This is a genomic window from Glycomyces luteolus (assembly GCF_027622875.1).
GTDB classification, from domain to species: Bacteria; Actinomycetota; Actinomycetes; order Mycobacteriales; family Micromonosporaceae; genus Glycomyces; species Glycomyces luteolus.
The window spans coordinates 36,091-92,921 of the sequence record NZ_JAPZVP010000009.1 but is presented as its reverse complement, the minus strand read 5'-3'; the positions used below and the strand labels follow the sequence as shown (position 1 = coordinate 92,921).

The 56,831-nt window shown below is 69.2% G+C and carries 51 protein-coding genes and 1 tRNA gene; 17 read left to right on the top strand and 35 right to left on the bottom strand.

Going from position 1 to position 56,831, the window contains the following annotated elements; all coding sequences use genetic code 11:
• Positions 1 to 28 precede the first annotated feature (28 nt).
• Positions 29 to 769 carry an IclR family transcriptional regulator gene (locus O1R50_RS13075; protein ID WP_408612688.1) on the bottom strand — a complete coding sequence of 247 codons (741 nt, stop codon included), beginning with the start codon at positions 767 to 769 and terminating at the stop codon, positions 29 to 31.
• 704 nt (positions 770 to 1,473) lie between these two features.
• Between O1R50_RS13075 and O1R50_RS13070 the strand changes: the two genes are divergently transcribed.
• Both O1R50_RS13070 and O1R50_RS13065 read left to right on the top strand, forming a co-directional pair.
• Positions 1,474 to 2,646 carry an MFS transporter gene (locus O1R50_RS13070; RefSeq protein WP_270110503.1) on the top strand — a complete coding sequence of 391 codons (1,173 nt, stop codon included), beginning with the start codon at positions 1,474 to 1,476 and terminating at the stop codon, positions 2,644 to 2,646.
• 77 nt (positions 2,647 to 2,723) lie between these two features.
• Positions 2,724 to 3,719 carry a polyprenyl synthetase family protein gene (locus O1R50_RS13065; RefSeq protein WP_408612686.1) on the top strand — a complete coding sequence of 332 codons (996 nt, stop codon included), beginning with the start codon at positions 2,724 to 2,726 and terminating at the stop codon, positions 3,717 to 3,719.
• Between the two features lie 337 nt (positions 3,720 to 4,056).
• On the opposite strand, the gene O1R50_RS13060 is transcribed toward O1R50_RS13065, so the two are convergent.
• Entirely contained in the window at positions 4,057 to 4,647 is a 591-nt protein-coding gene (locus tag O1R50_RS13060) for a TetR/AcrR family transcriptional regulator (RefSeq protein WP_270110501.1), read from the bottom strand.
• On the bottom strand, positions 4,625 to 6,151 hold the full coding sequence (locus O1R50_RS13055; RefSeq protein ID WP_270110500.1) for a DHA2 family efflux MFS transporter permease subunit: 1,527 nt from the start codon (positions 6,149 to 6,151) through the stop codon (positions 4,625 to 4,627). The genes O1R50_RS13060 and O1R50_RS13055 overlap by 23 nt, the downstream gene beginning before the upstream one ends.
• Positions 6,152 to 6,430: 279 nt before the next feature.
• Between O1R50_RS13055 and O1R50_RS13050 the strand changes: the two genes are divergently transcribed.
• Positions 6,431 to 6,979, top strand: coding sequence for a hypothetical protein (locus O1R50_RS13050; RefSeq protein WP_270110499.1), 549 nt, complete (start codon positions 6,431 to 6,433; stop codon positions 6,977 to 6,979).
• Here the strand turns inward: O1R50_RS13050 and O1R50_RS13045 are convergent.
• Positions 6,976 to 7,776, bottom strand: coding sequence for an SDR family NAD(P)-dependent oxidoreductase (locus O1R50_RS13045; protein WP_270110498.1), 801 nt, complete (start codon positions 7,774 to 7,776; stop codon positions 6,976 to 6,978). The genes O1R50_RS13050 and O1R50_RS13045 overlap by 4 nt on opposite strands.
• Positions 7,777 to 7,864: 88 nt before the next feature.
• Between O1R50_RS13045 and O1R50_RS13040 the strand changes: the two genes are divergently transcribed.
• The gene (locus O1R50_RS13040; protein ID WP_270110497.1) at positions 7,865 to 8,719 is read left to right on the top strand and encodes a sigma-70 family RNA polymerase sigma factor; all 855 of its coding nucleotides are present in this window, start codon (positions 7,865 to 7,867) and stop codon (positions 8,717 to 8,719) included.
• 53 nt (positions 8,720 to 8,772) lie between these two features.
• Here O1R50_RS13040 and nuoN read toward each other — a convergent pair whose 3' ends face one another.
• The 15 genes from nuoN to O1R50_RS12965 form a co-directional block, all read right to left on the bottom strand.
• Positions 8,773 to 10,326, bottom strand: coding sequence for an NADH-quinone oxidoreductase subunit NuoN (gene nuoN, locus O1R50_RS13035; protein ID WP_270110496.1), 1,554 nt, complete (start codon positions 10,324 to 10,326; stop codon positions 8,773 to 8,775).
• Positions 10,319 to 11,863: an NADH-quinone oxidoreductase subunit M gene (locus O1R50_RS13030; RefSeq protein ID WP_270110495.1), complete on the bottom strand. Its 1,545-nt coding sequence runs from the start codon at positions 11,861 to 11,863 to the stop codon at positions 10,319 to 10,321. The genes nuoN and O1R50_RS13030 overlap by 8 nt, the downstream gene beginning before the upstream one ends.
• The gene (gene nuoL, locus O1R50_RS13025) at positions 11,860 to 13,761 is read right to left on the bottom strand and encodes an NADH-quinone oxidoreductase subunit L (RefSeq protein ID WP_270110494.1); all 1,902 of its coding nucleotides are present in this window, start codon (positions 13,759 to 13,761) and stop codon (positions 11,860 to 11,862) included. The genes O1R50_RS13030 and nuoL overlap by 4 nt, the downstream gene beginning before the upstream one ends.
• 10 nt (positions 13,762 to 13,771) lie before the next feature.
• The gene (nuoK, locus tag O1R50_RS13020; protein WP_205324127.1) at positions 13,772 to 14,071 is read right to left on the bottom strand and encodes an NADH-quinone oxidoreductase subunit NuoK; all 300 of its coding nucleotides are present in this window, start codon (positions 14,069 to 14,071) and stop codon (positions 13,772 to 13,774) included.
• The gene (locus O1R50_RS13015) at positions 14,068 to 14,847 is read right to left on the bottom strand and encodes an NADH-quinone oxidoreductase subunit J (RefSeq protein WP_270110493.1); all 780 of its coding nucleotides are present in this window, start codon (positions 14,845 to 14,847) and stop codon (positions 14,068 to 14,070) included. Before O1R50_RS13015 ends, nuoK begins: the two co-directional genes overlap by 4 nt.
• A complete protein-coding gene (gene nuoI, locus O1R50_RS13010) occupies positions 14,844 to 15,410 on the bottom strand; it encodes an NADH-quinone oxidoreductase subunit NuoI (RefSeq protein ID WP_270110492.1) in 567 nt (188 codons plus the stop codon). Before nuoI ends, O1R50_RS13015 begins: the two co-directional genes overlap by 4 nt.
• On the bottom strand, positions 15,410 to 16,726 hold the full coding sequence (nuoH, locus tag O1R50_RS13005) for an NADH-quinone oxidoreductase subunit NuoH (protein ID WP_270110491.1): 1,317 nt from the start codon (positions 16,724 to 16,726) through the stop codon (positions 15,410 to 15,412). Before nuoH ends, nuoI begins: the two co-directional genes overlap by 1 nt.
• Positions 16,726 to 19,170, bottom strand: a complete 2,445-nt coding sequence (locus tag O1R50_RS13000; RefSeq protein ID WP_270110490.1) for an NADH-quinone oxidoreductase subunit G — start codon at positions 19,168 to 19,170, stop codon at positions 16,726 to 16,728. The genes nuoH and O1R50_RS13000 overlap by 1 nt, the downstream gene beginning before the upstream one ends.
• A 1-nt stretch (position 19,171) precedes the next feature.
• The gene (nuoF, locus tag O1R50_RS12995; RefSeq protein ID WP_408612687.1) at positions 19,172 to 20,422 is read right to left on the bottom strand and encodes an NADH-quinone oxidoreductase subunit NuoF; all 1,251 of its coding nucleotides are present in this window, start codon (positions 20,420 to 20,422) and stop codon (positions 19,172 to 19,174) included.
• 77 nt (positions 20,423 to 20,499) lie between these two features.
• Entirely contained in the window at positions 20,500 to 21,198 is a 699-nt protein-coding gene (gene nuoE / locus O1R50_RS12990) for an NADH-quinone oxidoreductase subunit NuoE (protein WP_270110488.1), read from the bottom strand.
• Positions 21,195 to 22,529, bottom strand: a complete 1,335-nt coding sequence (locus O1R50_RS12985) for an NADH-quinone oxidoreductase subunit D (protein ID WP_270110487.1) — start codon at positions 22,527 to 22,529, stop codon at positions 21,195 to 21,197. Before O1R50_RS12985 ends, nuoE begins: the two co-directional genes overlap by 4 nt.
• An 87-nt stretch (positions 22,530 to 22,616) precedes the next feature.
• Complete coding sequence (locus O1R50_RS12980) at positions 22,617 to 23,315, bottom strand: NADH-quinone oxidoreductase subunit C (protein WP_270110486.1); 699 nt, start codon at positions 23,313 to 23,315, stop codon at positions 22,617 to 22,619.
• On the bottom strand, positions 23,312 to 23,947 hold the full coding sequence (locus O1R50_RS12975) for a NuoB/complex I 20 kDa subunit family protein (protein ID WP_333490262.1): 636 nt from the start codon (positions 23,945 to 23,947) through the stop codon (positions 23,312 to 23,314). The genes O1R50_RS12980 and O1R50_RS12975 overlap by 4 nt, the downstream gene beginning before the upstream one ends.
• A 9-nt stretch (positions 23,948 to 23,956) precedes the next feature.
• Positions 23,957 to 24,316, bottom strand: a complete 360-nt coding sequence (locus O1R50_RS12970) for an NADH-quinone oxidoreductase subunit A (RefSeq protein WP_270110485.1) — start codon at positions 24,314 to 24,316, stop codon at positions 23,957 to 23,959.
• 4 nt (positions 24,317 to 24,320) lie between these two features.
• Positions 24,321 to 25,607, bottom strand: a complete 1,287-nt coding sequence (locus O1R50_RS12965; RefSeq protein ID WP_270110484.1) for a geranylgeranyl reductase family protein — start codon at positions 25,605 to 25,607, stop codon at positions 24,321 to 24,323.
• A gap of 449 nt (positions 25,608 to 26,056) precedes the next feature.
• On the opposite strand from O1R50_RS12965, the gene wrbA reads away from it, so the two are divergent.
• A complete protein-coding gene (gene wrbA, locus O1R50_RS12960) occupies positions 26,057 to 26,677 on the top strand; it encodes an NAD(P)H:quinone oxidoreductase (protein WP_270110483.1) in 621 nt (206 codons plus the stop codon).
• Positions 26,678 to 27,380: 703 nt separating this feature from the next.
• Here wrbA and O1R50_RS12955 read toward each other — a convergent pair.
• The 6 genes from O1R50_RS12955 to O1R50_RS12930 form a co-directional block, all read right to left on the bottom strand.
• Positions 27,381 to 27,776 carry a hypothetical protein gene (locus O1R50_RS12955; RefSeq protein ID WP_270110482.1) on the bottom strand — a complete coding sequence of 132 codons (396 nt, stop codon included), beginning with the start codon at positions 27,774 to 27,776 and terminating at the stop codon, positions 27,381 to 27,383.
• 1 nt (position 27,777) lies between these two features.
• A complete protein-coding gene (locus tag O1R50_RS12950; protein WP_270110481.1) occupies positions 27,778 to 28,362 on the bottom strand; it encodes a hypothetical protein in 585 nt (194 codons plus the stop codon).
• Positions 28,359 to 29,021, bottom strand: coding sequence for a hypothetical protein (locus O1R50_RS12945; protein ID WP_270110480.1), 663 nt, complete (start codon positions 29,019 to 29,021; stop codon positions 28,359 to 28,361). Before O1R50_RS12945 ends, O1R50_RS12950 begins: the two co-directional genes overlap by 4 nt.
• A 3-nt stretch (positions 29,022 to 29,024) precedes the next feature.
• Positions 29,025 to 30,812, bottom strand: coding sequence for an alpha/beta hydrolase (locus O1R50_RS12940; RefSeq protein WP_270110479.1), 1,788 nt, complete (start codon positions 30,810 to 30,812; stop codon positions 29,025 to 29,027).
• Positions 30,813 to 30,817: 5 nt separating this feature from the next.
• Complete coding sequence (locus O1R50_RS12935; RefSeq protein WP_270110478.1) at positions 30,818 to 31,189, bottom strand: hypothetical protein; 372 nt, start codon at positions 31,187 to 31,189, stop codon at positions 30,818 to 30,820.
• A gap of 151 nt (positions 31,190 to 31,340) precedes the next feature.
• The gene (locus tag O1R50_RS12930) at positions 31,341 to 31,799 is read right to left on the bottom strand and encodes a MarR family winged helix-turn-helix transcriptional regulator (RefSeq protein ID WP_270110477.1); all 459 of its coding nucleotides are present in this window, start codon (positions 31,797 to 31,799) and stop codon (positions 31,341 to 31,343) included.
• An 81-nt stretch (positions 31,800 to 31,880) separates the two neighbouring features.
• Between O1R50_RS12930 and O1R50_RS12925 the strand changes: the two genes are divergently transcribed.
• A complete protein-coding gene (locus O1R50_RS12925; RefSeq protein WP_270110476.1) occupies positions 31,881 to 32,741 on the top strand; it encodes a dioxygenase family protein in 861 nt (286 codons plus the stop codon).
• Positions 32,742 to 32,891: 150 nt separating this feature from the next.
• On the opposite strand, the gene O1R50_RS12920 is transcribed toward O1R50_RS12925, so the two are convergent.
• From O1R50_RS12920 to O1R50_RS12905, 4 genes are all read right to left on the bottom strand, one after another.
• Positions 32,892 to 33,587, bottom strand: a complete 696-nt coding sequence (locus O1R50_RS12920; RefSeq protein ID WP_270110475.1) for a class I SAM-dependent methyltransferase — start codon at positions 33,585 to 33,587, stop codon at positions 32,892 to 32,894.
• 687 nt (positions 33,588 to 34,274) lie between these two features.
• Entirely contained in the window at positions 34,275 to 35,513 is a 1,239-nt protein-coding gene (locus O1R50_RS12915; RefSeq protein WP_270110474.1) for an amidohydrolase family protein, read from the bottom strand.
• A 10-nt stretch (positions 35,514 to 35,523) separates the two neighbouring features.
• The gene (locus tag O1R50_RS12910) at positions 35,524 to 36,636 is read right to left on the bottom strand and encodes an adenosine deaminase (protein WP_270110473.1); all 1,113 of its coding nucleotides are present in this window, start codon (positions 36,634 to 36,636) and stop codon (positions 35,524 to 35,526) included.
• 36 nt (positions 36,637 to 36,672) lie between these two features.
• Positions 36,673 to 37,293, bottom strand: coding sequence for a DUF4272 domain-containing protein (locus tag O1R50_RS12905; RefSeq protein WP_205324107.1), 621 nt, complete (start codon positions 37,291 to 37,293; stop codon positions 36,673 to 36,675).
• 398 nt (positions 37,294 to 37,691) lie between these two features.
• On the opposite strand from O1R50_RS12905, the gene O1R50_RS12900 reads away from it, so the two are divergent.
• The 5 genes from O1R50_RS12900 (at position 37,692) to O1R50_RS12880 (ending at position 42,048) form a co-directional block, all read left to right on the top strand.
• Positions 37,692 to 38,786, top strand: coding sequence for a hypothetical protein (locus tag O1R50_RS12900; RefSeq protein WP_270110472.1), 1,095 nt, complete (start codon positions 37,692 to 37,694; stop codon positions 38,784 to 38,786).
• Positions 38,787 to 38,983: 197 nt separating this feature from the next.
• On the top strand, positions 38,984 to 39,388 hold the full coding sequence (locus O1R50_RS12895; RefSeq protein WP_270110471.1) for a hypothetical protein: 405 nt from the start codon (positions 38,984 to 38,986) through the stop codon (positions 39,386 to 39,388).
• A gap of 23 nt (positions 39,389 to 39,411) precedes the next feature.
• Positions 39,412 to 39,819: a hypothetical protein gene (locus O1R50_RS12890; protein ID WP_270110470.1), complete on the top strand. Its 408-nt coding sequence runs from the start codon at positions 39,412 to 39,414 to the stop codon at positions 39,817 to 39,819.
• An 82-nt stretch (positions 39,820 to 39,901) separates the two neighbouring features.
• Positions 39,902 to 41,341 (top strand): serine/threonine-protein kinase, encoded by a 1,440-nt coding sequence (locus O1R50_RS12885; RefSeq protein WP_270110469.1) that lies wholly within the window; start codon positions 39,902 to 39,904, stop codon positions 41,339 to 41,341.
• Positions 41,338 to 42,048: a helix-hairpin-helix domain-containing protein gene (locus O1R50_RS12880; protein ID WP_270110468.1), complete on the top strand. Its 711-nt coding sequence runs from the start codon at positions 41,338 to 41,340 to the stop codon at positions 42,046 to 42,048. The genes O1R50_RS12885 and O1R50_RS12880 overlap by 4 nt, the downstream gene beginning before the upstream one ends.
• Before the next feature lie 81 nt (positions 42,049 to 42,129).
• Here O1R50_RS12880 and O1R50_RS12875 read toward each other — a convergent pair whose 3' ends face one another.
• Both O1R50_RS12875 and O1R50_RS12870 read right to left on the bottom strand, forming a co-directional pair.
• Positions 42,130 to 42,873, bottom strand: coding sequence for a hypothetical protein (locus tag O1R50_RS12875; RefSeq protein ID WP_270110467.1), 744 nt, complete (start codon positions 42,871 to 42,873; stop codon positions 42,130 to 42,132).
• A 280-nt stretch (positions 42,874 to 43,153) separates the two neighbouring features.
• Complete coding sequence (locus O1R50_RS12870) at positions 43,154 to 43,765, bottom strand: hypothetical protein (protein ID WP_270110466.1); 612 nt, start codon at positions 43,763 to 43,765, stop codon at positions 43,154 to 43,156.
• A 130-nt stretch (positions 43,766 to 43,895) separates the two neighbouring features.
• Between O1R50_RS12870 and O1R50_RS12865 the strand changes: the two genes are divergently transcribed.
• The gene (locus tag O1R50_RS12865) at positions 43,896 to 45,620 is read left to right on the top strand and encodes an N-6 DNA methylase (RefSeq protein ID WP_270110465.1); all 1,725 of its coding nucleotides are present in this window, start codon (positions 43,896 to 43,898) and stop codon (positions 45,618 to 45,620) included.
• Positions 45,621 to 45,950: 330 nt separating this feature from the next.
• Positions 45,951 to 46,901 carry a hypothetical protein gene (locus tag O1R50_RS12860; protein WP_270110464.1) on the top strand — a complete coding sequence of 317 codons (951 nt, stop codon included), beginning with the start codon at positions 45,951 to 45,953 and terminating at the stop codon, positions 46,899 to 46,901.
• Between the two features lie 38 nt (positions 46,902 to 46,939).
• Here the strand turns inward: O1R50_RS12860 and O1R50_RS12855 are convergent.
• Positions 46,940 to 47,016 (bottom strand) — tRNA-Thr (locus O1R50_RS12855).
• A gap of 321 nt (positions 47,017 to 47,337) precedes the next feature.
• Between O1R50_RS12855 and O1R50_RS12850 the strand changes: the two genes are divergently transcribed.
• Positions 47,338 to 48,429, top strand: a complete 1,092-nt coding sequence (locus O1R50_RS12850; protein WP_270110463.1) for a hypothetical protein — start codon at positions 47,338 to 47,340, stop codon at positions 48,427 to 48,429.
• A 178-nt stretch (positions 48,430 to 48,607) separates the two neighbouring features.
• Positions 48,608 to 49,198 (top strand): hypothetical protein, encoded by a 591-nt coding sequence (locus tag O1R50_RS12845; protein ID WP_270110462.1) that lies wholly within the window; start codon positions 48,608 to 48,610, stop codon positions 49,196 to 49,198.
• A 151-nt stretch (positions 49,199 to 49,349) separates the two neighbouring features.
• Here the strand turns inward: O1R50_RS12845 and O1R50_RS12840 are convergent, their stop codons facing one another.
• From O1R50_RS12840 to cysS, 3 genes are all read right to left on the bottom strand, one after another.
• A complete protein-coding gene (locus tag O1R50_RS12840) occupies positions 49,350 to 51,941 on the bottom strand; it encodes an Hsp70 family protein (protein WP_270110461.1) in 2,592 nt (863 codons plus the stop codon).
• A gap of 174 nt (positions 51,942 to 52,115) precedes the next feature.
• Positions 52,116 to 53,126: a 23S rRNA (guanosine(2251)-2'-O)-methyltransferase RlmB gene (gene rlmB, locus O1R50_RS12835; protein ID WP_270110460.1), complete on the bottom strand. Its 1,011-nt coding sequence runs from the start codon at positions 53,124 to 53,126 to the stop codon at positions 52,116 to 52,118.
• 145 nt (positions 53,127 to 53,271) lie between these two features.
• Positions 53,272 to 54,669, bottom strand: a complete 1,398-nt coding sequence (cysS, locus tag O1R50_RS12830) for a cysteine--tRNA ligase (protein ID WP_270110458.1) — start codon at positions 54,667 to 54,669, stop codon at positions 53,272 to 53,274.
• 369 nt (positions 54,670 to 55,038) lie between these two features.
• On the opposite strand from cysS, the gene O1R50_RS12825 reads away from it, so the two are divergent.
• Entirely contained in the window at positions 55,039 to 55,983 is a 945-nt protein-coding gene (locus O1R50_RS12825) for an ABC transporter ATP-binding protein (protein WP_270110457.1), read from the top strand.
• Positions 55,976 to 56,758: a hypothetical protein gene (locus O1R50_RS12820; protein ID WP_270110456.1), complete on the top strand. Its 783-nt coding sequence runs from the start codon at positions 55,976 to 55,978 to the stop codon at positions 56,756 to 56,758. The genes O1R50_RS12825 and O1R50_RS12820 overlap by 8 nt, the downstream gene beginning before the upstream one ends.
• The last annotated feature ends 73 nt before the right edge of the window (positions 56,759 to 56,831 follow it).

Genomic DNA, 56,831 nt, shown 5'->3' with positions numbered 1-56,831 from the left:
GTACGCGTGCCTTCCCAGGCGGGGTTGTCTACAGGAGCGGTTCGAGTTCGGCGGCGGCGTCGCGCAGGCGCTGCGTGAGGATCGGCCAGGAGGTGCGGATCTCCTCGAGCGGGAGGGCGACGGCGAAGACGATGCGCTCGTTCGGCGAAGCCCCTTCGCGGACGACGACGCCCGCGCATCCGACGCCTTCGCGGAACTGGCCCATCTCGGCGTACACCCCGGACTCGCCGTAGACGGCGAGGTCGTATTCGAGGGCGTCCGGTTCGATGAGGGTGCGGCGGGTGAACGGGCGCATCCCGGCGGTCTTGAGGAAGCGTGCCCGGTCGTGCGGCTGGAGGGTGGCGAGGAGCGCTTTGCCGAGCGCGGTGGCGTGGGCGCCGTCGTCGAAGCCGACGATGAGCTCTTCCACGTGCGGGCTGCGGTGGCCTTCGATGACGTCGGTGACGGCCGGGCGGCCTTCCACGAAGCGGGCGATGAACGTCGAGTAGCCGGTCTCGGTCGACATGCGGCGCATGAACTCGCCGCAGGTGCGCGGCCCGGCCATGGCGCGGGTGAGCTCGGAGTAGCGGTCGGAGACCTCGAGGCCGAGCGTGTACCGGCCGTTCTCGTCGCGGCGCAGATAGTTCTCGTAGACGAGCGTGCGCAGCAGGTTGTAGGCGGTGGCCCGGTTGAGGCCGCACTCGAAGGCGATGCGCGGGGCGGTGACACCGCCGGGATGGTTGCCCACGAGCTCCATGATGCGCAGTGCCCTCTGGACGCTCTGGATCATCTTGGTCGGCTCGCTCGGCGAGCTCGGGAAGGCGCTCGCCGCCGAGGCGCCCTTGGCGGGCTTGTGGTCCGGGGGCGCGGGCCGGTTCCTGGACGCCCGCTGCCTGGGCGCGCTCTTGTAGTTCGGGACGCCGCTCTGCGGTTCGTCCCCTGGTCGCCGCTGCTCCACCATGCCGCCGCTCCAATTTGCACCAGTTGATCCGACCTGGGGCGCCGGGTCCGGCGCCGGTCGGACCGGCCGTGTTCTAACTATATAAACAAGAGCCGGTTGCGTCACCGTCGAGTACAAGGCAGTATCTATGTGTCAGCACCGTTCGCGGTCCGGCTCGCGCCGGTCGCGGACAAACCGCGGCGACGGCGTCGAGTCCCCACCAAACTTCCTCGTCGCTGCCGCGGACATTCGAATAAACGAAACGCGGCGGCTCCCTCCCACCAGGGCCGCCGCGTTTCGCCTACCCCCGAAGCCCTTGGGAGCCAAGACGTTGCGGCGGTTCCAAGGGGAACCGCGGGGTGACGCGCGACCGGTGGGGCCGAAGTCGACTGTCGTAAAGCTCTGCAGTTGGGAAGGCCGTCGTTCAGAGGCAACAGTCGCACACGTTGTGTGGGCGGGTCAAGACGGATCCCGCGAATGGGGGACACGCACGAGTGCAATCCTCACTTGTGAGCATGCGATCGGCTATCAGATAAGCGGGTACGGTTGCCATCGTGTCCATCTCCGCGCCCACCCGACCCCGACCCCGGACCGCGACCACCGTCACCGCCGCCATGACCGTCCAGGTCGCCGCCGTCCTCCCGCTCTTCCTCTTCGGAGGACTCGCCGTGCAGATCACCGGCGAACTCGGCATGGGCCTCAGCGCGATCGGCTGGATCTCCGGCATCTACTTCGCCGTCACCGCCATGACGACCGTGCCGTCCGGGCGGCTCGTCGACCGGTTCGGCGCCCTCGTGACCGCGCGGGTCGCGATCGCGATGTCCGCCGCCGGGCTCCTCGGCGTCGCCGCCTTCGCCCACGACCCGATCGTGCTCACCGTGTTCATGGTGCTGTGCGCGCCCGCGAACGGTCTCGGGCAGCTCGCCTCGAACACGGTCCTCAGCGAATGGGCGCCGCAAGGCCGCCGCGGACTCCTGTTCGGCGCCAAACAGGCCTCGGTGCCGTTGTGCACCATGCTCGGCGGGCTCAGCGTCCCGCTCGTCGCACTGACGCTCGGATGGCGCTGGGCGTTCGTCATCGGCGCCGGACTGGTGCTGCTCGCGCTGATCCCGCTCGCCGGACTCGGCCGGCCCTCCGTGCGGCCCAAGGTCCAAGGCGCGCGGTCCTTCGACCCGCAGCTGCTGCTGTTCGCCGTCGCGACCTTCCTCGGCTCGCTCGCCGCGACGCCCATCGGCTCGTTCGCCACCACCTTCACCGTCGACATCGGCGGCTCGGAGAGCTACGCGGGCCTGGTCCTCATGGTCGGCGGCATCGCGGGCGTCATCGGCCGCACCGGCTTCGGCGCCCTCGCCGACGTGCGCAAAGGCGGCGAGTTCCAGATCATCGCGCTCATGCTCGCCGCCGGCGCCGCCGGACTCGCCACGTACCTGTTCGAGCTGCCGTGGCTGCTGCCGATCGGCACCGCCGCCGCGTACGGGCTCGGGTGGGCCTGGCCGGGGCTGATGAACCACGCCGTCGTCCAGCGCTACGCGGACGCACCGGCGCTGGCGACCTCGGTGACGCAGACCGGGATCTTCCTCGGCGGAGCGGTGGGGCCGATCTGCTTCGGGCTCATCGTCGACAACTTCGGATGGGGCGTCGGGTGGACGGCCACGGTCGCGTCGATGGCGGCGTCGGCCCTGTTCATCGTGGCGGGCAGTATGGTCGGCAAACGCCTCGCGCATTGACGTTCCTCGTTGCGGCGCGCGCGACTACCTCTTCCCGTGCCGAGCAGTCCGGGCGGTGTACAAGATAAGGTGAGGCTGTGGTGACCACCCGACGCGCCCAGACCGCGCTGACCTTCTCCGACGAGGCCTTCGCCGAAGAGATCCGAGCTTCGCTCGATCTCGTCGAGGAACGACTGCTCAAAGCCGTCGACACCGACCAGCCGCTGCTGCGTCAGTCCGGGTCCCACCTCATCCGCGCCGGGGGGAAGCGCTTCCGCCCGATGCTCACCCTCGCGTGCGCGCACTTCGGCGATCCGTCCCGGCCGGGCATCCTCGACGCCGCCGTCGCGCTCGAGCTCACGCACCTCGCGACGCTGTACCACGACGACGTGATGGACGAGGCGCTCGTTCGCCGCGGGGCCCCGAGCGCGAACGCCCGCTGGGACAACTCGGTCGCGATCCTCACCGGCGACTACCTGTTCAGCCAGGCCGCGCAGATGATGGCCGACCTCGGCATCGAGGCGGTGCGCCTCCAGGCCGCCACGTTCGCGCGGCTCGTGCGGGGCCAGATCAACGAGACCATGCCGCAGCCCGAAGGCATCGACGCGGTCGAATGGCACCTCGAGATCCTCTCCGAGAAGACCGGGTCGCTCATCGCCACGTGCGCCAAGTTCGGCGCGTGGTTCGCGGGGGCCGCTGAGGAGACCATCGCGACGGCCGAGGAGTTCGGCGAGGTCATCGGCGTGGCGTTCCAGATCGCCGACGACATCATCGACATCGCCTCGGACTCGTCCGGCAAGACTCCGGGCACGGACCTCCTCGAAGGCGTGCCGACGCTGCCGGTCTTCTACGCCCTCGCCGACGACGACCCGGCGGACGCCCGCCTGCGCGAACTCGTCGCGAACCCGGTCTCCGAAGCCGACCTCCCCGAAGCCCTGGAGCTCCTGCGGAACTCGAAGGCCCTGGAGAAGGCGCGGGCGACCCTCCTGCAGTACCAGGAACGGGCCCGCGCTCTCGCGAAGGCGCTCCCCGACGGCCCGGCCCAGAAGGCCCTGGTCGACATCTGCGACTACATGATCGAACGCGACGCCTAATTCAGCGGCCCCGGCCCGGGACCCGCGCTCACCGGCGGTCTCACGAGCTTTCGGTCTGCTCTGCATTCTCGATGCCGATGACGTCGATCCTGTAGAGCACCCTCCACGCGGGCGCGCCGGTAGTCCGGCCCCCATGCGACCGAGCCCGTCGGCCGCGGGTCCTCCTCCAGCAGGTCAAGGAACGCCAAGAGCTCTTCGAGCTCGCTGGCGTGCGTTGCCGTGAACCGTGAGACCTGCGCGACCACGACCGGTTCCCACTGGACGACGTAACTCACTGCGCGGCCTTCGCCGCCGCTTCACGCAGCGGCCGCTTCGCTTCCCCGTGCTGAATCGGCTGTCAGAGCGGGGCACCCGCTTCGAGGTGGGCGAGGCATTTGTCGAGGTTGGCGGCGAGGTCGTCTTTCGAGCCTTCGGTTTCGGCCCAGGCGCTGATGGCCACGGTCCATGAAGCGACGACGAGCGCGGTGAAGTGCCGGACTTCCAGCTCATCAGGCGAGCGGCCCGAACGCTCGGCGACCATCTCGGCCAGCAGCCGCTCGGTGGCGTCGGACTGCCCGACCTGGCGGGCGCGCAGGGCCGGGACCGCGAAGATCATCCGCACGCGGCGTCGCACGCGTTCGATGTCCTCCTCAGTGAACTCCGCGAAGAGCGCGGCGAGGACCGCGCGCAGCGCTTCGAGCGGCGCGGTCCCCTCCTGCTGGCTCTCGAAGACGTTCACGATGAGCGGGTCGAACTCGTCCTGGACGACCACGTCCTCTTTCACCGGGAAGTAGCGGTAGAAGGTCGAGGGGGAGACGCCCGCGGCCGCGGCGATCTGCTCGATCGTCGTCTCGTCGTAGCCCTGCTCGTCGAAGAGCCGCAGGGCCTCCTCCTGCAACCGGTGCAGGGTCTCGATCTTCTTGCGCTCACGCAGCCCGGGACGGTTCATGCTGCGATTGTGCCTCGCTCGCTTCGGGCCGCTTCGGGAACCTCGGGCCCGCCGCGAACGCGACCACGACGGCGAGCACGGCGCAGACCAGGAACACCGCGCCCATCCCGTCGGTGAACGCGTTGAAGGCGCTCTGCGCGGCCTCCGGCGAGCCGAGCGCCTCGGCGACCGCGGCGGCACCGGCCACGGAATCCTCGGCTGCGGCCGCGGCCTCGGCCGGGAGCGGCGGCAGGTCGAGTTCCGACCGGTAGACGCTGGAGGCGATCGACCCGAGCACGGCCACGCCGATCGCGCCGCCCGTCTGGCGCAGCGTCTGCATCAGGGCCGAGCCGATCGCGGCGCGGTCGGGCGGGAGCGCCGCGAGGACCGCGTCCGTCGCGGGCACGAGGGACATGCCGAAGCCCGCGCCGAGGACGCCGAGCCACAGGCCGACCAGGCCGAAACCCGTGCCGGGGTCGGTGGCAGTGGCGGCGAGGCATCCAGCAGCACTGAGGATCAGACCGCTGATCACAGTGGCGCGGTAGCCGAACCGGGCGGCCAGCCGTTCGGCGCCGAGGCCGCCGACCATGAGGCCGCCGATCATCGGCAGCAACCGCAGGCCGGTCCCGAAGGCACTGTGCCCCTCGACGATCTGCAGATATTGCGGCACTAGGAAGAGCGTGCCCATCATGAGCATCGAGGCGGCGGTGGCGATGACCGAGCCCCAGAGGAAGGCCCGGTCTCGGAACAGTCCGAGGTCGACCATGGGCGCGGCGGATCGGGCCTGCGAGACCACGAACAGCACGATCAGGGCGAGCCCGCCGATGCCGCCGATGAGCGTGGCCGGGGAGAGCCAGCCGTCGACGGGCGCCTCGATGAGGCCGTACACGAGCGCGGCCAAGCCGAGCACAGCTGCGAAGGTGGCGAACGGCTGGAGGCGCGGGGCGCTGCGGTCGGTGGATTCGGGGAGCAGGAAGGCGATGGCGAAGAAGCCGATCACGATGAGCGGCAGGTTGATGAGGAACACCGAGCCCCACCAGTAGTGCTCGAGGAGCCAGCCGCCGAGGAGCGGGCCGAGCGGCAGGCCGATCGCCATGCCGGCGGTCAGGAGCGCGACGGCGCGGGTGCGTTCGGCGCCGCTGAACATGCTGGGCACCACGGCGATCGACACGGGCATGACCACGGCCGCGCCGACGCCCATGAGGGCGCGGGCGGCGATGAGCACGCCCACCGAGTCGGCTGCGGTGGCGAGGGCGCAGGCCGCGCCGAAGATCGCGAGTCCGGCGAGGAGGACCTTCTTGCGGCCGAGCCGGTCGCCGAGGAGTCCGGCGGGTAGCAGCAGGGCGGCGAGCGCCACGATGAAGGCGTCGACGATCCACTGGAGTTCGGCGGTGGAGGCGTCGAGGTCGACGGCGAGGGTCGGCAGGGCGACGTTGAGGATCGTGACGTCGAGCCCGACGACGAGCAGGCCGAACAGGAGCGAGAGGAGGGCCCACCAGCGGCGGCGGGTGGATGCGGGTGCCATGGCGCCTCAATTCTGGAAGTAACTGTCATTTGACAGTAGCTATCAGAATTATGACTGTCAAGGTGAAACGATACGAACACGCAACGTGTTCTGGCTCGCACCGGGTCCCCGCGGGTGGCCGGCGTTCGCTATCGTTCAAAGGTCGCTTTCCCCAGGAAGCGGCGCCCCCAGCCGCGGCGAAGCATGCGAGCCGTGCCTTTAGCTCAGCCGACCCGGCGTCGACTTCGCAGTCCGCCGGGCGATCCTTCGGACCGCGTTCGCGGCCGAGAAGGGAGCGCAGTGCGACCCAGAAACCACGGGCCCTCTGCCAAGCCGAAGTCCGTCCTCGCCGCGCAAGGCGTCATCTGGCTCCAGTTCGCCGCGATCCTGCTGATCTACTCGATCGGTGTGCGCTTCCTCTTCGACGCGACCAACTCCTCCTCCAGCCACGACACGATGCTGGACGTCATCGGCTCGATCGACCTCGAACGGCTGGTCACGATCCTGCTCAGCGTCGCGGTCACGGTCTCGATGCCCTTCATCGCCACCCGCCTCGGCAAGCGCCGGGCCCACGCGGTCAAGGCCGCCTGGTGGGCCCTCGCGATCGTCCCGGCCGCGATGTACCTGTGGATCCTCGGGCGCGCGTACTTCGCCACGTTCCCCGATGAAGCGCCCTTCTTCATCAGCGCCGCCGCGATGCTCGTCGTCTGCGGCTCGTTCCCGACGGTGGCCCTGCTCCTCCTGCGCACCCGGGCCTCCAGGGCCTGGTTCGCCGCCGAAGAGCTCTTCGAAGAGATCGACCGCGAACTCACCAGCACCGCCGAGCACGAAGCGGTCAAGGTCAGCTAGCCCTCGTACGACAAAGCCGCGGGGAGCGAATGCTCCCCGCGGCTTTTTGCCTGTAACCAGGCGACGGGGCCGAGGCGGTCGATGAAGATGCCGGTGGGGCCGTCGGCGTCGATGGTGGCGAGTTCGATGAAGGGGTCGGTGCCTTCGGTGACGGTGAGCTGGCCGCGGTGGCCGTTCATGTCGGTGGCGGCGAACTTGCGGTTGGCGACCTCGCCGGGGGTGACGACGTTGAACTTGATACCGGGGAGCGCCTGGGCGTAGCGGACGGTGACCATGTTGAGGGCGGCTTTCGAAGAGCTGTAGGCGAGTTCGTGCATGCTGGCGACGGGCTGGGTCGGGTCGGTGATGACCGCGAACGAGCCGCCGCCGCTCGACACCATGATCACCCGCGGGTTCTCGGCGGCTTGGAGCAGCGGCAGGAACGCGTGCGTGACCCGGACCGGGCCGTACACGTTGGTGTCGTAGACGCCGTGGAGTTCTTCGGCGGTCGCGAGTTCGGGGGCGACGAAGTGGCCGGGGTTGCCGGCGTTGTTGATGAGGACGTCGAGGGATTCGGTGTGCTCGCGGACGATCGTGAGGGCGGCGGCCACCGATTCGTCCGAGGCCACGTCGAGCGGGACGAGGATCGCGTCCACTCCTTCGGCGGCCAGTTTCGCGACGGCTTCGCGGCCGCGTTCCTCGTCGCGTGACCCGAGGAAGACCTTCCAGCCCATGTGTCCGAGGCGGCGGGCGGCTTCGAGGCCGAGGCCCTTGTTGGCGCCGGTGATGAGGACCGAGGTCTGTGACGGCTGCGTCATGTTGGCTCCCATGGTTGATTTCCTTCTCGCTCCGTGTCGGAATTGGCCTTGCATCTCTTTGACGGACCTCGACGGAAGAACCAGACGGATGACCGAAGAAAATTCTGCGGCGGAGGCTTTCGAGGCCCACCGGACGCATCTCCGCGCGGTCGCCTACCGGATCCTCGGGTCGCTGAGCGAGGCCGAGGACGCCGTCCAGGAGGCCTGGATCAAGGCTTCTCGGGCGGACGCCACCGGGATCGAGAACCCGGCCGGGTGGCTGACCACCGTGGTGAGCCGGGTGTGCCTGGACATGCTGCGGTCCCGCAAGGCCCGCCGGGAGGAGGCCCTCGACGATGCGGAGGTTCGCCTGCGGCCTCGAGTCGATCCTGAAGAGGAGGCGCAGCTCGCGGATTCGGTGGGTCTGGCGATGCTCGTCGTCCTCGACGCGCTATCGCCGGTCGAGCGCCTGGCGTTCGTCCTCCACGACATGTTCGCGGTGCCGTTCGCGGAGATCGCCCCGATCGTGGAACGCAGCCCCGAGACCACGCAGCGCCTCGCCAGCCGCGCCCGCCAGCGAGTGCGCGGGACGTCAACTGTGGATGGGAACCGGAAGCGGCGCTTCCAAGCCGTTGAGGCGTTCCTTCAGGCCTCGCGGGACGGCGAGTTCGCAACGCTCCTGTCGCTGCTGGACCCGAATGTGACCATGCGCCTTGACGACGCGGCCAGTCTCCTGAGCGCCAGGACCGGTCTCACCGGCGCGGTCGCCGTGGCCGAGGCCTTCAAGGGCCAGGCCGTGCTGGCCCGCCCGGTGCTCCTCAACGGCGAACCGGGCATCGTCTTCGCCCCGCGCGGCAAGGTCATCATGCTGTTCACCGTGCGCTTCGAGGGCGACCGCATCGCCGAGATCCACGCCGTGGCCGACGAGTCGGCCCTTGCCGAGATCGACTTGACGGTCCTTTGAGAACCGGAAAGCCGCGGGGAGCATCGGCTCCCCGCGGCTTTCCGCTCGGCTCGCTAGGTGTTCAGGAAGGTGCTGGCCTGGTCGACGATGTCGAGGAGGAAGCCGGGCGCCACACCGAGGATGATCGTGGCGGCGACGCCCGCGGCGACGACGGTGCCTGCCATGGGGCTCGGCAGGTTGACCGTGGGGGCGTCGGGCGCGGGCTCGTTGAGCCAGAGCAGGACGACCACCTTCAAGTACGGGAACGCCAGGATCGCCGAGGAGATCACGCCGACGATCACGAGGCCGAGTTCGTCCGCTTGGAGCGCGGCGGTGAACAGGCTGAACTTGGCGGTGAACCCGCTCGTGAACGGCAGGCCCGCCAAGGCGAGCATGAGGACCGTGACGACCACGGCGGTGCCCGGGGACTTCTTGCCGAGCCCGGCCCAGCGGGCCAGGTGGGTCGCCTCTTCGTCGCCGTCGCGCACGAGCGAGACCACCGCGAAGGCGGCGATCACGGTGAAGCCGTAGGCGGCCAGGTAGAACATGGTCTGGCCGACCGCCTCGCCGAGGGCGATCACTCCGATGAGGAGGTAGCCCGCGTTGGCGATCGAGCTGTACGCCAAGAGCCGCTTGATGTTCCGCTGCGTCACGGCGAAGATCGCGCCGCCCAGCATCGTCGCCACGGCGATCACCGTGAGGATCAGGTGCCAGTCCCAGGCCGAGGACGCGAGGCCCACGTTGAACACCCGCAGCAGCCCGCCGAAGGCCGCGACCTTCACACAGGCCGCCATCAGGGCGGTGACCGGGGTCGGCGCGCCCGTGTAGACATCGGGCGTCCACATGTGGAACGGGACCGCCGCGGCCTTGAAGAGCATCGCCACCGCGATCATCGCCACGCCGATGTACAGGAACATGCGCGGCTGGCCCGAGTCGGTGCCCGCCTGGTTGATGCCCGCGAGATCGACCGTGCCCGCGAAGCCGTAGAGCATGGCCATGCCGTACACGTAGAACGCGGAAGCGAAGGCGCCCAACAGGAAGTACTTGAGCGCGGCCTCCTGGCTGATGAGGCGGCGGCGCTTGGCGAGGCCGCACAGCAGGTACAGCGGGAGGCTGAGCATCTCGAGGGCGACGAACATCGTGAGCAGGTCGCCCGCGGTCACGAACATCATCATGCCGCCGACGGCGAAGAGCGTCAGCGGGAAGATCTCCGTCGCGCCGTCCTCGCGCCGCTGGGCCTTGTCCGCGGCCGAGTCGGCGACCACGGCGGCCTCGGCGACGAAGTCGCCGCCGCGCGTGGTGCGGCGCTCGGCGAGGAGCAGGACCGCGATGATCGCGAGCATCGCCAAGGTGCCTTGGAGGAACAGGCCGGGGCCGTCGAGGACGACCGAGCCGATCCCGACCCCTTCGATCTCGAAGGCGGCACTGTTCTTGCCCGCGTTCAGGACCACTGCGGCGAACGCCGCGGCGAGGGCGAGCACCGCGAGGGACACCTGCACGACCAGCCTGCGGCCCTTCGGGACCGCGGCCTCGACGAGGAGTCCGAGGAAGGCCGCGACGAACACGATGATCATGGGGGCCAGGCCGGCCCAGTCGATCTGGAGCCCCGCTTGCTGGGCCTCATTCATTGGTGACTCCTTCGGCGGCGGGCAGGTCCTCAGGCGAACCCGAGATGAAGAGGAGCGTGTTGTCCACGGCCGGCTCGACCGCGTCGATCAGCGGCTGCGGGAAGAGCCCGAAGCCGAGGATCGCGATCACCAGCGGCGCGACGAGCGCCTTCTCGCGCACGGTGAGGTCGCGCTTCATCGCGGGCACCTTGTCGAGCGCGGGGTTCCGGTCGCCCTGCATGGTGCGCTGGTACATCCAGATCACGTACGCGGCGGCCAGGATGATGCCCAGGGTCGCGACGACCGCGACCGGCTCGTTGCCGGTGAAGGCGCCGAACAGGACCAGGAACTCCGAGATGAACGGTGCCGTACCCGGCAGCGAGAGCGAGGCGAGCCCGGCGAACAGGAAGATCCCGGCGAGCACCGGCAGGGTCTTGGCGGCCCCGCCGTAGTCGGCGATCTGCGCGGACCCGCGGCGGATCGCGAGGAAGCCGACCACGATGAACAGCAGGCCCGTCGCCAGGCCGTGGTTGAACATGTAGAGGACGGCGCCCGTCGCAGAGGCCTGCGTGAACGCGAAGATCCCGAGGCCGATGAATCCGAAGTGGGCGATCGAGGTGTAGGCGACGAGCCGCTTCAGATCCGTCTGCCCGATCGCGACGAACGCGGCGTAGACGACGCCGATGACGCTCATGCCGATGATCCAGGGCGCGAAGGTCTGCGTCGCATCGGGGAACAGCGGCAGGCAGTAGCGCAGGATCGCGAACGTCCCGATCTTGTCCATCACGCCGACCAGCAGCGCGGCGACCGCGGCAGGCGCCGCACCGCCCGCGTCCGGGAGCCACGTGTGGAACGGGAAGAACGGGGCCTTGATCGCGAACGCGATGAAGAAGCCGAGGAACAGCCAGTTCTGCAGCGTCCCGGCCGCCATCGGCTCAGTGTCCACAAGGGTCTGCCAGTCGAAGACGCCGCCGTTGTTCACCCACAGGCTGATGACGGCCACGAGCATGAACAGGCCGCCCAGCAGCGAGTACAGGAAGAACTTCACCGCCGCGTACTGCTTCTTCGGGCCGGTCCCGTACGAGCCGATGAGGAAGTACATCGGCACGAGCATCGCTTCGAAGAAGAAGTAGAACAGCAGCACGTTCGAGGCGAGGAAGGTCGCGAGCATCGCCGCTTCGAGCGCGAGGATGAGCGCGAAGAACGCCGGGACCGAGCGCTTCACCGCGTCCAGGTCCCGCCAGGCCGCGAGCATCGCGATCGGCGTCAGCCCCACCGTGAGCAGGACCATGAGCAGCGCGATGCCGTCGACCCCCCACGACAGGTTCAGATCCCAGGCCTCGACCCACGCATAGGACTCCGTGAACTGGAGCCACGGCGCGCCCTCGGCGTAGTCGAAGCCGATCGCCACGAGCGCGGCGATCACGGCGACCAGTCCGGAGAAGCCGAGTGCGGTCCACCGGGCCACATCGGCTCTCTCACGGCGGATCGACGCGACCACCACCGCCCCGATCAGGGGCACGGCGACCAGCGCCGACAGCAACGGGAGTTCGTTCACTGGATAACCACCACCATGAGCGCGGCCACCACGATGACGGCGCCGGACAGAATGGACAGGGCATAGGAGCGCACGAAACCGGTCTGCATCACGAGCAGTCGGCGCGACGTGCCGCCGATCGCCGCGGACAGGCCGTTCACGGCGCCGTCGACGACCCGGCCGTCCATGGCGACCGAAGCGCTGGCTGCCAGGCGGCTCGGGCGTTCGAAGAGGCCGCGGTTGACGGCCTCGCCGCCGAGGTCGGCGCGCGCGGCGCGCACCGGCCAGGCGGCGGCGTGCGGCACTTCGTCGGTGCCGCCCCGGAAGAGGAACCAGCCGAGGCCGGCGCCGAGGACCACCACGATGGTGGTGGCGACGGTGACCTGGGCGTGGCTCAGGTGGCCGTGGACCTCATGGGACTCACCGAAGACGGGGGTGAGCCAGGTGGTGACGGAGGAGGCCATGAGGCCGCCGGCGCCGAGCGAGCCGAGACCCAGCAGGATCAGGGGCACGGTCATGATCGCCGGGGACTCGTGCGGGTGGACATCTGGGGTCCAGCGCTTGGGGCCGTGGAAGGTGAGCACGAAGACGCGGGTCATGTAGAACGCGGTCAGAGCGGCGCCCAGGAGCGCCGCGCCGCCGACGACCCAGCCCTGCCAGCCTTCGCGGGCGAACGCGGAGGCGATGATCGGGTCCTTGGTCCAGAAGCCCGAGAACGGGAACAGGCCGATGATCGCGAGCCATCCGGCCGCGAACGTCGCGTAGGTGAGCGGCATCTTCCGCCAGAGGCCGCCGAAGCGGCGGATGTCGGTCTGGTCGTTCATGGCGTGCATGACCGAGCCGGAGCCGAGGAACAGCCCGGCCTTGAAGAAGCCGTGCGCGAGCAGGTGGATGATGCCGAGCGCGAACGCCCCGCCGCCGAGGCCGACCGCGAGGAACATGTAGCCGATCTGCGAGACCGTGGACCAGGCGAGGACGCGCTTGATGTCGTCCTTGGCGCAGCCCACGATCGCTCCGAAGAGGAGGGTGAGGGCGCCGACGATGACGACGGCCGTCTGCACGTCGGGGTTGAGGCTGAAGATGACGTGCGAGCGGGCGATGAGGTACACGCCCGCGGTCACCATGGTGGCCGCGTGGATGAGGGCCGAGACCGGGGTCGGGCCCTCCATCGCGTCCGGGAGCCAGGTCTGGAACGGGAACTGGCCGGACTTGCCGCAGGCCGCCGCGAGGAGCAGCAGCCCGATGGCGAGGCTCATGCCGGTGGAGAGCGAGGCGGCGCCGTTGAAGACCTCCGCGAAGTCCACGGTGCCCAGTGCGCCGATCATCGTGAACATCGCCAGGAGGAACCCGACGTCGGCCACGCGGTTGGTGAGGAAGGCCTTCTTGCCGGCGGTCGCGGCGGCGGGCTTGAGCTGCCAGAACGCGATGAGGAGGTAGGAGGCGAGGCCCACGCCCTCCCAGCCGATGAAGGTCATGAAGTAGTTGCCGCCGAGCACGAGGACGAGCATCGCGGCGGCGAACAGGTTGAAGTAGGCGAAGAACTTCCGGCGCCCGGGGTCGTGCGACATGTAGCCGACCGCGTAGACGTGGATGAGGAAGCCGACTCCGGTGATGAGCAGGCAGAACACCGCGCTCAACGGGTCGAAGAGCAGGTTCGCCTCGATGTCCAGGTCCCCTACCGAGAGGATCGTGAACAGGTCGAGGTTCGCGCTCTTGTTGTCAAGGCCCGCAAGTGAGCTGAACATCGCAAGGGCGAGCGCGAAGGCGCCGCCGATGGTGGCGACGCCGAGCCAGTGGCCCCATTTGTCGGCTCTGCGGCCGGCGAGCAGCAGGACCGCGGCGCCGAACGCGGGCAGGGCGATGAGCAGCCACGCCAGCGAGAGGAGCCCTTCGGCCGGTGCGTACGAGATTTCGTCCACTGTGTCCCCTCTAGGCCTTCAGCAGGTTGGCGTCGTCGACGGAGGCGGAGCGCCGGGACCGGTAGATCGCCATGATGATCGCCAGGCCCACCACGACTTCGGCGGCGGCCACGGCCATCACGAAGAACGCCATCACCTGCCCGTCGATGCTGCCGTTGGTGCGGGAGAAGGTGACCAGCGTCAGGTTCCCGGCGTTGAGCATCAGCTCCACGCACATGAACACGACGATCGAGTTGCGCCGCACCAGGACGCCGACCGCGCCGATCGTGAACAGCGCGGCGGCCAGGATCAGGTAGTACTCGGGGCTCATGACTCCCGCCCTTCGGTGTGCTTCGGGGCCGACTCGGCGGCCGTGAGCTGGCGCGGCGGCACGTAGGCCGAGAGCGACGCGGGCTCGATCGAGCCGTCCGGCCGCAGCGCGGGCGTCGCGGTCGAGTCGGAGGTCGCGAACACGCCGGGGCCGGGCTTGGGGCCCGGGTAGACGCCGGGGGCGAACCGCTCGCGGGAGTGCGCCTTCTGTCCGCGCAGGCCGCCCTTCTTGGCGACGTGCGCGAACATCAAAGCGCCGACCGCGGCCACGGTGAGCACGCCCGAGACGACCTCGAACGGGAACAGGTAGGTCGAGAAGAGCGCCTCGGCGATCGCCTCGACGTTCGACTGGGCGCCGGTGGCCCAGCGCGGGTCCGCGGCGATCGTCATGCCGGAGACCGCGCGGGCGAGGCCCGAGGCCAGGAGCGCCGCCAGGCCGATGCCGAGGACCACGGCGAAGAGGCGCTGACCGCGCAGCGTCTCGAACATGGAGTCCTTCGAGTCGCGCCCGAAGAACATGAGCACGAAGAGGAACAGCATCATGATCGCGCCGGTGTAGACCATGATCTGCACGAACCCGAGGAACGGCGCGGCCTGCATGATGTAGAAGACCGCCAGGCACATCATGGTGATCGCCAGCATCAGCGCCGCGTGGATCGCCGAGCGGGCCAGGACGAGGCCGATGGCCCCACCCAGCGCGATCGGCGCGAGGATCCAGAAGAAGACCGATTCACCCATCGACGCGTTCTGGGCGACGGTCTGCGCGAGGTCGATCACTGCGCGCCCCCGTTCTTCTGCGCCAGCATCTCCGTGAGCGAGAACTCCGCGCCCTCGCTCGCGCCGGGATTGTCCGGGCCCGAGGCGTAGTACGCCTTCTCGTTGTCGCCCAGGCGCATCGGGTGCGGCGGCTGCTCCATGCCCTCGATGAGCGGGGCGAGCAGCTCCTCCTTGGTGAAGATGAGGTCGCGCCGGTCGTCGCGGGCCAGCTCGTACTCGTTGCTCATGGTGAGCGAACGGGTCGGGCAGGCCTCGATGCACAGGCCGCAGAAGATGCAGCGCGCGTAGTTGATCTGATAGGTCTTGGCGTACCGCTCGCCGGGCGAGAACCGCTCGGCCTCGGTGTTCTCCGCGCCTTCGACATAGATCGCGTCGGCCGGGCAGGCCCAGGCGCACAGCTCGCAGCCGATGCACTTCTCGAGCCCGTCCGGGTGGCGGTTGAGCACGTGCCGGCCGTGGAACCGCGGCTGGAGCTTCGAAGGCTCCTCCGGGTAGTCCACGGTGACCTTCGGCTTGAACATGTGTGAGAAGGTGACGCCGAAGCCTTTTGCGAAACCGGACATTACTCCTCCTCTCCCTTGTCAGTAGGGCGCGAGCCGTTGATGGGCGCGGCTGATGTATTCGCGGGTTCGAGTTCCTTGAGGGCCCGCGGGTTCGGCGGGACCGCGAGGTCCAGCGGCGGGACGGGGAAGCCGCCCAGGCCGGTGTCGGGCTCGGCGGGCTCCTCGTACTGCTTGCGGTTGGGCCAGAAGAAGATCAGGGCCATGACCACGATCGCCGCACCGCCCGCGAAGGCGATCCGGGTGGGCAGCTCGTTCTCGGTGTCGAGGCCGATGTTCATGGCCGCCAGGACCATGAGCCAGACGAGGGAGACCGGGACGAGGACCTTCCAGCCCAGTCGCATGAACTGGTCGTAGCGCAGACGCGGCAGCGTGCCGCGCAGCCACACGTAGAAGAACAGGAACGCCAGGACCTTCCCGAAGAACCAGACGAGCGGCATGAAGCCCTCGTTCGCGCCCGGCCACCACGAGTTCGGGAACGGCGCGGCCCAGCCGCCCAGGAAGAGCGTCACGCACAGGGCCGACATCGTGACCATGTTGACGTACTCCGCCAGGAAGAACGACGCGTACTTCAGGCTCGAGTACTCGGTCGCGAAGCCCGCCACCAGCTCCGACTCCGCTTCCGGGAGGTCGAAGGGGGCGCGGTTCGTCTCGCCGACCATCGAGATCACGAAGATCACGAAGCTCGGCGCGAGGATGATGAAGTACCAGCCCGGGAGCGTGACTTCAGCGCCGCCGAAGCTCATCGGCAGGCCCTGCGCCTGCGCCTCGACGATCGCTCCGGTCGACATCAGCTGCGACTGGAAGAACACCGTCAGCACCGCCAGGCCCAGCGCGATCTCGTACGAGATCACCTGCGCCGCGGCGCGAAGCGCACCCAGCAGCGAGTACGTGGAACCGGAGGACCACCCCGCGAGCACGATGCCGTAGACGCCGACCGCCGAGCACGCCAGGATCAGCAGCACGCTCACCTCGAAGTCGGTGAGCTGCAGCTCCGTCTCGATCCCGAAGACGTTCACCTCGGGCCCGAACGGGATCACCGCGAACGCCGTGAACGCGCAGGCCACCGCGATGACCGGGGCCGCGATGAACACGACCTTGTCGGCCGTCCGCGGCATCACGTCCTCTTTGAACGCCAGCTTCAGGCCGTCCGCGAGCGACTGCAGCAGGCCGAAGGGCCCGTTGCGGTTCGGTCCCGGCCGCACCTGCATGATCGCCACCACGCGCCGCTCGTACCAGATGGTGAAGAGCACCAGCAGCACGAGCACCACGAAGACGAGCACGCCCTTGACGAGCATGAGCCAGATCGGATCGTTCATCACTTGACCGCCTCCACGGCTTCTCCCGCCTCGGCGGGGCGAGGGACGTTCGGGTAGGCGCGGATCGTGACCACATCGCCCGAACCGGCGCCGAGGTGGCGGAAGATCCCGCGACCCGGCGCGTTCTGCGGCAGCCAGACCACGCCCTCGGGCATGTCGGTGACCTTGAGCGGCAGGGTGATCCCGCCGATCGCGGTGGCCACGGTGACACCGTTGCCCTCGCTCGCGCCGATCGCCTTCGCTGTCGCGGCGCTCAACCGCACCACCGGGTCGGGCGCGCAACCGGCGAGATGCGGGTTGTTCTCCTGGAGGGAACCGCCGTCGAGGAGCTGACGCCAGGTCGCGAGGATGGCCTTGCCGTCCTCATGCGAGTGGGCCGGGCGGTCGGCGCTCCAGTCCGGCGCGGGCTGGCGTGTGATCGGGTCCGGGAGGCCCGCGAGTTCCCCGCGCACCGTGCGGGTCTCGGCCGTCCCGAGCTCGACGCCCATCGCGGCCGCGAGCGCGTCGAGCACCGCGTGGTCCGACATGAGATCCGAGGGGATCACCGTGTCGAAGGTCCGCAGGCGACCTTCCCAGTCGAAGTACGCGCCGGGCTTGCCGGTCACCGGCGCCACCGGCAGGATCACGTCAGCGACGCGGGTGACGGCCGAGTGCCGGATCTCCAGGGAGACCACGAAGCGGGCCGCGATGAGGGCCGCCTCAACGGCGGGCCCGTCCGCGAAGTCGTACGGGTCGACGCCGCCGATGAGCAGGGCATCGAGCTCGCCGTCCGCGGCGGCCTGCAGGATGTCCCAGGCGCCGCGGCCGTCATTGCCCGGCAGTTCCTCGACACCCCAGTACTCGGCCAGCTGCTCGCGGTCCGCCGCATACGAGGCGAGGCCGCCGCCGGGCAGCAGCCCGGGGAGGCAACCGGACTCGACCGCGCCGCGGTCGCCCGCGCGCCGGGGAATCCATGCGAGGCGCGCGCCCGTGGCCTTGGCCAGCCGGACCGCCGCTGAGAACGCGCCCTCCACAGTGGCGAGACGCTCGCCGAGCAGGATGACCGCGCCGTCCTCGCCCAGGGCGTCGCGCACGAAGCCGCCGCGCACCCAGCCGTCGAGGAGTTCGGCCTCCTCACCGGGCAGGGCCTCGATGAGGTTCCCGTTGAGCTTGGCGGTGCCGCGCGTCGCGAACGGCGCGACCACGTGCACGCGCTGGCCGTGCTGGCGAACCGCCTTGCGCAGGCGCAGGAACGCGATCGGGCATTCCTCTTCGACCTCGAGGCCCACGGTGACGACCACGGGGGCTTTCTCCAGGTCCTCGTAGGTGACCGCGCCGCTCGACGGGTAGACCCCCGCGACGGCGTGCGCCAGGAACTCCGACTCCTCAGTGGAGTGCGGACGGGAGCGGAAGTCGATGTCGTTGGTGCCGAGGACGACCCGCGCGAACTTCGCGTACGCGTAGGAGTCCTCGACGGTGAGCCGCCCGCCCGGCAGGACGCCGACCCCGCCGGCCGCGTCCTTGAGTCCGGCGGCCGCGCGGCGCAGGGCCTCGGGCCAGGACGCCTCGCGGAGCGAGCCGTCCTCGTCGCGGATCAGCGGCTTCGTGATGCGGTCGGCGGCCTCGATGTAGGAGGAGCCCCAGCGGCCCTTGTCGCAGTTCCACTCCTCGTTCACCGCCGGGTCCTCGCCCGCGAGGCGGCGCAGGACCTTGCCGCGGCGGTGGTCCGAGCGCTGCGCGCAACCGGCCGAGCAGTGCTCGCACACGCTCGGGCTCGAAACGAGGTCGAAAGGCCTTGAGCGGAAGCGGTACTGGGTGCCGGTGAGCGCGCCGACCGGGCAGATCTGGACGGTGTTGCCCGAGAAGTAGGACTCGAACGGCTCGTCCTCGTAGACGCCCACCTGCTCCAGCGCGGAGCGCTCCATCAGCTCGATGAACGGGTCGCCCGCGACCTGGTCGGAGAAGCGGGTGCAGCGCGCGCACAGCACGCAGCGCTCGCGGTCGAGCAGCACCTGGGAGGAGATCGGCAGCGCCTTCTTGTAGGTGCGCTTGTCCGCCGCCTCCATGCGGGTCTCGGTGCGGCCGGTGCTCATGGCCTGGTTCTGGAGCGGACATTCGCCGCCCTTGTCGCAGACGGGGCAGTCCAGCGGGTGGTTGATCAGGAGGAACTCCATGATCCCCTCCTGCGCCTCCTTGGCGACCTCGCTGGTGTGCTGGGTCTTGACGACCATGCCCTCCATGGCGGTGGTCGTGCAGGAGGCGGCGGGCTTGGGCATCCCGCGGCCGTTGCCCATGTCCGGAACGTCGACGAGGCACTGGCGGCAGGCCCCGGCGGGTTCGAGCAGCGGGTGGTCGCAGAACCGGGGGATCTCGATGCCGAGCTGCTCGGCGGCCCGGATGATCAAGGTGCCCTTCGGGACCGTGACTTCGACGCCGTCGATGGTGAACGTGACTTGATCGGTCATGTCAGTGCGCTCCGATCTTTGCAGCGTCGAAGAGGGCGGGCTTGTGGCCCTCGATGTAGTCGAGGTAGTCCTGCCGGAAGTACTTCAGCGACGAGGTGACGCACGAGGTGGCGCCGTCGCCGAGACCGCAGAAGGAGCGGCCGAGGAGGTTCTTGCACGCGCTCTCGAGGAGCTTCAGGTCGCCGAGGGAGCCCTGGCCGGAGAGGATGCGCTCGTAGACGCGCACCATCCAGTAGTTGCCCTCGCGGCACGGCGTGCACTTGCCGCAGGATTCGTGGGCGTAGAACTTGATCCAGCGCCAGCAGGCGACGACCGGGTCGTCCTGGTCGGAGAAGATCATGACCGCGGTGGTGCCGAGGATCGAACCGGCCTTGGCGACGTTGTCGAAGTCGAGCGGCACGTCGATCGAGTCGGCCGAGAGCATCGGGGTGGAGGAGCCGCCGGGGGTGAAGAACTTCAGCTCGTGGCCCTCCTCCATGCCTCCGGCGAGTTCGATGAGCTCGCGGAGCGTGGTGCCCATCGAGCACTCGTACTGGCCGGGGCGCTTGACGCGGCCCGACAGCGAGTAGATCATCGTGCCCGCGGCGTTCTCGGAGCCGAGGTCTTTCCACCACTGCGCGCCGCCGAGCACGATGTGCGGGACGGCGGCGATGGAGCCGACGTTGTTGATGCAGGTGGGCTTGTTGTAGAGCCCGTGCGTCGCGGGGAAGGGCGGGCGCAGCCGCGGCTGGCCCCGCTTGCCCTCCAAGGAGTCCAGCAGCGCGGTCTCTTCGCCGCAGATGTAAGCGCCTGCGCCGGAGTGGATCACGACTTCGAGGTCGAAACCGGAGCCGAGGATGTCCTTGCCGAGGTATCCGGCTTCCTTGGCTTCGCGCACGGCGTTGCGGAGGCGACGGGCGGCGTGGACGGCCTCGCCGCGCACGTACACGAACGCCCGAGAAGCCTTGATGGCGTATGAGGCGATGACGATGCCCTCGATGAGCGAGTGCGGGTCGTTCATCATGAGCGGCAGGTCCTTGCAAGTGCCCGGCTCGCCTTCGTCGGCGTTGACGACCAGGTAGTGGTCCTGGCCGTCGTCGGGCACGAACTGCCACTTCATGCCGACGGGGAACCCGGCGCCGCCGCGTCCCCGGTGGCCGGACTCCTTCATGAAGGCGATCAGGTCGCCCTCGGAGTACTTGAGGGCCTTGCGAAGCGCCTTGTAGCCGTCGAGCTGCTCGTAGACGTCGAGCTTCCACGCGCCCGGGGACATCCAGCGCTTGGTGACGACGGGCTTGAGCTTGTTGAGGGCGTCCTCGCGGGGCCGCCTGGGACCGGGCACGGTAACGCTCACTTCGCTTCCTCGGGTTCTTTGGCCAGCAGGGGCGCGGTGGGATCGAACGCGGGGGCCGTGACGCCGGCCTCCGCGGCGAGGCGGGCCCCGGCGAGCGTGGCGTCGCCCTGGGCGTTGCCTTCGAGCCCGGCGGTGCGCTCCTCGTCGAACCCGGCCAGCTGCACCGAGATCTCACGAAGCGTGCACAGTGGAGCACCGCGGCTGGGGATCGGGCGGCGGCCCTCTTTGAGCTCGCGCACGAGCTCGAGGGACTTCGCCTCGTCCATGTCGTCGAAGAACTCGTAGTTGACGGTGACGACGGGCGCATAGTCGCACGCGGCGAGGCACTCGGCGTGCTCCAGCGTGATCTTGCCGTCCACAGTGGTCTCATCGTGGTCGACGTCGAGTTCGTCGCTGAGCGCGTCGAAGACCTTCTGGCCGCCCTTGGCCTGGCACAAGGTGTTGGTGCACACCGAGACCAGCCAGTCGCCGGCCGGTTCGCGCTTGTACATCGTGTAGAAGGTCGAGACCGCCTGCACTTGGGCCTTGGTGAGGTTCAGGACGTCGGCGCAGAACGCGATGCCGTCGTCCGAGATGTAGCCGTCGTGCGACTGCACCAGGTGCAGCAGCGGCAGGAGCGCCGAGCGCTCGTGGCCCTCGGGGTAGCGGACGAGGATCGCCTCGGCCTGCTCGCGGATCTTCTCCGGGTAGTTCATCTGTCGCAACCTCCCATGACCGGGTCGAGCGAGGCTCCACCAGCGATGACGTCCGCCAGCAGGCCGCCTTCGGCGAGCGCGGGGAGCGACTGCAGGTTGATGAAGGAGGGGTCTCGCATGTGGATGCGGAACGGCCTCGTCCCGCCGTCGGAGACGGCGTGGATGCCGAGTTCGCCGCGTGGGGCCTCGATGGCGGTGTACACCTGCCCGGCCGGGACCCGGAAGCCCTCGGTGACGAGCTTGAAGTGGTGGATCAGCGCTTCCATCGACTGGCTCATGATGTGCCGGATATGGTTGAGGCTGTTGCCCATGCCGTCGCTGCCGAGGGCGAGCTGGGCGGGCCAGGCGATCTTCTTGTCCTCGACCATGACCGGGCCGGGCTCGAGCTTGTCGAGGCCCTGGCTGATGATCTTGAGGCTCTCGCGGATCTCGTCGAGGCGGACCACGTAGCGGGCCCAGGCGTCGGCGCCGTTGTGCGTCGGCACCTCGAAGTCGTACTCCTCGTAGCCGCAGTACGGCATGGTCTTGCGCAGGTCCCAGGCGAGGCCGGCGGAGCGGAGCACGGGGCCGGTGACGCCGAGGGCGAGGCACCCGGAGACGTCGAGGTAGCCGACGCCCTGGGTGCGCTCCTGCCAGATGGCGTTGCCGGTGAGGAGGCCCTCGTAGTCGTCGAGGCCCTGCGGCATGTAGTCCACGAAGTCGCGGATCATCTTGAGGCCGTCGCGCGGGAGGTCCTGGGCGACGCCGCCGGGGCGCACGTACGCCATGTTCATGCGCAGGCCGCAGACGGCTTCGAAGATGTCCAGGATCTTCTCGCGGTCGCGGAAGCCGTAGATCATCATCGATAGAGCGCCCAGTTCCATGCCGGTGGTCGCGAGGGCGACCAGGTGGGAGCTGATGCGGTTGAGCTCCATCATGATCACGCGGATCACGTCGGCGCGCCTGGGCACGGTGATGCCGAGCAGCTTCTCCACCGCTAGGCAGTAGGCGGTCTCGTTGAAGATCGGCGCGAGGTAGTCGGCGCGGGTGACGAAGGTCGTCCCCTGTGTCCAGTTGCGGTATTCGAGGTTCTTCTCGATCCCGGTGTGGAGGTAGCCGACGATGGGGCGCACCGAGCGGACGGTCTCGCCTTCAAGCTCGCAGACCAGGCGGAGCACGCCGTGCGTGGACGGGTGCTGCGGGCCGAGGTTGACGATGAGGCGCTCTTCGCTGACCGGGTCGACCGACGCGACGAGCTCGTCCCAGTCGCCGCCGGTGACGGTGTAGACGCGGCCTTCGGTGGTGTCGCGCTCTGCGGCGTAGGCGTCTTGGGCGTTATCAGTGGCGGTCACTTGCAGGCCCTCCTCTCGTCAGGCGGCGACTGTGCTTTCCTTCTGCGGGGGCTTCGCCACCACGCACCCCCCACGGGGCGTTCCGGGTCACTTGTAAGCCCGCCTTTCGTCCGGCGGAGGGATATGCGCGCCCTTGTACTCGACGGCGATGCCCCCGAGCGGGTAGTCCTTCCGCTGCGGGAAGCCCTCCCAGTCGTCGGGCATGAGGATGCGGGTGAGGTGGGGGTGGCCCTCGAACACGACGCCGAACATGTCGTACGTCTCCCGCTCCTGCCAGTCGGCGGTCGGGTACACCTCGGTCGCCGACTGGACGACCGGGTGCTCAAGTCCCACCGCCGTTTCGAGCCGCACGCGGCGCCGGTAGGTCATCGAGGTCAGGTGGTACGTGACGTGGAGCCGGTTGCGCTGGTCCGGGTAGTCCACGCCGGACACCGAGTTGCAGAGCTCGAACCGCAGGCTCTCGTCGTCGCGCATGGTCTTGCAGACCTCGGCGACGCGGTCGGGCGCGATGTGGATGGTGAGCTCGCCGCGGTCGACGACCACCGCGCGGGTGATCTCGTCGCCGTGCGCTTCGCGCAGGGCCGCAACGATCTCGTCGAAGTAGCCGCCGAGCGGTTCGGGCGTGGAGACGAGCTCCCCCGCGCTCGGCGTCGCCTGCACGAGGCCGCCGAAGCCGGAGGTGTCACCGGTGTCGCTGACACCGAAGAGCCCCTTCGGTTTCTGCATGCCGACGGGCTGGACGTCGTCCGGTCCCGCGCTGCCCGTTCCCGTTGGATCGGAGGTCATCGCTTCGCCACCGCCTTCCGGATGCGCAGCTGCTCTTCCGTCCCGGCTTCCGCGGCCTCGATCCACTCCTTCTTGCGCTGCTTGTCGAAGCGGTAGGAGGAGGGCATCGCACCGGGCTTGACCACGGGCTCGGGGAGGTCGGCGAGAGCCTGGCGGCGCTTCTCGCCGAGCGGCTCGTGCTGGACCTTCTCGTGGAGCTTGAGGATCGCGTCGAGCAGCATCTCCGGGCGCGGGGGGCAGCCGGGGAGGTACATGTCGACGGGCACGACGTGGTCGACGCCCTGCACGATCGCGTAGTTGTTGAACATGCCGCCCGAGGTGGCGCACACGCCCATCGAGAGGACCCATTTCGGTTCCGGCATCTGGTCGTAGATCTGGCGCAGGACGGGGGCCATCTTCTGGCTCACGCGTCCGGCCACGATCATCAGGTCCGCCTGACGCGGGGAGGCGCGGAAGACCTCCATGCCGAAGCGGCCGGTGTCGTAGCGGGCGGCGCCGGTGGCCATCATCTCGATGGCGCAGCAGGCGAGCCCGAACGTGGCGGGCCACATCGAGGCCTTGCGGGTCCAGTTCACCAGGGCCTCAACGGAGGTGAGGATGATGCCCTGCGGGAGTTTCTCTTCTACACCCATATCGGAACCTCAGTCCCAGTCCAGTCCGCCGCGACGCCATTCATAGGCGTAGGCGACGAACAGCGCGGCGATGAACATGAAGACGGCCCAGAACCCGAAGATCCCGAGGACGTCGTGGTGGACCGCCCACGGCACGAGGAAGATGATCTCGATGTCGAAGACGATGAACAGCATCGCGGTGAGGTAGAACTTCACCGGGAACTTCGTGGGCCCCGAGCTCGTGGGGGCCGGCTCGATGCCGCATTCGTAAGGGTCGTACTTGGCGCGGTTCTTCCGATGGGGGCCGGTGATGCGCGAGGCGACCACCGAGACGATGCCGAACCCCGCGCCGATCGCGAACATGATGACGACGGGCACATAGACTTCCACGTTCCTAGACCCTCCTTCCCAAACTCGGCGTGACGATCCGCATCCCGTTGACGATCCGGTCGGCGGTGTCGCGCCCGGGTCGGTCGGTGAGGTTCGCCAGCAGTTTCAACACGACGCGCATGAGCGCGGGACGTTTCAGGCCGTGCTCGGTGCACAGCTTCATGACGGCGGGCTTGCCGATGAGGTGCGAGAAGATGCCGCCCATGCGGTAGTACGAGCCCCAGAGGTCGTCCATCTTGTCGGCGTAGGTGCGCAGGACCGCTTCGCGGCGGGGCACGGAGCGGGCCTTGAACGCTTCGGCGACAACGGATGCGGCGACTTCGCCCGCCTCGACGGCGTAGGCGATGCCCTCGCCGTTGAAGGGGTTGACCATGCCGCCGGAGTCGCCGACGAGCATGAGGCCGCGGCTGTAGTGCGGGGTCCGGTTGAAGCCCATGGGAAGCGCCGCGCCGCGGACGGGTCCGTCGGCGTTCGCCTCGTCGGCGAGGCCCCACTCCTCGGGAGTGTTGGCGAGCCAGTCGCGAAGCAGCGCGCGGTAATCGGTCTTGCCGTAGCCCTCGGAGGAGTTCAGCACGCCGAGACCCACGTTCACCCGGCCGTCCCCCAGCCCGAAGATCCAGCCGTATCCGGGCTGCAGGACGTCAGGCTCAGCGGCGGTCCGCAGCGCCAGCCACGACTCGAGGTAGTCGTCGTCGTGCTTGGCCTCGGACTTGTAGTACTGGCGGACCGCGACGCCCATGGGGCGCTTCTCGTCGCGCTTGAGGCCCAGGGCGAGTGCGAGGCGGCCGGAGACGCCGTCGGCGGCGATCACGAGCGGCGCGCGGTAGGCGACCTGCTCGCCATCGCTGACGGCGGTGACCCCGCAGACGCGCCCGGCGAGGTCGAAGATCGGCGCGGTGACCTTGACGCCGCAGCGGAGTTCGGCCCCGGCGGCGACGGCCCGGTCGGCGAGGATCTGGTCGAAGTCGAGGCGGGTGCGGGTGAGGCCGTAGTTCGGGAAGTCCTGGAGGGTGGGCCAGTCCAGCTCGATGGCGATGTCGTCGGCGACGACGCGGAGGCCGCGGTTGCGGATCCATCCGGCGGCTTCGGAGGTGTCGACGCCCATCTTGAGCAGCTGCGCGACGGCGCGGGGCGTGAGGCCGTCGCCGCAGACCTTCTCGCGCGGGAAACGGGTCTTCTCCAGCAGCAGAACGTCGAGGCCCCGGGAGGCCAGGTGGTAGGCCGCGGCCGAACCACCAGGTCCCGCGCCGACGACGATGACGTCGGCCTCCGGGGTTGCGTGAGTGGTCACGGGCGTCCTCTCAGGCGAACAGGGCGGTGATCCTTTTAACGACCATCCGGCTTGTGAAGATCTTCACAAGCGTTTGCCGCAAGTCTAGAACTCCGCTATCTACGCCCTGTCACTTAGGTCCGCCTAAGTTGTCATTATTCGAGGTCACGATGCATACAGGCGTGCCTGAACCAGAGTTGCGCGAGCGAGTGGAGCGCCTCAGGTGACTCGTACCAGGCAGGTGATAAAGCCGACAGTCGAACACCCTTTCCACAGAGAGCACGCTGAAACACTCTCGTAACAAGCGCCTGGGCCGCAAGCCCCGCCCCCTATAAGGCAAATCGATCCGCGAGGCAACGTGGCCAGCGACACATCGTTCAAATTTGAAACTTCCCCGCGAGACCCGTATGGTCGATGGGTAATTCAAATCTGAACTACTTATTGACCGTTCTCCTGGAAGAGGTAGGAACATGTCCGAGCCTGTCAAGGTCACCGTCGTCTACTACTCGCAGACCGGCAACGTCACCCAGCTCGCCCGCCAGATCGCCGCAGGTGCGGAGAAGGCCGGAGCCGAGGTCCGGCTGCGCCGGGTCGCCGAACTGGCGCCGCAGGAGGCCATCGACTCGAACGAGCAGTGGGCCGCGAACATCCAGGCCAGCGCCGATATCGCCGAGGCCACCCCCGACGACGTCGACTGGGCCGACGCCGTGATCATGGGCAGCCCCACCCGCTTCGGCAACGTCTCCTCGCAGCTCAAGCAGTACATCGACACCCTCGGCGGCCTGTGGTTCCAGGGCAAGCTGGCCGACAAGGTCTACTCGGGCTTCGCCGCCGCCTCCGGCAAGCACGGCGGCAACGAGTCGACGCTGCTGGCGCTCTACAACTCGTTCCACCACTTCGGCGGCATCATCGTGGCCCCCGGCTACGCAGGCGAGGTCGCCTTCGCGAACGCCTCGCCGTACGGCGTCTCGCACTTCGGCTGGGGCACGCCGGTCGACGAGGGCGTGCTCGCCGCCGCCACCGCGCAGGCCGAGCGTGTGGTGAACACCGCCGCCGCCCTCAAGGCCGGCCGCACCGCCCTCACCGCCTAAGCACCACGACACCGAAGCGCCCGTCCGGCCCTCCTACGGCATCAGGAGGATCCGGCGGGCGCTTTGTCGTACGCAATCGCGGCTGGTCTTCGGTCGGGTTCAAGCGGTCAGCGACGAAGAGGCGGCGTGAGGGCGGGGCTCGGTGGCGGGACGCGGGTTCGTGTCGGGCGGGCGGCGGCACTCCCGAGATCGGGAAGCGCGCCTGTATTTTCCTTGCGGCGCAGCGGCTCCGGGGTGGAAGGTGAGCATCTTGTACTCCTGTGGGTGATGACGGTGGGGGGCGTATTGAGGATACTTGAGATACGTACAGGGACAGGGAATTCGTACAGGTGTCGAGTAGGTGTACGCAGACTACGACAAGCCTCTGGCTGAATCGACAAACCGACTTGTTTCGAGGCACTCAGCCCCCACCGGGGGTTCCAGACCTCATCCCCGTGCTATCGCCCGCAGCTGTCCGCGCCCCGATGGGCCGTGACTGGGTGGACGATTTCCTAGTTGGGATCACCCCAACCAGAAGGCAGTGCCTTGCAAGAAGGCACCTGCGACCCAAGCCAGACCCGCCGGCGCGAGCGACATAGCGAGACCGGGCAACAGAGGACCCGGCTCGGCTGCGGCTCATGTCAATGGCGATCCCACCATCGATAGCGGGTGCTTGTCGACCGAATCTCGTTGACGCTGGCACTGCCTGCTCACCGCCGCCTGTTCAGCGTGTGCCGACCTGGCACCAGCGCCGGGACTGCGGCAGCAGGAGGAACGGCATCGTCAACACCGCTGGAACGACCATGCACGCCGCATACGCCCATACCGCTCCCAGGTTCACGGCCTGGGCGAGGATCAGCGACGGGATGACAAGGCCGTGTCCGACTACCGTGACCCACCACAGGATCCGCGAACCCAGCCAGACGCCTACCGAAAGCAGCAGCTCGACCAAGCCGATCACCAGCAGGGGCCTCCCGACCTCGGCCATGTCGCCGAAGTCCTGCACGTCCCCCATCGAGATCAGCAACCCGGCGATGACGAAGCAGTAGAGCGGCGGAACGATCCCCGCGACGATCGCGGTCCACGGCGTCCGTCGCGGTGTGTCCTGCATCGGCCTCATGTCATCCGCCATCGTCGTGTCCGCCTTCCGGAACGCTGTCGTGGTCGGGTTCTACGCCTCCGAGGGGTTCGGGGGCAGAGAAGTCGGGGTCCGCTTCGACGCATTCCGGGCCGCCGCCGAGTGAGGCGTCGATGACGACCTGGCCCAGGACCCGGTAGTAGAGGCCGACGCCGTCCTCGCGGACGGCGCTCACGCGCGAGACGGCGCCCGAATCGTCGCGATCGATCTCGACCTCGTGGCCCTGCGCCTCCCAGAACTCGGCCAGCGCCTCGGGGTAGGCCTCCCGTACGAGCGGGTCCTCCCAGCTCGCTTCAGGGAAGACGTATTGGAGGTGAACGGTGTCGTGGCCCTCGAGTACCTCGTTGCGGTCCACGCCGTGTCGGCAGTCCTCGAGCGAGATGCTCCGCGACTGGAACCCGGGAAAATCCTCCAGCTCCGCGATCGACTCCGCCAGGAACTCCTCCATCGCGGCCAGCGCCTCAGTGTCGTTGAACTCCTCGTTCACTTGCGGGCCAGTGCAAGCCGAGGCTGCCAGTCCGAGCGCGAGCACTGCCGCGATCGCACCGGCGAGTCTTGTGCGCCTCACAGCACGTCCTCGTAGGAGTCGGGCGAGTCGAAGGGATCCACCGCGCCGTCGGCCGGGATGCCGTCGGGGAAGTACTTGCCGACCTTGTCGAACCGGCCGCCCGGTCGCACGCCGCCCGTAGGCGGGACGTGCTCGATCGCCTCGTGGTCGCTGGCCGTGACCGGCCCTGACTGCACCCGTAGCACCGTGTAGCCGGACACCCAGTACCACAGGGAGATCCCGTCCGGCCGGGTCGCGACGAGGCTGCGGTCGGTGCGGTCGGGCTTCTCCTTCACGGCGTCGCGGAAGATCGTGTAGCCCAAGGAGCTCCAGTGCTCGCGGAGGACGTCGACGTAGGTCTCGCGGACCAGCGGTGTGCCGGAGTCGGGCAGCGAGAAGACATAGGTGATCTCGACGATCGTGAAGCCCGGGACGTCGATGCCGCCGCTCGTCGCGGGCATCTCCGTCCAGATGCGCTCCTTGAAACCCGGGAAGTCGGGCAGCGCGGTGACCGCGTCCGCCGCGGCGGCTTCCATCGGCGCGTAGGCCTCGGCCTGCGTGTACCGCGGTTCAGGCGGGTTGTCCATGAGCTTCTCCACGATCGAACGGACTGGCGGCAGGGCGGCGAGGGCCGCGAGGCCCCTGCGCCACCGCGAGCCGGGGGATGGTCTGCGCGGCATGCGTCATCGCTGCCCAGTGGCGATGTCCGCGAGCGTCTCGCGTCCGGCCATGTTGGTGTCGTCCCAGTACGTGCTGTGGTTGTTGGCGTTCCACGCGCCGGTGTCGCTGTGGAAGGTGTTCCCGCCGAAGTCCTCTCCGGCCGGGTTGGCGCCGTGGAGGAAGTCCGGTGAAAGCTGGATCGGGTCGAGGGAGTTCGTGGTGGACCACACGTTGTCCTCGTCCACACCGAGGGCGCTGGCGGTGTCGGTGCCGACGCCCGGGGAGGCGACGAAGACTATGTTGTCCGCGTTGACGCCGTCCTGGGAGGCGGCGTGTCCGATCACGGTGGTGCCGTAGGAGTGGCCGGTGAGCGTGTGGTTGGTGTTCGGCTGCCCGGTGGCGTCCAGTCCCTTGGTGAACCGCTCGAGGTCGTTGCTGGCGCCGTCGGCCCAGCGCTCCTGCATGGCCTCGGGCACGATCGTGTCAGGGGCGTCGTAGCCGAGCCACATCACCGTGGCGTTCGACGCTCCGGGGGCGGCGAGTTGGGCGTCGCTCTGCATGGTCTCGGCTCGGTTGATGAGGCCGTCGACGTCGGTGAGGTTCGAGGTGGTGCCGGGGACCAGCGTGTTCACGTTGTCGGCGGTGTCGGGGTTGCCGACCGAGACGATCGCGCGGCCGCTGTCCTGGGTGCCGAAGCCGAGCAGGTAGTAGGGCTGCTTCGGTTCGGGCCCTTCGGCGAGGGCCGGGGTGCCGTCGTCGTTGGTGATGCGGTCCTGGAGGTTGGCGAGGTCGTCGCGGTCGCCTTTGAGGCCGTCGAGTTCTTCCTTCGCCTGCTCGTACTCCTCGGATTCCGGGTCCATGCCTTGGAGCGCTTGCTCTTTGGCGGCGATCTGGGTGCCGAGCCTGTCGATGTCGTTGTCGAGGAGGGTGCGGTTGGCGGTGTCGCGGGACTCGGTGGGGATGCCGTCGACCGGGCCGACCCATTCCGGGTGCTCCTCGATGAGGGCCTGCCGCTCGGATTCGCTGAGGCCCTCCCACCACTGGTTGACCTGTTCGGGCGACATGCCGGAGGTGCCTTCGGCGATCGCCTTGGCCTCGCCCGCGACCTCTTCGGTGACGCCTTCCTTGTAGTCGTCGACAAGATCGTCATAGGTGGCGCCGAGTCGCGGCGGGAGTTCGGTCGGGTTCTCGCGCATCTCGGAGAGGGCGGCGGCCGCTTCGTCGTCGGCGTCGTGGGCGCGGGACATGACGGCGCGGAGCCAGTCCTGGTACTGCCCGGCGAGGCCGATGGCGGTGCCGTAGAGGTCGACGCCGTTGAAGAGGACCTTGATGGTGTCGAGGTCCCAGAAGCCGTCGGGTTTCTGCACGCCGCACATGTCGCAGAGCCACTGCGGCGGGTTCAGGGTGAGGATCGCCTGGTGGAGGTCGCCGGAGAGGTTGACGTCGTATTCGCTGCGGGGGCCTTCGATCTCGAAGTCGTGCTGCTCGATGAGCGGGACGAGCTCCTTGAGCTCGTTCTGCTCCTTCTCGAACGCGTCGGCGACTTCGAAGAGGGTGGTGGCGATGCGGGTGCTGGCGTAGTCGGAGAGGTCGTCCTCGTAGCGGTCGGCGGTCATGCCGATCTGCTCGCGCACTTGGGTGGCGGTGTCGGACTCGAAGTGCTCGGCGCTGAGGTGGCCTTCGATCACCTCGGTGCGGAGGCGTTCGGTGTGGGCGAGCTGCTGCTCCACATAGGCTTTCCAGGTGTCGCCGAGGGTGCGGATCGCTCCGCAGTCGAGGTCGCGGAGGTGCTCCCAGGTCAGTTCGCTCATGGTCCCTACCAGTCCGGCCGGGCGTCGGCGTTCGCGTTGGCGCGTTCGGGGTAGAGGTCGCCGGCGACGGACGCGAAGGTGCCCGCGTTGTAGTCGTCGACCTCGACGGCCTCCTCGGCGCAGACGGCGAGGTACTCGCCGGTGTTGCCGAGGAGGCTGCCGAATCCGAACGCGCGCTCGCCCTGCCACCATTCGCCGGCGGCTTCCAGGGCGGGGCCGAGCGCGGTTTCGGCCTCCTTCAGGGGGCCGGCAGTCTCGGCGTTCGAGGTGGCGATGGCGCTGGCCTGCTCATCGACCTCCGACTCGATCTCGAAGAGGATCTCGACGGATTTGCGGACCTCGTCGGGGTCCATCGCGAAGACGTCAGCGCCTGCCATGGGCGGCCTTCGGGTAGGGAGGAGTTACATGGGACGCAAGGGGCATGGTTCGAGTCCTCGGGGAATAGGAACGAATCTTTCGCTCACTATATCGGCCCGAAACCACACGGAGCGTGGATGAAACCGCCGATTTTCACGGCGTGTCGCCGCGTCAGGACTGGATGCGGGCGAGGATGCGCTTGGCGAGCTCGCCCATCTGGCGTGTCTCGTCGTCGTCGAGCTCGTCGAAGACGAGGTCGCGGACGAGCCGGACGTGGCCGGGGGCGGCCTGCGCGAGGCGTTCGCGGCCGGGGGCGGTGAGGCGCGCGAGGGTCGAGCGGCCGTCGTCGGGGCAGGCGAAGCGCTCGATGAGCCCTTCGTTCTCGAGTCGGCGGGCGACGTGCGAGAGGCGGGAGAGCGAGCCGTTGCAGAGGAAGGCGAGGTCGCTCATGCGCATCGTTCCGCCCTCGGCGTGCTCGAGGCCGACGAGGACGCTGTATTCGAAGTGGTTGAGGTCGGCGTCGCGGCGCAGCTGCACTTCCAGTGCTCCGGGGAGCCGCATGACCACGCCGATGAGCGCCAGCCAGGTCGTCATCTCCGCTTCGTCGAGCCAGGGCGCTTCATCTCTCATGCAACAAGCTTAACTGGACTACTTGATACATCAAGGATCCCGCGCTAGGTTGGTTGAAGGTTCAATGAAGCAGGAGTACTCATGTCCGGCCGACCCGGCGCCGCGTTCGACGCCTTCCTCGAGACCACCGCGCCCGCCGCGGCCGAGCGGCGCGACTGGGCGCCCGAAGACGGCGCCCTGCCCTCGCTGTATCTCAGCCACGGCGCGCCGCCGCTGTTCGACGAGGCCGCGTGGATGGGCGAGCTCTTCGCCTGGGCGCAGGGCCTGCCGCGCCCCAAGGGCATCCTCATCGTCTCGGCCCACTGGGAGGCCGCGCCGCTCATGATCTCCAGCTCCGCGCCCGGGACCCCGCTCGTGTACGACTTCGGCGGCTTCCCCCAGCGCTACTTCCAGATGCGGTACGAGACGCCGGACGCGAGCGCGATGGCGCGGCGGGTCGCCGCGGCGATGCCGGACACCGAACCGCTGCACCAGCACGCGAGCCGCGGCCTCGACCACGGCGCGTGGGTGCCGCTCAAGGTCATGTACCCGGACGGGGACGTGCCGGTGCTCCAGATGTCGATCCCGACACACGATCCGCACCGGCTCATGGCGATCGGCGCGCGGCTGCGGCCGCTGCGCGAGGAGGGCTACCTCGTGGTCGGCTCGGGGTTCATGACGCACGGGCTGCCGTTCATCGACTTCCGCCGCCCCGAGGACGTGCCGGGCTGGTCGGCGGACTTCGACGACTGGGTCTCGGACGCCTTGGCGCGCGGGGACATCGAGGAGCTGGCGCGCTACCGCTCGCAGGCGCCGGGGATGCCGTACGCGCACCCGACGGTGGACCACTACGTGCCGCTGTTCGTGACCTACGGGGCCGCGAGCGAGCAGGAGCAGGCGGCGGCCACCGTCATCGAAGGCTACTGGATGGGCCTCTCGAAGCGCTCGTTCCAGCTCAACTGAATACGTGCCGGGCCCGACCACGGGGCGGGCTCGAAAGCCGCGGGCAGGTGATCGTCTCATCCCAGCCCGCAACGCGCCGCCCGCGCCGCACCCACCACCGCGGCCGGGCGGCGCACCTATGCGGTGCTGCCGCCGATCTCGCGGTGCTCCCTACTTGAACCCGCGGTGCATGGCGACCGCGCCGCCGGCGAGGTTTCGCCAGGCGACCTTCCGGAAGCCGGCCTTGACGATGCGGTCGGCGAACGCGGCCTGGTCGGGCCAGGCCATCGTCGTCTCGGAGAGGTACTTGTAGGCCTCCGGGTCGGAGGCGACGCGGGAGGCCACCTTCGGCAGCACGTGCTTGACGAAGACGCCGTGGGCCTTGCGGTAGGGCTTCCAGACCGGCTGCGAGACCTCGCACAGCACCATCCGGCCGCCGGGGGCGAGGACGCGGCGGATCTCGGCGAGGCAGGCGTCGAGGTCGACGACGTTGCGGATGAAGAAGGAGCCGGTGACGGCGTTGAAGGCGTCGTCGGCGAACGGCAGGTGCAGCGCGTCGGCGTTCACCAGCGGCACCTGGCGGTCCTTGTGGTGCTTCAGCATCTCGAGTGAGAAGTCGACGCCCACGACGTCGGCGCCCGACTTCGCGAGCTCGGCAGTGGATACGCCGGTGCCCGCGCCGAGGTCGAGGCAGCGCTCGCCCGGCTGGAGGCTCAGGGCCTCGCGGGTCGCCTTGCGCCAGCGCTTGTCCTGCCCGGCGACCATCACGGTGTTGGTGCGGTCGTAGCCCGGCGCGACCCGGTCGAACATCGCCGCGACGCGGCCGGGTTCCTTACGCGGGGTATTCGCTTCGTTCGCCTCGATCACTCGCACAGCCTTGCACACGGGAAACAGAAAATCCGCCGGAGCCCTGTCGGTGTGGGCCCCGGCGGATCAAGGGGTTATATCGGGCGCGCGCGGGGTAACGCGACGCTTGCGGCCTTGAGGGAGCAGGGTACGGCCGCGCGCTCGCCCGGTAGGGAGGCTGAGGATTGAACCTTGGGGTGGGACGGGAGCGCCTGGGGCGCACCGGAAGGCGCTGCGGTGTGCGCGGGTGAGCGGTGCATCGTCGCCTCCTGGTCGTCTTCGGTTCGCCGGTGCGCGGACCGGTATCCGTCCCGGCTGGGATGACGCTGAGAGATCCCCCGAGTGCGGTCTGCGCTACACGACCACATTGACGCATGGAGGCTGTGATGTCGATCTATGAAGCCGAACCGTTATCGCGTGTAACCCTTCCGATAGCAATGGAGTGCCGGTTGTCACAGGCTGCGACGTGCTCGTATGCCTTCGTCGGATAACCGCTGGTTCCGCCGTTTTGCGGGCCGGTGTCCAGCTTGAAAAAGGCGGAGTGAAAAAACGGCGGGGCGCGCATGCGCGCCCCGCCTTCTCCAGGGGATACACAGAGAGGCGAGCCTCTCCGGTGAAGGAAGTCCTGTACCGCCGTGATGCGGCGTTCCAAGCATGTCGAACGACGAGCGCATCGACAAGCCTCGAGATCGAAGCGTTATCCGCGGTCTACCGCTGGATGAGATCGCCTTTGAGCACGGTGGCGGTGCAGTTCCCGGCGGCGCCGTTCACCAGGGCGGCGTACGGGTCGCCTTCGGTGTCGACGTCGAAGACCGCGAGGTCGGCGCGGTTGCCGACCTTGATCGCGCCGATGTCGTCGCGGCCGAGGGCCTTCGCGCCGCCTTCGGTGGCGGCGCGGACGAGCCATTCGTTGAGGCCTTCGCCGCCGTCGCCCTGGGCGAGCGCGAGTTTTCGCAGCAGCGGCCATTCGGCGGCGACGTCGAGGTCGGGGCTGGAGGCGCGCGAGTCGGTGCCGATCGCGACGGTGTTGCCTTCGGCGCGGTAGGCCGCGACGGGCGGCTCGCCCGCTTCGAGGCGGGCGTTCGAGCGGACGCAGAGGGCGACGGCGGTGCCGAGGTTGCGGAGCAGTTCCCGGTCGGCCTTGTCGAGGTGGACGCCGTGCGCCACATGGGAATCGGCGCCGAGCCAGCCGACCTTCTCCATCTGCGCGGCCGGGGAGTGCCCCGCGCCGCCGTCGGCGAGTTCGAGCTCGAGGCCGGCGCGGCGGTTCATGAACGCGAACGGGCCGGAGCCGCGGCGCACGTACATGTCCTCGTGCATGGTCTCGGCCAGGTGCGGGTGGAGGCGGATGTCGAGGGTCCGCGCGAGCTCGGCAAGGCTCTTGCCGACCTCGGTGCCCAGCGTGTACAGCGTGTGGGGGCTGATGCCGACGGCGATGTCGGAGTTGTTGACCGCGCGGCTGTCGGTGACGATCTCGCGCCAGGCGCTGCGGTTGCCCTCCCAGCGGGCGCCGTCGATGAAGCAGGCCTCCCAGTAGGCGACGCCCGCGAGGCTTGAGGCGAAGAGCGGCTCGAAACCGGCTGCGGGCGTGACGATGTCGGCGACGGCGGTGACGCCGTGGCCGATCGACTCGTCGATGCCGAGCTGCACGGAGGCCTTCCAGGCGTCATCGGCGGTCTCGGGGTTGCGGCGCGCGAAGTCCTGGATCCACTCGAAGAACTCCTTCTCGTTGCCGTACATGTCGGCGAACGCGGAGTAGCACAAATGGGTGTGGGCGTTGACGAGTCCGGGGGTGAGCACGCCCTCGAAGGCGGTGGTCGCTTCGGCTTCGGGGGCGTCGGCGGCGGGGCCGACGTAGGCGATCCGCCCGTCGTCGACCCCGACCGCGCCCTCGCGAATCGGCTCGTCCGCGACGGGGACGACGACAGGAGCGGTGTAAACGTGCATGGAGCCGAGCTTACTCAGCGTCGGCGGACTCCAGCGCGGCGTACGCGGGGCGAATCACCTCTTCGAGGACGCGGCGGCGCTCCGGGTGGTGCAGGAACGAGGCTTTCATCGCGTTCTCGGTGCAGCGCTTGACTTCTGCCCAGCCCCAGCCGAAGGTCTCGGAGAGGATATGGAACTCGCGGGAGACGCTGGTGCGGCTCTGGAGGCGGTTGTCGTTGTTGACGGTGACGCGGAAGCCGAGGTTGTAGAGCACGCTGATCGGGTGCGTCTCAATGGATTCGGCGGCCCCGGTCTGCAGGTTGGAGGAGGGCGCGACTTCGAGGGCGATGCGCCGGTCGCGGATGTAGTGGGCGAGGTTCGAGAGCTTCACCTCGTCGCCGGTGAGGTCGATGTCCTCGATGAGCCGGACGCCGTGGCCGATGCGGTTGGCGCCGCAGACGTCGACCGCGCCCCAGATCGACTCGGGGCCGCAGGATTCCCCCGCGTGGATGGTGAACGGCATCGATTCGCGGCGCAGGTAGTCGAAGGCCTCGACGTGTCGCTCGGCCGGGTTGCCGATCTCGCCGCCGGCGATGTCGAAGCCGACGACGCCCTTGTCGCGGTAAGCGACCGCGAGCTGGGCGATCTCCTTGGTGCGGTCGGCGTGCCGCATCCCGCACAGGAGGGTGCGGACGGTGATGTCGTGGCCGGCGTCGGCGGCGAGGTTCTGGCCCGCTTCGAATCCGGCGAGTGTGGCCTCGACGACCTCCTCGAGGCTGAGCCCGGCGAGGAGCTGCTGCTCGGGGGCGTAGCGCAGTTCGGCGTAGACGACGCCGTCGCTCGCGAGGTCCTGGGCCGCTTCGGAGGCGACGCGGAAGCAGTCCTCGGGGCGCTGCATGACGGCGACGGTGTGCGCGAAGGTCTCGAGGTAGCGCTCCAGGGTGCCGGAGTCGGCGGCCTCGAAGAACCAGTTCTTCAGTGCCTCGGGTTCGTGCTCGGGCAGGGTGTGGCCGATCTCGTCGGCGATCTCGATGATCGTCTCCGGGCGGAGGCCGCCGTCGAGGTGCTCGTGGAGCACGACCTTAGGGGCTCGGCGGATCGCGTCGATGTCGAGCGCGGAGTTCACAAAAGCAGGCGGATTCATCCCATGAATATAGTCAGCCGCTTACGCGAGCCTGCCTCACAGCCGGACTTCGTCCCAGTGGACGGGCCGCTCGTCGGCGAAGACCACGGCCCATTCGAGGGCCCAGCGCCGGTGCCACACCAGGTTGTCGTCGACGCCGCGCGGCGGGGCCTGCCCGGCGCGGCGGGCCTGGTCGCAGACCCAGTCGAGGCAGTAGTAGAGGTCGAGCATCTCGGCGATCACGGCGGGGTCGCGCGTGGGCGTGAGCTGGCGGTCCCTCCAGGCCCCGAAGGACTCCGGCCGCCGCAGGTCCGGCAGGAGCTCGGGGAGCTCTTCACTGCAGGGCACGGCCGGGTCGAGGTGGTCGACGAGGCCGAGCAGCCAGGAGACCGTGTAGAGGCTCTCGAGCTGGTCGGCGTAGCGCGAGCGTTCGCCTCGGCCGCAGGCGATGAAGCCCCATTCGTCCGGGGAGAGGTGGTCGAGGACGTGCGCGTCGAGGAGCCAGCGCATCGCCAGTTCCTCGGGCATGTCGAAGACGCGGGCCTGGACGATGTTGAGGATCGCGGCGCGGGCCTCGACGTGGCCGCGGGGCCGCATGCGGGGCAGCTGGCCGGCGGGGAACGGGAGCGGGAACTGCGCGGGGGGCGCGGGGATGCCGAGTGCACTGAGTCCGTCCACTGTGCGCAGTCGAACGCTTCGCTGGTCTGAGATCGCCGTCGGCATATGGCTCCCTACCACTTGGGGGTTCACCGGTGGGGGTGAATGCGCGTTCACTAGGAAGGGTGATTGTGAAGAACTGTAGCGTCCGACACAGGCCCGAGTCAACGCGGGCAGAGGAAATCTTTAAGGTTCTATCTACGTGTTACGCAGGTGTTTCACTCCTACCGCGCGTGAGTCGCAAGTGTCCCGAGGGGTAAACGAACCGACCGGTAACCCGGCCTGTTCGACACTGTTCGACAGCGAACGGACGGCCCGGGCACGATCCGGCGAAGTGCGGGCAACCCGGGTCACATCGGGCCGCGTACTGGAGGGCATCGGGCCATCCGGGCCCGGCGAAATCGACGAAAGGACCCTCCGTGTCTTTCTCGCACGAGCACGACGTCGACCCCCGACCCACTCGAGACCTCAAGCGCCGCAGTGTTTTTGCGGCAGGCGGCGTGTTCCTCGCCGCCGCCGCGGCCGCGGTCGTCCCCTTCCAGGGCGCGAGCGCGGCCCCCGCGGGCGAGGACGCGTGCGTCCTCCAGGAGCTGCCGATGCCGGAAGGCCGGTACTTCAGCCTCGTCACCGCCATGAGCGGCGACGGCGACGTCATCGCCTACCGGGTCTATCCGGCCCTGCTGGAAGGGCAGGAGCGCGCGACGTACCTCTATGAGGACGGCGAGGCCGTCGAACTGCCGCTGCCGGGCACCGAGCAGACCCTGACCGGGGTGAACTCCGACGGCGTCGCGGTCGGCGCGTCCTGGGTCGACGGCCTCCTCGTCCCCTACGTCTTCCGCGACGGGGAGCTGTGGGAGCTCGGCGTCGAAGGCGGCGGCACGCCGACCGACGTCAACGAGGACGGCGACATCGTCGGCTACTCGGACCAGGAGTACACGCAGCCGGTCGCCTGGCGGGACGGGAGCCTCAAGGCCGAGACGCTGCAGCTGCCGAAGGGCGCGGTCTCGGGCACCGCCTCGTCGATCGACGAGGACGGCACGATCGTCGGCACCTATCACACTGAGGACGGGTTCTCCCGGCCGTACGTGTGGCACCCGGACGGGACCGGCGAGGAACTGCCGATGCCCGAGGGCGCCGACCCGGCCGAGCTCTTCCTGACCGCGTCCGTCATCGCCGACGGATGGGTCGGCGGCAACGTGTACTCGCCAGGCCTCGAAACCGGTGTCCGCTGGAACCTGGAGGACGGCACCGTCGAGCTCACCGACGTGCCCATGGCCCTCGCGATCAACGAGGAGGGCACCGTCGCCGGCGCCGCGGAGCCGCTCGCCGTCTTCCAGGAGGAGGACGGGAAGGTCGTCGAGCTGCCCGGCCTCGTCGACCCCGCCGACAACTGGTTCGGCGACTACGCCACCGAGATCAGCGACGACGGCGAACTCGTCGCCGGGCAGGTCTACGCGGGTCAGGACGAAGCCGACAACCACATCCTGAAGGCCGTCACCTGGACGTGCGACTAGGCACAGTGGACACCGGCCGGGCCCGCGTCGCGGCGGGCCCGGCCACTCCTCGTACGCGAAGGGTTCTTTCGAGTTCCGTTGCGACGCAAGGAAAGTAACCCAGATCACTGCAATGCTGAGGCAACCGGTAGCCGACAGCCGGCGTCTTCCAGTCACGATCCCCTTCGGACCCTTCGATCGCACGAGGAGCACGGACCATGTTCAAGAAGTGGCTCGCCAGGACCGCCGTCACCGCAGCGGTCGGCGCCGCCCTGGTCGCGGGCATCACCAGCCCCGCCTACGCCGCCGACACCAACATCGACCTCGTCTACGACTCGATGCTCGTCGGCGAGATGCGCCACGTCGACGACGGCGACGACTTCCGCGTCTACGACTGGTACCGGGACGGCCACGGCGTCAAGGGCACACTCCAGGCCCAGCACCCCGTGACCCGCCAGTGGTCCACCATCGAATCGAAGTACAACAACACCGGCGGCGGCACCTACGTCGAATTCCAGTACGACGTCCTCTCGGTCGAGCGCTACCGCCTCGTCGTCTGCCTCCAGGACGGCGCGAGCGACCCCACCCCGATCAAGTGCGACAACAAGACCTTCACCGAATAGCAGCCGGACCGAGAGGAGCGATCATGACGACCAAGCAGTGGGCCGTACGGGCCATGGTGACCGCCGCCGCCGGAGCGGCACTCGTCGCGGGCATCACCAGCCCCGCCTACGCCGCCAACACCAACATCGACCTCGTCTACCAGGACATGCTGGTCGGCGAGATGATGCACGTCGACGACGGCGACGACTTCCGCGTCTACGACTGGTACCGGGACGGCCACGGCATCGAAGGCACCCTCCAGATGTACAACCCGACCATCCTCAGATGGGTCGACCAGGAGAGCAAGTACAACAACGTCGGCGCCGGGAACTACGTCACCTTCAACTACAACGTGCTCGAGAGCCTGAGCTACCGGATGAAGGTGTGCGTCCAGGACGGCGCGAACGACAGCACCCCGATCAAGTGCTCCTACAAGGAATTCAACGAATAACCCCACGACCGCGAAGGCCGGACCCCCGCCTCCCCGAGGGTCCGGCCTTCGCCTCCCGCGCCTCGCCGGGCATGCTTGTACCGTGAGCACTCCCCAGGTCTTCGGCGGCCGGTACCGGCTCGTCCGGCCGGTCGGCGCCGGCGGCATGGGCCGCGTCTGGCAAGGCCTCGACCTGCACCTCGAACGCGAAGTCGCCGTCAAAGTCGTCAAACCCGACCTCCTCGAGGGACCCCAGAAACACGAAGCCGCCGCCCGCTTCCGCCGCGAAGCCCGCGTCACCGCCCAGATCCAGCACCCCGGCGTCCCCGCGATCTTCGACGCCGGACTCGACGAGGACTCCGGCGAGCTCTACCTCGTCATGGCCTACCTCCCCGGCCTCAACCTCCGCGACCTCCTCGACGAGACCGGCGCCCTCCCCGGCGACTGGACCCTCGCCATCGGCGCGCAACTCGCCTCCGTCCTCGCCGCCGCCCACGCGAAGCAGGTCGTGCACCGCGACCTCAAGCCCGCCAACATCATCGTCGGCCCCGAAGGACTCGTCCACGTCGTCGACTTCGGCATCGCCGCCGTCCTCGAACCCGACGTCTCACGCCTCACCATGACCGGCGACAAACCCGGCACCCTCAACTACATGGCCCCCGAGCAGATCCGCGCCCAACCCGCCGGACCCGCCGCCGACCTCTACGCCCTCGGCGCCCTCCTCTACGAGATGGCCACCGGCGAACGGCTCTTCGCCGACCGCGGCTCCGCCTACGAAGTCCAGACCGCGCACCTCAAAGAACTCCCCGACCCCGTCCGCCGCCACCGCCCCGACCTGCCCGCCGAACTCGACGGACTCGTCTCGCGCCTCCTCTCCAAAGAACCCGCCGAACGCGGCTCCGACGCCGCCCACGTCCACCTGCGACTCGCCGCGCTCCTCGCCGCCGCACCCGCCTCCAAAGCCACCGCACCCGACTGCGGCGACCCCACCTGGCCGTTCCGCGCCCCCCTCGCCCCCGCGCGCGTCGCAGCGGCCGCCGCCGCACAAGGACCCGTCACCGCCGCCCCCGACCGGCGCGAACGCATCGCCGCAGCCGACCGCGCCTTCGGCATGGGCGACTACAACGGCGCCCTCAGCGCCTTCCGCTCGCTCGCCAAGGACTTCGAGAGCCCCGACCCCGCACTCGCCCTCCACTGCCAGATGCGCGCCGCCCAATGCCTTGCGGCCCTTGGCAACGCCGCCAGCGCACTCACCGGCCTCACCAGCGTCATCGAACGCCAGCGCCGCCTCGAAGGCGAACGCGCCCGCTCCACCCTCCGCTCCCGCCGCGTCGCCGCCGACCTCCTCGCCGTCGTCGGCCGAGGCCCCGAAGCCCACCGCGAACTGACCACTGTGGTTCACGAGATGGCCGCGGCGCTCGGCCCCGCCGATGCCGATACCATCGAAGCCGAACGGCTGCTGCGGACCTGGACCGCGTCGCCCCAGGCGGGTCCCGCATGGCCGGTAGCGCCCCACACCTCGCCTGGGAGTCCTCCTCGATGACCGCCCTCGGTCCCTACATCCCGCCCGTCGACGAAGTGAAGACCCGCAACCGGCGCCGCCTCGCCACCATCGGCACCTACCTCTGGGCCCTGATGCCTTTGCTCACTTGCGGTTTCGGTGCGCCGATCGCGTTCGCCACCGCGCTGGCGCGGCGGCGCGACACCTGGACGATCCTCGCGCTCGTGGTGCATTCCTCGCTCTTGATCGCCGCGTGCTCGGTGATCGGCTCGTTCGGGGAGTACCCGCCGCTGTGGGTCGACGTGATCTTCACGGTCTCGCTGAGCGTCACGTCGCTGGCCTCGACCGTGCAACTGCTGCTGATCCGCTCGGCGGTGTGGGCGCCGCCCGCGCGGCTGCAGGTGCCGGTGGCGCGCTTGTCGAGCGCCGAGGTCGTGGACCGGGCGCGGAAGCTCCGCGACCAGGCCCGGCGCACGGCGGAGGCGGATCCGATGCTGGCCAAGCGGCTCGGCATCGGGCGGCCGGACCTGCCGCGCCAGTTCGACGACGGCGGCCTCGTCGACCTCAACCACGCGCCGCTGCCGGTGCTGATGTCGCTGCCGGGGGTGACCGAGCGCAGCGCCCGGCAGATCCAGGACTGGGTGGCGCAGTCGGGGCCGTTCGGCAGTCTCGGCGAGGTGATGCTGGTGATCGAGATCAGCCCGACCTTCGAGCATCATCTGCGCGAGTACTGCGTCTTCATTCCCTAGCAGGGCAAGGTGAAAGGCCCCGAGACGGCGTCTCGGGGCCTTCAAAGCAGTGCGCGCCGGGCCGGGGGGCCCGGTGGTGTCCTACTCGAGGCAGAAGACCGCAGCGGTGCGGGCGAACTGGTCTTCGGCGCCGAAGTACGAGGAGCCGGTGCACTCTTCCGTGGCGAGGGCGTCGACGTCGACGGTCTCCCACTCGGCCTGGGGCACTTCGATGACGCTGGTGATCGCGGCGTCGCCGGCGGCGCAGTCGATGGTGCCGTAGTTCCACTGGGTGGTGGCGGTGAGGGTGCACTCGCCCTCGTTCGCGGGCACCGTCGGCGTGACGCCTTCGGTGCTCGGGTTGCCGTTCGCCTCGACGCAGAAGATGTAGTTGACCTCGAGGGTGGTCTGGTCGTAGACCATGCTCCAGTCGGTCCAGGTCGCGCCCGGGATCTGGGCGCCGACTTCCTCGCCGCACATGTCGAAGATCGGCTGCGGGTCGGTGAGGCTGGAGCCGTCGGACGCGGCGGTGAGGCCCGGGTCGGCCTCGAACGCGGTGATGGTCCAGAACGCGGTCGGGTCGGAACAGTCGACGGCGAAGACCGACGGGTCGGCGCTGATCATTTCTTCAGGCAGGCAGTCGCCCACCTTGGCGTCCGCGACGGCGTCGACCTGCTCGTCGCTGACCTCGTTGTCGGTCGCGCTGTCGGAGGCGGCGTCCTCGAGGATGCCGCAGCCGGAGAGGGCGACGCTGCCCGCGAGAGCAATGCCGCCGACGGCGAGGAGTCGGCGGATGGGGCCGAAGGTCTCGGTGTTGAGGTTCATGAGCTGCTTTCTGTGGGTCACCGCCGATCGGGTGAGGCGGTGTATGGGAATTCAGCGTGACGATATGGGAGAGACTCAACTACTGAGGCGTCAGGGATCGTTACCCCAGCGGTCGTCCCGGTCGTGACCTGGGAGTTCTCGACGGCCGTGAAACCGCGTCGCGGCATTCATGGCGAGGATCACAATGGTTGCAATTCGGTCAAGCCGGAAGGAACCCCAAATGGTTCGTCGTTCGCCTTGGGGTGCAAAGGAGGACGCGGGTTCCGCCCAATGGTCGCCGCGCCCTCCGGTCCGTGGGTACTCAGCCGATCTCGACGAAGTACTGGGTGCCGTCCATGCTCAGGACGTCCTCGAAGTAGAGGAGGTAGGACTCGGCATCCGCGGGGACCTCGACGCAGGCCGAGCCCGTGGAGGTGGCGCCGCTGGAGACGTCCGGGACGAGGGTGATCTCGTTCTCGACGGTGTTCATGCAGTCGATGCTGTCGTAGAAGGTGCCGTCGGCCCAGACGCCGAAGGTCACGTCGAGCCACAGGGAGCCGGTCTCGGTGCCGTTGTAGGTGCCCTCGAGGGTGATGAGGCTCTGCTGGAAGCCGTCGGCCGGGGCCGCGTTGAACTCGTCGGCCGCGAGGATCGCGTCGGTCGCGTCGAGGGTGGCCTCGGGGGCGGTGACGCTCCAGTCGGCGACCTCGATGGTGGAGCCCGCGGCGAGCGGGGCGTCGGGGCTGGTGCCATCGCCGGTGGAGGCGGCTTCTTCTTCAGCGGCCGCTTCAGTGGCGGCCTCGTCGGCGGTGTTCGAGGTGTCGCCCGAGCCCGTGTCTTCAGCGCCGCAAGCGGAGAGGGCCGCGAGGGCGATGAGGCCGGCGCCGGAGGCGGCGAGGAGCCGCTTGGAGATCTCGGGGAATTCGAGGTTCATGATCTACCTTCTGTGGAGTGGTGTTCGTCGTTCAGGTCTTGTGAACTCACTTCACGAGACTAATAGACTGTGTCGAGCCTCCGCAACGCGGGGTGGGTTACGATTCGATAAATCCAGACAGGGGAGCCGCATGACCACCCGTGACGCCAGCTCAGGCGAGACCATCACGCTGACCGACCTCGCCCGCCTCTCGGGCGTCGGCCGCAACGCCGTCAGCAACTGGCGCCGACGCGAGCCCGACTTCCCCTCCCCCGTAGACGAATCGGCCCGGCGCCCCCGCTTCGCACTCCACGAACTCGAGCAATGGGCCGAACGGCACGGCCGGGCACTGCACATCACCGGCGCCGACCGCCTCTGGTTCGCACTCGCGGGAACCCACCCGACCGCCGAAGCCGCCCTCGGCGCGGTCGCGGCGGCCTTCGACGGCAGCGGCGAACCCGCGATCGCCAAGGAGCTCAAGGACTTGCGCCGCGAGACGCCCGCTTCAGCGCTCTTCGAGTTCTTCATCGAACGCGCCCGCGAAGCCGCCGGCACCGGCGTCCCGCCGGGCATCGCACCACTGGCCGACATCGCCGCCGTCGTCACCGCGGGCACCCCGACCCCCGCGGTCCACGACCCGGCCTGCGACGAAGGGGACCTCCTCGCCGAAGTCGCACGGCGCACCGGCCCCTGCCGCGTCCTCAGCGGACACGACCTCTCCGCGTCCCGCGCCGCGATCGCCGAACAGCGCCTGCGGCTCCTCGACGAAGGCGCCGAAGTGACTGCGCGCGTCGGCGACTCACTCCTGCAGCCCGTCCCGGCCGAACGCTACGACCTGGTCGTGTGCGACCCGCCCTTCAACGTCAAGGACGGCGGCGCGAACCAGTACGCGGTCGGCGACGACCCGCGCCTCGCCTACGGCACCCCGCCCCGCACCGAACCCGAACTCGCCTGGGCCCTGCACTGCGTCGCGCTCCTCGCCCCCGGCGGCCACGCCGTCGTACGCATGCCCGCCCAGGTCGCGCACCGCCGCACCGGGCGGCGCATCCGCTCCGAGCTACTGCGCTGGGGCGCGCTGCGCGCCGTCGTCGACTCCCCTGAGGCCAAGGCGCACATCTGGATCCTCGCCCCCTGCGGCGAGACCACCCAGCTCCTCGTCTCCGGCGGCGGCGACTTCGCCGAGGCCTGGCAGTCGTTCACGGCCGCCCCCGACGCGCCGCTCGCCACCGCCGACTCGACCACGGTGCCGCTCATGCGCCTGTGGGACGAGGACGTCGACATCTCCCCCGCCGTCTACCTCGCCAGCGCCGCCGCCGACGCCGCCAGCCTCGCCGAATCGGTCGCCGGCCTCGGCGGGCGCCTGAACGAACTCGCACGGCACCCGTTGCCGCGCTTCGGCACCGGCACCGAGGAGAGCGCCCCGGAGACGAGCCTCGCCGACCTCGAACGCGACGGCCACCTGATCATCGCCCCGGGAGGCGGTGCCGAACCCGCGTCCGGCAAGGCCGGCGACGTCAAGTGCGTCATCGTCGACCCCGTCGGCGAACCGCAGGTGCGCCTCGGCTGGCGCGGCGAGGCCACCGAGACCCAATGGACCGTGAGCTGCGAACCGACGGTCGACCTCGGCTGGATCGCCGCCGCCCTCGCGGCCCGCCTCCCGACCGCGGCCAAGCGCACCGCCACCGGCGCGAAGCGGCGCCTGCTCTCGGTCAAGATCCCGAGACTCACGCTCGCCGACCAGCAGCGACGCGGCGCGGCCTACGCCGCGCTCGAAGACCTGCGTGCGGCCCTCGCCCAAGCGGAGGCTGAGGCGGAAGCCCTCGCGGCAGAAGCCGCAGCGGGCCTGGTCGCGGGCACGGCGACGGTGGAGGACTGAGAGGCGGACAGCGCGCCTGGTGGCTGAAACGCCGGGGCGCTGGCGGCGCTCGGCCGCGAACCGGCGCCGCACCGTCTTGCCCCTCGGGGCGGTCCCGCTCGGCGTGCCGAGCGGGACATAGGGCATGCCCCTTCCCACCCGCATCCACCTCCGACCAACCGAAGAAATGGGACGACTCTCCCACACGGGTCCGACACTCGACACAACACGAGCCACACCCGCGTCCCGACCGGCGTCGACCGCTCGTGCAGGTGGTGCCGGCGGGCCGAATGCCCTAACGTCAGAAGGGATCCCATCGCCAATCGCCCACAGCCCAGGGAAAGCCGCAACATGGACCGAGCCGAACCACCCGAACCGCCCGGATCCGAGTCGCCGTCACCGACCGAGCCGCCCGCGACGCCGCCCGAACCGCCCGAGCCTCCGGCGGCAGCAGCGCCGAAGCCGCGCACCCCCGCGACCGTCCTCATCGCGATCGCACTCCTCTGGCTGCTCGCGACCCTGACCGCCTGGGTCGCCACCGTGTCGGCAGTGGCCACCTCCTTCGAAGTCAGCGTGCGCTACGCAGGCGCCTGGAGCCCACTCGAATTCATCGAACCGGCCCTCATCGCGGCCGTCGCCGTCCTCTTCGGACTCCTCGCGATCAAAGTCCGCAGCGGCCGCGGCTGGGCACGACACATCGTCCTCATCACGACCGCGATCGCCCTCGCCGCCGCACTCCTCACCGGAGTCGGGCTGAACCCGGGAACCGGCACCGCCGGCACCCTCCTGTTCGCCCTGCTCCTCGTGCTCCTGCTCCTGCGCCCCGCACGCGACTGGTGCGACTGCGACGCACCCCGCCACAGCCCCAAGATCGGCACCGCCGCCCAGCCGCCCCACCAGGTCGTGGCCTCACTGCTCATCCTCTGGGCCGCCACCGGCATCGCCCTCTACGTCGGCGCGACCGTGATCCTCGCGCTGGCGGCCGACGAAGCGAACCTCGCCGAGGAGCGCGCGGCCTGGGCGGCGGGGGCGGTCATCGTTCTCGCAATCGTCCACGGCGCCTTGAACATCGCCTTCTCATACCACCGGAACTGGGCCCGCTGGGGCACCCTCGCCCTCGCAGCGGCGTACGCGGCCTGCCTCATCATCACCGCGATCCTGAACCTCATCGAAGAAGGCACCAACCGCTGGCTGGTCCTGGCTCTGCTCTGCCTGGTCCCGCTCGCCCTCATCGCCTCGTTGGCGACCGCTGACGCCCGAACCTGGTGCCGCCGGCCCACACCCCACGATTCCGAAAGCTGAACTTGGACGAGAAAAATGCCCGACCAAAGGTCGGGCGATGGAGCCGGTGACAGGACTCGAACCCGCAACCTGCTGATTACAAATCAGCTGCTCTGCCAATTAAAGCTACACCGGCTGGTCAGCGCCGGTATCCCGGCGAGCCGAGGCAATCTTACTCGACCGGCCCTCGGCACGTGCAGTGACCGAGGTCAGGCCGTGGAACACGCTTCCAGGCCGCCCTTCCGGGGGCCTGGGTCGTATGAGCCGCGTTGCGAAGGTCCCGACATCGGGGCGGGAACGCCCTCGAGCCGAGCGCGGCCAACGAGCCTGCAAGGTCGGCGTCACCTCAGTCGAGGCTGCCCTGGGATAGGCCCGGTATCCCTGACCGGCCGGGCATTCCATGCTCTTCTGGAGTCACTGGGCGCTACCTGCTGACCGAATCTCTCGGAGGTGCATCATGACCCAGGTACCCAACCCGCCCCCGTCTTCCGGCCCGCCCTACTACGGCCCTCCCGCGCAATCGGGGCGGCCCAGAACCATTTCGCTGCTCGCCGTCGTCTTCGGCGGCGCCGCACTGCTGTTCGGACTCATTCCGCTGGTCGGCCTCGTCGTCGGCGGTCTGTTCGCGGCCGCCGCGATCGTGCTCGGCATCATCGGCATCCTTAAGTCGCACAAGGTCATGGCGATCATCGGCATCTCACTCGCCGCGCTGGGAATGATCATTTCCGGGGCGATCACGGGCGCGACGTTCGATGCCGCGGACTACGAAGACAGCGCTGATGCGCCATCGCGAACGATTGAGCCGACGACCAGGCCGGAACCGACCGAGGAGCCCACCACCAGCGAAGAACCGACCGAGGAGCCGACGACCAGGCCGGAACCGACCGAGGAGGCTACAACCAGCGAAGAACCGACCGAAGAGGCCACCACCAGCGCAGAACCGAACGAGGAACCCACCACCAGCGCAGAACCCACCGAGGAACCCACCACAAGTCCCGAAGCGGAGGAAGACTCCGGCGGAGCGTCGGATGGCTCGTTCGGCGATGGGATTTGGACGGTGGGTGAGGACATCGAGCCCGGGACCTACTCGACAACGGTCCCCGATGAATCATTCGGCTGCTACTGGGAGCGGCTCAGCGGCTTCAGCGGCGAACTCGACGACATCATCGCCAACGGCAACGTCGAACCGGGACTGCAAGCCACCGTCACCATCGATTCGTCGGACCAAGGCTTCAATTCGCAAGACTGCGGCACATGGTTGCCGGCCGAATCCGAACCGCAGGAGGACTCCGGCGGCGCCTCGGATGGCTCGTTCGGCGATGGGATTTGGACGGTGGGTGAGGACATCGAGCCCGGGACCTACTCGACAACGGTCCCCGATGAATCATTCGGCTGCTACTGGGAGCGGCTCAGCGGCTTCAGCGGCGAACTCGACGACATCATCGCCAACGGCAACGTCGAACCGGGACTGCAAGCCACCGTCACCATCGATTCGTCGGACCAAGGCTTCAATTCGCAAGACTGCGGCACATGGGAACTGCAGGATTGAGCGACTCGGCAGCGGCAGGTTCGGATCGCAACGGACCTCGACTCTGACATCGTTTGGCGGAAACCTAGAAAAAAGGCGGCGATAAGCGGGCAACGGGTGGGGCTTTGCTGTGGGGACCCTACAACGATGGCACGAATTTGGTAGCGGAGCGCTTGCTCAGGGTTGCAAGACTGGTCCCATGAACGCTGCATCGAACACCGTCGACCGCACTGGTCGCGTCAAGTCCGTCGTGGCCTGGGCGGTTGCGCCTGTGGTCTGGTTCCTGGCCTTCTTGGCCATGCTCTTCCTGGGGAACGGGGGGACGCCGGGCATGGTCGCGCACAGCGTCATCCTGGCGCTGCCCGCGCCGTGGCTCCTCTGGGTGTCGTGGCGGATGCCGCGGCCGCGCGTCGACACGTACGTCGCCGAAGGCGGCGCGCTGCTGTCCGGGGCCGTCGCGCTCTACATCACCGTGCTGGCCTTCATGATCAGCAGGGAAGGCCCCGCGCCGGTCGGGTTCACGGTCATCTATCTGGCCGCCGCCGCGGTGTTCATCGCCGCCGCCGTGCCGCTGCCGGGGCGGCGGATCGCGTACGGCGCGGCCGCGCTCGCCTGCGTGGTCATCGGGATCGGCCTGCGGGTGCTGCACTCGGAGACCTCGTACTACCCGGGCATCGACTGGGTGACGAAGGACGAGCTGTTCGCCTGGGCGTTCCTCGGCCTGCCCGCGCTCGGCGCGCTGCTCCAGATCCTGTGGTGGGCGCGAGTCAGACGCGGCCGCACCGTCTGACCGATTCGACTCCCGGAGGCCGCTCCCTGCGGCCTCCCGACACCGGTGTGGACCCGCTCGCGGCGTGCCGGGAGTCGCTGCGTGGCGAGGGCGCGTTCGCGCCCTGGGAGCGAGCGTCGGGGCCGCGCAGTCGGACTGCGCGGCCGGTCCGCTAGGCGTCTCTGAACGAGAAGACCTGCATCCCTTCGAGGGTCAGGCAGGCGAGGCGGGTGTCGCTGGCGTCGCAGGAGTAGACCTCGAGGTCGGTGCGCAGGGAGGTGCGGGTCCCGTCGCGGCCGAGACCGACCACGTTGCCGGTGTTGGCGCTGAAGCCGGAGGCCGCGGGCCAGGTGAGGGCGCTGCCGCCGTCGATCGCTTCGAAATCGTCGTCGTCGGTGCTGTTCCCGACCGTGTCGAAGCCCTTGTCGTAGATCTGGGTGCGCACGTCGTCGCCTTCGTAGTGCTCGACCATCAGGCGGTCGCCCAGCGGGGAGATGTAGCGGTACTCCCGTTCGTCGAAGACGTGTACGATCTCCTGCTTCTCCGGGTGGTAGACCTGCCAGGTGTAGACGTCCGTGACGCCTTCGACCGGTTCGCGCACGCACACCAGCTCCTCGCCGCAGGCCTTGACCTGGTCGGGCGCGGGTGTTTCCGAGGTGATGGTCTCCTCGTCCACACGGGACAGGCCCTCGTCGATGTCGTAGACGTTGAGGTCGTAGCCGGTCTCCTTGTCGACGGCCACGTAGAGCAGGTTGTCCCAGGCGAAGTACAGGTCGTCGACGGTCTGGACCTCCTTCTCGGCCACGGACTCGCCGGATTCGAGGTCGTAGACGTGCGCGACGTTGTCGCTCGTGACGGCCCAGACCCGGCCGTTGCCGTTGGCGCGCGTCGACGGCGTCTTGAGGTCTTCGGGCGTGCCCACGAGGTCCCAATTGGACACGGTGACGCTCTCCTCGGCGTTGCCGAGGTCCCAGGTCGAGACCTTCTCGCCGTCGCCGTCGTAGACGGTGAAGGTGTTGCCGCCCAAGGGGGCGATCACGAGGTGGTCGCCCGAGCGGGCGGCCGTGCGGTCCGAGCTGTCGATCGTGTTGCGTGTGTCGCCGTTCTTCCAGTCGAGGAAGTAGAAGCGGTACGGAGTCTCGCTGCTGGAGTCGGCCTCCTGCGAGAAGGCCAGGAGGTCGTCGGACACGTAGTAGCTCGCGTCCCAGCCCGTGCCCTGGATGACCACGTCGCTCTCCCAGAGCGGGTACCCGGAGGCGGTGTCGACGGCGCGCAGGTGGAGCTCTTCGCCGCTGGGGTCGGCGGAGGCGGTCGTGTACGCGAACAGGGTCTTGTCCTCCCAGACGCGCACCTCGTAGATGCCGTCGTTGGGCTCCGCCGCGAAGGCGGTGACGTCGCCGACCGGGGCGAGCTCCTCGTCGAAGGGCTTTTGCTTGTACGGGTTCGTCAGCCAGAACCAGCCGATCGGCAGCACGATCGCGAGGACTACTACGACCGCGGCGATCGCGATCCACTTCGGAGGGATCTTGCGCTTGGCCTTCTCAGGCCCGCTGCGGCGCAGCGTGACCGTCTCGTCAGTGCCCGGCGTGACCGGCGGCAGGCTGCCCGACCGCATCGGCGGGGAGAACTGCGGGGCCGTCGGGGACTGCGGCGGCGTCGACGGCACCTGCGCCGGAGGCGTCACCGGCGCGGGGGCCGCGAAGGCGAGGGCCGCGCCCTCGCTGACGGGCAGTTCGGGCTGCTCGAGGACCGTCGGCGCGATGCCGAGTCCTTCATGGAGCATCTTGGACACCATGGGCATCCGGCTGGAGCCGCCCACGAGGAACAGTCCGGCGAGCTGGTCGGGGCGGCGGCCGGTGAGGCCGAAGACCCGCTGGGTCTCGGCGACGGCGCGCGCGAGCAGCGGGCGGGAGATCTGGTCGAGCTCGCCGCGCGTGAGGTGCAGGGACTGGGCCATGTCGGGGACCGTGACGGGTGCGACGGACGAGCGCGACAGCATCTCCTTGGCGGCGCGCACCTCTTCCCAGAGTTCACGGCGGTTGCGCAGTTCGCTGGCGCCGCTGGGGTTCTCGAGGCGCTTCCAGATGTCGGGCTCGCGCTGCTTCACCGTCTCGCCGATGTGGGCGACGAGGGCGGCGTCGAAGTCGAGGCCGCCGAGATCGGGCAGGCCGCCGTCGGCGAGGACGCCGAAGGAGCCGTCCTGGCGGCGTTCGAGGACGGCGATGTCGAGGGTGCCGCCGCCGAAGTCGAAGACGGCGAGGGCCTGGCCCGGGCGCATCGGGTGGGACAGGCGGGAGGTGTAGTAGTGCGCTGCCGCAACGGGTTCGGTGAGGATCTTGACCGGCCGGTACCCGGCTTTGGCGGCCGCGTCGTGCAGGGTGGCGCGGCGCTGCTCGCTCCAGGCGGCCGGGCAGGTGAGGACGGTGTTCGGCAGGTGGCCGATGGATTCGACGGCGGTGCGGGCGACGCGGCCGAGGATCGCGGCGAGCGCACCGGCGACGGGGACCTCGCGGTCGCCGAGGAGCAGCGTGCCGTCGGCGATGCGCTGCTTCGGGTTCGGCTCGAACCGCTCGGGGGCGGTGAGGGCCAGCCGCTCGGCGTCGCGTCCGGTGTGGATGGTGCCGCCGGGGTCGAGGAACACGGCCGAGGGCATCACCGGGGAGCCGTCGAACAGCAGCGGCCGGGTACGGCCGTCGGGCCACACCAGCACCGCCACGGTGTGGGAGGTGCCGAGGTCGACGCTCAGGAGGTATTCAGCCGGCATGTGGTTGCAGCTCCGGGGGCGCTAGGGCGTGCAGGGTCGTTCCAGGTTAGTCCGATGCGGCGAATCGCGCGGTCACGGGATGACCGTTTGTGGTCGGTCGCGGGCGGCCCCCGCCTGGGCGCCAATGGTCTTCCGGTTCGCCGGCCAGGCTTCGGCGGCTTCGCCGGACGGGCTTCAGCGGCGCTGGCGCTGGACTTCGGCGAGGGCGATCGAAGCGGCGACGGAGGCGTTCAGCGACTCCACTTCGCTCGCGATCGGGATGCTCGCGATGTGGTCGCAGGTCTCGGCGACGAGCCGCGAGACGCCCTTGCCCTCGTCGCCGACGACGATGAGGAGCGGGTCGGTGGCGACGGGCAGGTCGAAGACGTCGACGTCGCCGCCGCCGTCGAGGGCGACCGTCATGAACCCGGCCTGCTGGCAGGCCTGGATGGTGCGGGTGAGGTTCACGACCTTGGCGACGGGCAGGCGGGCGGCGGCGCCGGCGCTGGTGCGCCAGGCCACGGCCGTCACGGACGCGGCGCGCTTCGACGGGATGATCAGGCCGTGACCGCCGAAGGCGGCGGCGGAGCGGATGATCGCGCCGAGGTTGCGGGGGTCGGTGACGCCGTCGAGGGCGACGAGCAGCGGTGCGGTGCCGGAGGTCTTGCTGATGTGGAGCAGGTCCTCGAACTCGCTGTACTGGTACGGCTCGATCTGGAGGCCGATGCCCTGGTGGAGCGCGTTGTTCGTGCGGCGGTCGAGGTCGCGGCGGGCGAGCTCCTTGATGGGGAGGTCGCGGTTGCCGGCCAGGCGCACGGACTCGGCGACGCGGTCGTCGAGCTCGGTGCCGAAGGCCACGTAGAGGGCGGTGGCGGGGACCTTGGCGCGCAGGGCCTCGAGGACGGGGTTGCGGCCGAGGATCAGCTCAGGCTCGTCGTCGCGGCGGCGTCGGGCGGGACCGGAGGGCCTGGGCTTGCCGATGTTGGTGCTGCGGCCCTCGGCGGCGGCCTTGGCGCGCTCCTTGGACTGCTTCCACTGGGTCTTGCGGGGCTTGTCGTCGCCCTGGTACTCCTTGTGCCAGGGGCGGTCCTCGGCTTTGAGGGTGCGCCCCTTGCCGGCCAGGCCCTTCTTGCCGCCGCCGGAACCGATCTTCGGTCCGGCTTTGGAGGTCTTGCGGCGGTTCGGGTGTCCACCCTTGGTGCTCATCGGTCTCGGTTCCCCAGGTCTCGGTCGTTGCTGGCGGCGGCTTCGCCTGAAGTCTCAGGCATGCGGGCGCCACCGCCGGTCACACTTACACGCTCGCAGGCTTCGCCCTTGATCACAAGATCGCGCTCAAGGCCCGCAGGCTTCGCTAGTCCACTGTCCACACGGGACCGCGAGGGGTGTCCTTGACGGTGATGCCGGCGTGCGCGAGTTCATCGCGGATGCGATCGGCAGCCGCGTAGTCCTTGCGGGCCCTGGCCTCGGCGCGCTGTTCGAGCGCGAGCTTCACCAGCGCGTCGACAGCGCCGTGGAGCTTCGCGTCCCCCGGGTCGTCCCAGTGCGGGTCGAGCGGGTCGAGGCCGAGCTGGTCGAGCATAGCTCGCACACCGGCCGCGATGCTGCTCGCGGCGGTGTCGTTGCCCGCATCGAGGGCCGCGTTGCCGTCGCGGGCCATGTCGTGGATCGCGGCGATGGCGGCGGGTGTGTTCAGGTCGTCATCCATGGCGTTGACGAAGTCGCCGCTCATCGTGCCGCCGATGGTGGCCTCGGTGCCGAGCGCCTCGGCCGCGCGGTGCACGAAGTTGGAGAGCCGCTCCCAGGCCGACTGGGCCTCGCCGAGGGAGTCCTCGGAGAAGTCGACGGCGGAGCGGTAGTGGACGCTGGAGAGGTAGTAGCGGATGGCGGCCTTGCTGAAGCCCTTCTCGCCCAGCGCGCCGATCGAGAGCGTGTTGCCGAGGGACTTGGACATCTTGGTGCCCGCGAGGTTGAGCATCCCGCCGTGCACCCAGTACTTGGTGAACGGCAGCCCGGCGGCGCTCGACTGGGCGAGCTCGTTCTCGTGGTGGGGGAACATGATGTCGGTGCCGCCGCCGTGGATGTCGAAGGCGTCGCCGAGGTAGCGGCGGGCCATCGCGGAGCACTCGATGTGCCAGCCGGGGCGGCCGGGGCCCCACGGGGAGGTCCAGGCGGCGTCGGCGGGTTCGCCGGGTTTGTGGGCCTTCCAGAGGCCGAAGTCGCGGGAGTCGCGTTTCGCGCCGGGCTCGGGGCTGGAGAGCATGTCCTCGGGTCGGCGGTGGGAGAGCTGGCCGTAGTCGGGCCAGGAGGAGACGTCGAACCAGACGTCGCCCGCGCCGGTGACGTAGGCGTGGCCGCGGTCGATGAGCTCCGAGATGAGGTCGATCATCTGGGTCATGTGGCCGGTGGCGCGGGGCTCGTACGTGGGCGGCTCGGCGCCGAGGGCGGCGTAGGCGTCGGCGAGCAGGCATTCGTTCGCGTAGGCGATGGACCACCAGGGGCGGCCCTGCTCTTCGCCGCGCACGAGGATCTTGTCGTCGATGTCGGTGACGTTGCGCACGTAAGTGACCTTGTAGCCGCTGCGGCGCAGCCAGCGGATGAGCAGGTCGTAGGAGATGCCCGAGCGGAGGTGCCCGATGTGGGGCGGTCCCTGGACGGTGAGGCCACACAGGTACACGCCGACTTCGCCGGGCTTCCGGGGCTGGAAGTCGAGGACGGATCGGGTGCCGGTGTCGTACAGTCGCAGGCTCACCCGACAAGTCTAAACAACCTGGCCACACCCGGCCCCGCCCCGGCCAGCGTGTCCGAGGCCCGTGGCCGTGTCGTCGCTCACCGGCGCTGGCTTTCGGCCCCGGGACTGTCGTACCCCCATGTCAGGGTTTTGACCGGGGGCCCGAAATTCGCGCGACGACCGGTGTTCGTCGTGCCCGCCCCCAGCGGGTCTCACCCCCGCACGTAGTACCCCGGTACTGCCCGCCCGCGTGGTCTCCTCCCTGGGCACGAGGTCGAAATCCGTCGGCGAGCCGGTGTGGACGGGGCCCCGATCCTCATAGACTGACGGCGTCCGCGGGACCTTTCCCGCCTCGGCACATGCCCTACCCCTCAGTCCGATTGGAGCCTGATGATCACTGCGAAGGGCTTGTACAAGCGATACCGGAAGACCGTCGCGGTCAACCACCTGTCGTTCGACGTCCGGCCCGGCGTCGTCACCGGATTCCTGGGGCCCAACGGCTCCGGCAAGTCCACCACCATGCGGCTGATGCTCGGCCTCGACCACGGCGAGGGCCAGACCCTCTTCGACGGCGAGGCCTTCACCGACATCCGCCGCCCGATGAACAAGGTCGGCACCCTCCTCGAGGCGAAGCCGTTCCACCCCACCCGCTCCGCCCGCAACCACCTGCGGATGCTCGCCAGCGCCAACGGCGTCGGCGACAAGCGGGTCGACGAGGTCATGGAGCTCGTCGGCCTCGGCTCCGTGAAGCGGAAGAAGCCGAAGGGCTACTCGCTGGGCATGGCGCAGCGGCTCGGTCTCGCGCAGGCGCTGCTGGGCGACCCGCGCATTCTGCTGCTCGACGAGCCGACGAACGGCCTCGACCCGCACGGCATCCATTGGATGCGGGACATGCTCAAGCACCTCGCGTCCGAGGGACGCACCATCTTCGTCTCGAGCCACCTGCTGTCGGAGATGCAGCTGATGGCCGACGAGCTCGTGGTCATCGGCCGCGGCCACATGATCTTCAACGGCGACGTCGACCAGTTCGTGCGTGACTTCACGCAGTCCACGGTGATCGTGCGCAGTCCCAGCGCGGAAGGGTTCACGGCCGCGCTCGAGGGCGCGGGCGCGGAGGTCGCGAAGGGCAAGGACGGCGAGCTGATCGTGTCCGGCATGGAGATCGGCGCGGTCGGGCACCTCGCGTTCACCGAGAACGTCGAGCTGTCCGAGCTGTCCACCCGCAGCGCCTCGCTCGAAGAGGCGTTCATGTCCGCGACGGGCTCCTCCGAGGAGTTCATCGCGGCCGAGCCGATCGCCCCTGCTACCAAGACCGGTGGTTCCGCCAATGCTTGACGCCCTTCGTTTCGAGTGGATGCGGCTGACGACGCTGCGTTCGACCTACTGGCTCGTCGGCATCGGTCTGCTCGCCGCGGCCGCGATCCCGGTGATCTTCGGGCTCACCGCGACCGACGAGGACCTGATCCCGGAGTTCGTGGCGCTCGCCGTCAACGGCGGTGCGTCGTTCGGCATCCCGTTCCTCGCCGTGTTCATGGCGGTCATCGGGATCTTCGCGACCGGCCACGAGTACCGGCACGGCACGATCCAGCCGACGCTCACGGCGCTGCCGCAGCGGTCGCGCCTGATCCTGGCGAAGATCCTGGTCGTCTCCGCGGCCACGATCGCGGTCACGGCGGTGTCCATGGCGATCAACGCCGGGGTGGTCCTGGTCTTCTTCGGCGAGGTCCCGGGCCTGTTCGACGACCCGGTGCGGTCGGCGCTGCTCGGGTACATGATCTACACGCTGATCTACACGCTGGTGGGTCTCGGCCTGGGGCTGCTGTTCCGGGGAGTGCCGTCGGCGCTGGTGGTGATCTTCCTGATGCCGCTGATCATCGAGAACGTCATCGTCGGCCTGTCGTCGATCCCGACGCTCGACTGGCTGGTGCCGTTGGTCAAGTTCCTGCCGTTCACGGCTGGAACGCTGCTGATGTCGGTGGGGCCGGCTGACATGGGCATGGGCACCGACTTCGACTTCTTCGACCGCTGGGGTTCGGGCGCGGTGTTCGCGGGCTTCGCGGCGGTCATCATCGCGGCGGCGTGGACGCTGTTCAAGAAGCGGGACGCGTAAGAGCGAGCCAATAACGGCGGGGGGGGGGGGGGGGGGGGGGGGGCCGGGGGGGGGGGGTGTAGTCGCAGAGAGG

Bases quoted from the DNA above. Each gene is read 5' to 3' on its own strand.
- O1R50_RS12840 (WP_270110461.1), bottom strand. From the start codon at position 51,941: ATGCCGGCTGAATACCTCCTGAGCGTCGACCTCGGCACCTCCCACACC.
- O1R50_RS12945 (WP_270110480.1), bottom strand. From the start codon at position 29,021: ATGCCGCGCAGACCATCCCCCGGCTCGCGGTGGCGCAGGGGCCTCGCG.
- O1R50_RS13040 (WP_270110497.1), top strand. From the start codon at position 7,865: ATGACCGAAGAAAATTCTGCGGCGGAGGCTTTCGAGGCCCACCGGACG.
- O1R50_RS12820 (WP_270110456.1), top strand. From the start codon at position 55,976: ATGCTTGACGCCCTTCGTTTCGAGTGGATGCGGCTGACGACGCTGCGT.
- O1R50_RS12930 (WP_270110477.1), bottom strand. From the start codon at position 31,799: ATGAGAGATGAAGCGCCCTGGCTCGACGAAGCGGAGATGACGACCTGG.
- O1R50_RS12955 (WP_270110482.1), bottom strand. From the start codon at position 27,776: ATGAGGCCGATGCAGGACACACCGCGACGGACGCCGTGGACCGCGATC.
- O1R50_RS12975 (WP_333490262.1), bottom strand. From the start codon at position 23,947: ATGGGTGTAGAAGAGAAACTCCCGCAGGGCATCATCCTCACCTCCGTT.
- O1R50_RS12890 (WP_270110470.1), top strand. From the start codon at position 39,412: ATGACGACCAAGCAGTGGGCCGTACGGGCCATGGTGACCGCCGCCGCC.
- O1R50_RS12925 (WP_270110476.1), top strand. From the start codon at position 31,881: ATGTCCGGCCGACCCGGCGCCGCGTTCGACGCCTTCCTCGAGACCACC.
- O1R50_RS13000 (WP_270110490.1), bottom strand. From the start codon at position 19,170: ATGACCGATCAAGTCACGTTCACCATCGACGGCGTCGAAGTCACGGTC.
- nuoH (WP_270110491.1), bottom strand. From the start codon at position 16,726: ATGAACGATCCGATCTGGCTCATGCTCGTCAAGGGCGTGCTCGTCTTC.
- O1R50_RS12860 (WP_270110464.1), top strand. From the start codon at position 45,951: ATGGACCGAGCCGAACCACCCGAACCGCCCGGATCCGAGTCGCCGTCA.
- rlmB (WP_270110460.1), bottom strand. From the start codon at position 53,126: ATGAGCACCAAGGGTGGACACCCGAACCGCCGCAAGACCTCCAAAGCC.
- O1R50_RS13055 (WP_270110500.1), bottom strand. From the start codon at position 6,151: ATGGCACCCGCATCCACCCGCCGCCGCTGGTGGGCCCTCCTCTCGCTC.
- nuoK (WP_205324127.1), bottom strand. From the start codon at position 14,071: ATGAGCCCCGAGTACTACCTGATCCTGGCCGCCGCGCTGTTCACGATC.
- O1R50_RS12935 (WP_270110478.1), bottom strand. From the start codon at position 31,189: ATGGCAGGCGCTGACGTCTTCGCGATGGACCCCGACGAGGTCCGCAAA.
- nuoE (WP_270110488.1), bottom strand. From the start codon at position 21,198: ATGAACTACCCGGAGAAGATCCGCGAGCAGGCCGAGGCGATCCTCGTC.
- O1R50_RS12915 (WP_270110474.1), bottom strand. From the start codon at position 35,513: ATGCACGTTTACACCGCTCCTGTCGTCGTCCCCGTCGCGGACGAGCCG.
- O1R50_RS12850 (WP_270110463.1), top strand. From the start codon at position 47,338: ATGACCCAGGTACCCAACCCGCCCCCGTCTTCCGGCCCGCCCTACTAC.
- nuoF (WP_408612687.1), bottom strand. From the start codon at position 20,422: ATGTCCCCGGGCGCGTGGAAGCTCGACGTCTACGAGCAGCTCGACGGC.
- O1R50_RS13075 (WP_408612688.1), bottom strand. From the start codon at position 769: ATGATCCAGAGCGTCCAGAGGGCACTGCGCATCATGGAGCTCGTGGGC.
- O1R50_RS12895 (WP_270110471.1), top strand. From the start codon at position 38,984: ATGTTCAAGAAGTGGCTCGCCAGGACCGCCGTCACCGCAGCGGTCGGC.
- O1R50_RS12870 (WP_270110466.1), bottom strand. From the start codon at position 43,765: ATGAACCTCGAATTCCCCGAGATCTCCAAGCGGCTCCTCGCCGCCTCC.
- O1R50_RS12865 (WP_270110465.1), top strand. From the start codon at position 43,896: ATGACCACCCGTGACGCCAGCTCAGGCGAGACCATCACGCTGACCGAC.
- O1R50_RS12940 (WP_270110479.1), bottom strand. From the start codon at position 30,812: ATGAGCGAACTGACCTGGGAGCACCTCCGCGACCTCGACTGCGGAGCG.
- O1R50_RS12880 (WP_270110468.1), top strand. From the start codon at position 41,338: ATGACCGCCCTCGGTCCCTACATCCCGCCCGTCGACGAAGTGAAGACC.
- O1R50_RS12845 (WP_270110462.1), top strand. From the start codon at position 48,608: ATGAACGCTGCATCGAACACCGTCGACCGCACTGGTCGCGTCAAGTCC.
- O1R50_RS13045 (WP_270110498.1), bottom strand. From the start codon at position 7,776: ATGACGCAGCCGTCACAGACCTCGGTCCTCATCACCGGCGCCAACAAG.
- O1R50_RS12825 (WP_270110457.1), top strand. From the start codon at position 55,039: ATGATCACTGCGAAGGGCTTGTACAAGCGATACCGGAAGACCGTCGCG.
- O1R50_RS13060 (WP_270110501.1), bottom strand. From the start codon at position 4,647: ATGAACCGTCCCGGGCTGCGTGAGCGCAAGAAGATCGAGACCCTGCAC.
- nuoN (WP_270110496.1), bottom strand. From the start codon at position 10,326: ATGAATGAGGCCCAGCAAGCGGGGCTCCAGATCGACTGGGCCGGCCTG.
- O1R50_RS12910 (WP_270110473.1), bottom strand. From the start codon at position 36,636: ATGAATCCGCCTGCTTTTGTGAACTCCGCGCTCGACATCGACGCGATC.
- wrbA (WP_270110483.1), top strand. From the start codon at position 26,057: ATGTCCGAGCCTGTCAAGGTCACCGTCGTCTACTACTCGCAGACCGGC.
- O1R50_RS12980 (WP_270110486.1), bottom strand. From the start codon at position 23,315: ATGACCTCCGATCCAACGGGAACGGGCAGCGCGGGACCGGACGACGTC.
- nuoI (WP_270110492.1), bottom strand. From the start codon at position 15,410: ATGTCCGGTTTCGCAAAAGGCTTCGGCGTCACCTTCTCACACATGTTC.